We start from the raw sequence: 57,671 nt of genomic DNA, 5'->3' as shown, positions 1-57,671 counted from the left end.
ACGGGGAGTGAAAACCAGCCGTGGAGTTGAAAGAGAAAGCGATTAGACACACGCGCCATGCAAGACCTGTCCGAAAGTATAATTTCATTACCGGTTGCAGATTCTAGCGAATATCGCTTTCAATAGAAATGATATTAATTCTTTTTTACATACGCACCCATCTGCGAAATACGATAACCGGCACCAGCAGCAGAGCCAGAATTCCGGTACTGCCGCCGCCACCTGAGCTTTGACGTTCAGTCACGGCAACACTCACGGTATCTGTGACCGTATTGATGCCATCACTCACCGTTACAGTGTAAGAGACTGACGAGCCTGCTGCAGAATCCGGGGCCTGAGTACTATAAACGGAACCGTCTACACCATCGATGGTAAATGAGAGTGTGTCGTTTTCCGGATCGGTAGCAGTTGCCCTGATGGTGATCGTGCTGCCAGCACTGACACTGGCAGGAGATGTAACAGATAATACCGGAGGTTGATTCGGCGAAATGGTGACAGTGACAGATGCCACAGATTGATTGCCTGACGGATCGGTTGCGGTTACCTGCAGTACAGCGGTTGTGTCACTTTGTACGAAAGGCGCAGCAATCGTTACTGTCGCAGTATTCGTACCGTTTAAAGTTAATGCCGGACCGGATAACTGCTCCCACGACCAGGTTACCGCATCACCATTAGGCTCGTCAGCTTCTGCTGTTACAGACAGGCTGTTGCCTGATGACACAACGGCTGTGGCTGTTGAACCGCCGGCAATCGTGACTACCGGTGCGCCTTCGACTTGCACGTCACTGAATACGGCTGCATTCTCAGAGCCTGCACCAGGGATATTTGTTACTACTGAGGATGCCTGCAGAGATAGCGGACCTGTGGACGCACTGTCTTCCACTGTGACCGCAAACGATAAGGTTGCAGCAGCTGATGTTTGTGCATCAGCGCCGGTGCTTTCACTGTCTGGTTGAGTGACTTCCCAGTACACACGGTTACCGGTGACACTGCCATTATCAGATACAGAACCGGCGACCAGTGAAACCGTGTCAGGCAGAGTGACGCCTACGGTGTAATCGCGATCTTCTCCGGTTGTGTTGCTGATGATATTTACGTTGAAGGTCTGCTGCCCACCTTTATTCACACGGCCATCATCAGGCGCCGACATGTAGACATCATTTTCTTCCCGTTCAATGACAACATGGGTCACGCCAACATTATTGTTTTCGCTGCTGCTGGTACCCAGCGCGAAAGCACCAAAGAATTTATCTCCTTCACTGCTGTCTCCAAGATCCCATAAAATACGTAAATCAAAGGGCGAGAGGGCCGCATTAGTTTGCGGACCGGAAACGGTGAGGTTGCCTTCGTCATCAGTATCCACCAGCACATAATCCATCATATAACTGTCGGAGGAGGCTGAAGAGCCTTCCCAGTTCTGTACCACGATAAACCAGGTGCCGGCTTCGGGATTGAGGCGGTCAACGACTTCATCGGCTTCAAGGGAACTGCTTTCTTCGCGGATCTCATCGTCTGAAGGGCTGCCATCGCCATCGGCGTCATAAACAAGGAACAAATCCAGGTCACTGGCGGTGGCATCATAAATTTCCGCATACAAACGCAGCGCACCGTCTTCTACGTTGATTTCTGTGATCACAGTACCGCTGGCAGAATCAAACAGTTCATCAGGTGTCGGATCTTCACTGACTGTCTCAACCACGGTGGTTACCTGTGTTAATCCGTAAGACTCAAAGTTAAAAGACTCAATTTCTGCTGTCGTAACATCTTTAAGTAAACGGCTGTCTTCATTCCGGTGGGCTGTCAAATCAACAAACTGAGGAATACTGCCATTTGAAGCATACACAGCAACGGGGATGTGTAAATCAGGTGAGGTACTGCTGGTGAGATTTACACTGCCATATGCCCAGGCGTAGTTAGTGGTTCCGAGGGTATCCATGGTAAACGTGAGGGTCTGCGACTGTCCGCTTGCCAGCGAGAAAGAGGAGGGCGATACCGTTGTGCTTAATCCGGACGTCACTGCTGTTGCAGTCACTTGCCAGCTTCCTGACCGTGTTGCCGTAACTGTACGGGTCCAGCTGCATGAGGTGACGCAATTTTCATCCACTACGGCGGGCACGTTAAGAGAACGCGGTTCGCCGCCTTCCTGCGGATTTGCAGCGGAATAGTTCGCCGCTGTTTCCTGCATAATAAGCCCGGTTTGAGTGGCCGCGTCAACCTGCAGACGGCCTGCGCCCATTTCAAACCAGTTGGCCGCAACATCTGTGCCTGAAAGCGCCACACCGGTATTGGCTGTCATCATCATGGCTGAGCGGATGTTATCAGGTGTCCAGGACGGATGATCCTGCTTAAGCAGCAAAGCCGCGCCGGCTACATGGGGACTTGCCATGGATGTACCTGATGAATACGCATAGTCAGCAGGGGCAGGTCCGGATTCTTCATGTCCATAGTGTTCATCTGCCCATGCAGCATAAATTTCTACACCTGGAGCAGAAATCACGGGCGACAATGTACTGATTGAACTGTTCGGACCCCGGGAAGAAAAGTCTGCCAGTTTATCTGCGGTTGTTTCATCAGTGACAACCTCAGCGGATGCGTCAGTGATAGTTACACGATGACCGGAACCGGATGCCAGCCATTGTTTCAGTGCATCGCCGGCATCAGCATCTATATGAATACCCGGCACTACGTAGGCATCGTTAGCCAGAAAGCTGTCACCGCCCTGCACATTAGCCAGCACGTAACCTGCGGCACCGCCTTCAGCGACATTTTTAGCTTTCTGGATCCGCGCAATATCACCACGGTCACAAACAACAATTTGTCCGCTGAATGTACCGGCAGGATAGGGTTCCAGGCACTGACCGGGATCGCCGGATGGATCGTTGCCGTTGGGAAAATCGCCGGCGTACACGATATCAGCGGTAATTGAACTGGTGTTACTGAAACCTTGCATAGCGGAAGGGGTGTAACTGCCACCGGAAAAGTTTGTGATGGATTTTTCATACGACACTGTGATGCCGTGAGATGTAGCAGCAACAGCGGTCATCCAGGGGGCATGCTTGTCAGTTGTTGCATCATCGGGCCCGTCATTGCCCGCAGACTGGGCAACAAAAATTCCGGCATTATGGGCATTCAGCCACGCACGGTTTAAAGGTCCGTCCCAGGGAAAGTCGCCACCGGAAATCGACATGTTCACGGCATCTACAATGCCGCTGTCAATAATATCTTCAACGGCATCCAGCATGACGGACTCAAGACACCCGGTATAAGTGTCATCATCTTCACCGGGATAGCATACCTGATAAGAAATAATATTCGCATGCGGTGCAACGCCGGAGACTTCTTCAAAAATATAACCGGTCTCCACACCGTCACTGACAGTTTGATCGTAGTCGGGTATCACTTCAGCAACATTATAAAGAATGTTACCTGCAGCGGTTGCTGCTACATGAGAGCCGTGACCGTTGTAATCCTCACCGTTTTCGGGGAGTCCTGACGGAAAAATATCAGTGTCGGAATAGGCATTAACAATCGCCGGATAACTGTATACGCCGATGAGCTTGTCATTACACAAAGCAGGATAGCTTCCTGCACAGTCTCCGAGGTAATTTCCGTTACCCAGCGGGTTGGTGTGAGCATAACCATCGTCACCGGTGGCCGCAAAAGACGGGTGATCTGTGTTGATGCCGGTATCCAGAACCGCAACCACCATGCCTTCACCCAGCACATCAGAGCCGGACGAGGTTTCTGTACCGTCCCACATCTGCGGGGCGCCGATAGTGGCCGGTCCCACATAGGCATTCAGTTTGTGTAACGTGTCACGGCGTACTTTTTTTACCCCTTCTGTTTGTGACAAGGTTTTCGCCTGCGCCGGGGTGAGCTTTGCAGCAAAACCGTTAAAGGCCAGTTGATACTGTGCAAGGGCTTTTGGGGTGTCTGCGCCGTCAGCAATGGCTGACAATACAGTTGACTGGCGGTTCTTAAGGTGACGGCGGTACTGAACGACTGCATCAGAGCGTGTATTTAACTTATTGCGTCTTTTTTCTGAGGACGTCGCGGTAAAACCTTGCACACCTCCTTCATAGGTGGCCACAGGACTTTCATCCAGTTCAACAATATAAACGGATTTACCGGATTTATGTTTTGCCGTATCCGCCATCAGCGGTAATGAAATTATACTGCTACTCAGCGCAAATGAAACCGCTAAGGCGATTCGACAATTCATACACTTCTCCCGTTGCCGCGCGCGTTTTTACTTTTTCAGTTAAAAGCTTATACCAGATTTTATATATCACAGGCGAGTTTTACACTCAGGCTGCCTGAACATCAGTACGTAAAAGTATACCTTCTTAAATATGAACGGCTTATGAACCATTGTCTTTCATTAAACTTTTTATACGGGACGGCTAATGTAAAGTTAAGTGCGGTCTTATTTTAAATCAATGTTAAAACGGTAGGATAAAATGACCACGTGAAACCTGTTGAGGCGGATAACCATTTTCCCTTATTGATGGGACCACCTGCATTTAGCAACACGTATTTTGAGAATTCACACTAGCATTATCACTATCGATATTGCCGTAGTGGCACCACTTAATGAGGGCTTAGTTGTGCAGGACAGAAATCATCTCGCCAGCGTGAAAACCACCCGTCAGGTAAAAATAATAGAAAATGGCCTGATAGACATCCCCATGCTGCAAATTCTGCAGCCGGACGGTACGGTACACCCGGACGCTGAAGAACCGGACATCACCCGTGATACCGCAGAAAAAATGCTGGAAGTGATGCAGTTTATCCGCATTCTTGATGAACGGATGGTGGCGGCGCAGCGTCAGGGCAGAATCAGTTTTTATCTGGCTTCTACCGGTGAAGAAGCGGCTGCCGTTGCCAGCGCAGCAGCATTAACTAACGATGACATGATCATGTCTCAGTATCGCGAGCAGGGCACACTGGCATGGCGCGGATATAAAACTGAGCAGTTTATGAATCAAATGTTCAGTAATGAAAAGGATCCGAATAAAGGTCGTCAGATGCCCATCCATTATGGTGATAAAGCGCTTAATTTTATGACCATCTCTTCTCCCTTAGGTACACAGATCCCCCAGGCATCAGGCTATGCCTATGGCCAGAAAATGGCCGGCAAAAAGGCGCTGACGATTTGCTATTTTGGTGAAGGTGCGGCGTCAGAAGGAGATTTTCATGCCGGCCTGAATATGGCAGCGGTATTGCGCTGTCCGGTCATCTTCTTTTGCCGAAATAACGGCTATGCCATTTCAACCCCCGCTGAAGAACAGTTCGCCGGTGACGGTATTGCCAGCCGGGGGATTGGGTACGGGGTGAAAACGATCCGGGTGGACGGTAATGATCCACTGGCTGTCTATGCCGCCACCAGACAGGCAAAGGAAATTGCGCTTAAAGAAGCGTGTCCGGTGCTTATTGAAGCGATGACTTATCGTCTGGCGGCCCATTCCACCTCCGATGATCCCAGTGGTTACCGGTCTAAAGATGAAGAAGAGAAGTGGCGCCAGAAGGATCCGGTATTGCGTTTAAGTGAGTGGCTCAAATCAAAAGGCTGGTTTGACGCGGACGCTGTAGAAAAGCGTAAAACAGTGACCCGCGAGTCGGTATTAGCGGCCCTTAAAGAAGCCGAGAAAGTACCGGTTAACCCCATCGACGATATTGTGACAGATGTATACGACCACGTTCCCCGGCATCTCAACGATCAGCTTCAGGCACTTAAGCAACACATCGCCCGTTATCCGCAAGCGTATCCGAAAACAGCAGGGAGAATAAAATAATGGCAAAAATGAATCTGCTGCAGGCAATTAACAATGCGCTTATCACTGTAATGACAGAAGACGAGCGTGTGATGGTATTCGGTGAAGATGTGGGTCATTTTGGCGGTGTATTCCGTGCCACCAGTCATTTACAGGAGAAATTTGGTAAAGGCCGCTGTTTTAATACGCCGCTTACGGAGCAGGGCATAATCGGCTTTGCCAACGGTCTCGCTGCGCAGGGTTCAGTGCCGGTAGCTGAAATCCAGTTCGGTGATTACATTTTTCCGGCCTTTGACCAGATCGTTAACGAGACGGCGAAATTCCGTTACCGCTCCGGCGGACAATTCAGTTGCGGCACACTGACCATCCGCACGCCGTACGGCGGCGGCATTGCCGGCGGACACTATCACAGCCAGTCACCGGAAGCCTTTTTTGCTCATTGTCCGGGCCTACGGATTGTGGTGCCGCGTAACCCATATCAGGCAAAAGGTTTGCTGCTTGCTTCTATCCGTGACGACAACCCGGTGTTATTCATGGAGCCGAAACGCCTGTACCGGGCATCAGTTAGCGATGTGCCTGAAGAGGACTATGAATTGCCGCTGGGGAAAGCGGATGTCGTGCAGGAAGGAAAAGATATCACCCTGGTTGGCTGGGGTGCTCAGATTGAAATTCTGCAAAAGGCCGCCGAAAAAGCGCTGGATGACGGCATTAACTGCGAAATTATTGATTTGCGCAGTATTGCCCCCTGGGATGCGCAAACCGTCGCTGAGTCCGTGATGAAAACAGGCCGCTTACTTATCAATCATGAAGCGCCGCTGACCGGAGGCTTTGCCAGTGAGATTGCTGCAACTATTCAGGAGCAGTGTTTCCTGTACCTGGAAGCGCCGGTTGCCAGAGTTTGCGGTCTGGATACGCCGTATCCGCTTTCTCATGAAAAAGAGTACATGCCGGATGAACTTAAAACTTACGAAGCCATTCTCCGTACCATGCATTACTAAGGGCAAACGACAATGACGACAGAATTTATATTGCCTGATATCGGCGAAGGTATCGTGGAATGTGAACTCCTTGAGTGGCTGGTAGCCGAAGGGGATGTGATAGAAGAAGATCAGCCCGTTGCTGAGGTGATGACAGACAAAGCCACTGTACAAATTCCTGCCATGCATGCAGGTACGGTAATGAAACTTCACTATCAACCGGGAGACATCGCTAAAGTGCATGCGCCCCTGTTCGCCATGGCTACGTCAGGACAGGTTACAAAGCAGGAACCTGAAGCTGAAAGCGCTGCTTCACAAGATCATCCGGCCAGTACAAGTACCGCTACTAGTGCCAGCGCCGGCGCAGGTGAAGACTTTTTACTGCCGGATATCGGTGAAGGCATTGTTGAATGTGAGATTGTGAAATGGCAGGTCACTGAGGGTCAGTCTGTTGAAGAGGACCAGGTGGTTGTGGAAGTCATGACTGACAAAGCCGTGGTGGAAATCCCCGCCAAACACGCCGGCGTGATCACGAAGCTTTACTATGGTGAAGGTGACATTGCAAAAGTGCATACACCTTTGTTTGCTCTGGATCATGACGACAATGCCGGGACTTCTTCGCAAGGCGGCCCCGCTCATACACAGGCTGAAGCCACGGCTTTTCAAACAGCAACTTCTGAAGCGGCAACCTCTGAGAGCGCTGCACGTGAAGGCAGTTTTGAGCCGCCGGTGGCGATTCCCGGAAAAGTACTGGCCAGTCCGGCCGTTCGTCGTATCGCCAGAGAGCATAATATCGATCTCAAATCGGTGCAGGGTTCGGGTAAAAAAGGCAGAGTGCTCAAACAGGATGTCTATCGTGCAGCAGAGTCGTTAAATGCAAACAATGAACTTAACGATGGCTCAAAGCAGACAAAAACGGCATCAGAAGATACCAGACGACCTGTTGAGTCCGGTGGCAAACGTACGGAGAAGGTACGGGGATTACAGGCGGCGATGGCAAAACAAATGCAATTGTCAGTGCAAACTATTCCGCATTTCACGGTAAGTGATGAACTGGTAATGGATAAGCTCATTGCACTGCGCGCTGAGCTTAAACCGGCCTTCGAAGCGAAAGGCGTTAAACTCAGTTTTATGCCGTTTTTCATTAAAGCACTGTCTCTGGCATTAAAAGAATTTCCGGTGATCAACAGCCAGATGTCTGATGACGGTGAATATTTGCATTACTTTGACGATCATAATGTCGGCTTTGCCGTAGACAGTAAAATTGGCCTGCTGGTGCCGAATATTAAACGGGTTCAGGATTTAAGCCTGTTTGATATTGCTTCACAGATGCAGACTATTATTGAGCAGGCCAGAGAAGGTAAAGTGCCGGCAAGTGCATTGAAGGGCGGTACCGTGTCGGTTTCCAATATTGGTGCACTGGGTGGTATTACTGCCACGCCGGTAATCAATAAACCTGAAGCGGCTATCGTAGCGCTGGGTAAGACGCAAAAACTGCCCAGGTTCGATGATAACGGGAATGTGACAGCGCAGCATATCATGCATGTTAACTGGTCCGGCGATCACCGCATTATAGATGGTGCAACCATGGTGAAGTTTAATAACCTGTGGTGCCATTATTTGCAGAACCCGTCAGCCATGCTGATGCATCTGGCCTGATAAACGGATGTGGAGTAAAGAGCCGGCTTATGGCTCTTTCTCTGCAAAATAACGTGTTACAATAACGTTCTTAATTCATGCGGAACGGATTGTTTGTGTTAAGTTATAAACATGCCTTTCATGCCGGTAACCATGCGGATGTGATCAAACATTTGTGCTGGACCGGTGTCATTCAATACCTGAAGAAAAAAGAGAAGCCTTTCACGCTTTTCGATACCCATGCCGGGGCCGGTTGCTACCCTTTGAACAGTGAGCAAACTCAGAAGAACCGTGAGTTTGAGTCTGGTTTCGACCCGTTGTCCGGGGTCAGTGCAACGTCGCCGTTGCTTGCATCTTATTTAAGTGCCATGAACGTTTACTGGCAACAACAACAGTATCCGGGGTCGCCGCTCATTGCTGCCAGAGGCTTACGTTTGCAGGATACCGCGCACCTTATGGAACTGCATCCGGCAGAGGCGGGGATTTTGTCTGAAGTGATCAGAGGCGTGGGTGCCGGTAATGCCCATGTGCATCACCGTGACGGGCTGGAAGGACTGATAGCGATGACGCCGCCGAACCCTAACCGTGGTGCCGTGCTTATTGATCCGCCTTATGAACGCTTTGAAGAATATGCGGATGTTACACGCACGGTAACCAAACTTTTCCGTCGCTGGCAGAATGCGCAGGTTGTACTGTGGTATCCGTTGTTGTCTGCCCGGGCGGGTAAAAAGTCCGGCGCCAGCGAGAACATGGTCGATGACTTAAAAGACATTGCAAAAACCGCTTTTGTGGCAGAACTGCATGTAGCGTCGCCGGATGACGATACCGGTATGTACGGTTCCGGCGTACTGGTGATGAATCCTCCCTGGCAACTGGATGAACAACTCCGCGAAGCGCTGGATGAAGTGTGTTCTCATCTCGGCGCTGACAGTCATGCCAGTGTGACCTGGCTTAAACAGGAAGCTGACGATTGACACAACCCCGCGGGCTTAAACATTTTTATATTCCGGAAGATCAGTCTGTCTATCTTCTGGCACATAAAGATGCCGTCAAGCTCAGGAACTGGGTTGAGTTATGTAATCAGCAGCTACGGCAACTGGGTTACACGCAAACGGGCCTGATCGGTAAAGGTGCATTCGGCTTTGTATTCGCCGGCGTGTCACCCGGCGGTGAGCATCGTGTTTTCAAATTCTCCCGGATCAACCTGCCACAGCATGTTCAGGACCGGCTGGAGGAAGAAGCCTTCATGCTGGCGCAGATCAAGCATCCTCTGGTTCCCGCATTATGTGAATTCCAGCAAATAGGTAAACAGGCCATTCTGGTCATGCAGCGTGCTGCCGGTGCCGATATGGAACAGGTGAGTTTACGAAAAGGTATGTTACCGCCACGGCTGATAGTGCGTCTGGCGGTACAGATGGGGGAAGTGCTGCTGGCGCTCCGCCGTCATCAGGTAAATCACGCTCCCCGTCCCGTGGTGCACGGCGACATTAAACCGTCGAATCTGGTGTGGGAAGACGACACTGAAACCGCCCGTTTAATTGACTGGGGTTCATCAGTGTTTGCCCAGCTGGATGAAAATGGTCAGCATACCGGCAACAATGTGATGGATTTGATGTCCGGTGATATGCAGCAAACGAATGCACGTCTGGGTGATGTGTACTTTATCGGTGACGAACAGCTGAACGGGGCATTGTCATCTCCGCGTTTCGACGAACAGGGCCTTGCCAGCACGCTGTATGCGCTGGCATCAGGTCAGTCAAGCCGTTATGGCCGCAAAGTGATCACGCCGCTGTCGCTGGGTTTACCCAAAATGCTGGCAAATATTTTAGATTACATGCTGAGTGATGATTTAACTAAACAACGTCAGGGCGGTGATTACTTCTTTAATCACCTGCATGTACTTCGAAGCATGGTATTTACAGAAGATAGACCGGCGGAATACAAAGCCATGATCCCGTGCTGGTGCGCTCCGCAGGAGAAAGATATTGAAACAGTAGTGTACAGCTCCCGTAAATCATTTCTTAGGGAAGCGGCGCTGGTGAATGATGCTGAACTGAAATACATCAACGATGCCCAGTTTGACCGCTATTACAAAAACTATCTTCAGGGGATGGGTGAAACTGAAAAAGGTTTCATCTCTGCTGTCAGCCGGCTGGGCCGTTTTCCGGTAGTGGGTGGCATAGCTATCCGCTGGATGCCCGACGGCATTTATGTGGATTCAAGTCTGAATTTGTACGATGAAAGTCTGAAAGTCTCCTTTGAACAGTCGGTGAACAACGTGATCACGCTGGCCAGGGCTATCCACCGTAAAGGGATATTCAAGTGTTGTCTGTTTAATGCCAAAGACACACTGCACATTGAAAGGCAGGATGAGTCAGAGCCTTTTATTCCCGGCAGTGAATGCGTGATCCCTTTTGAGCTGTCCAGAGCGCCGGTTGTGCAGGATAACAGCCGGACGCACTCTTATTTTGAAGACGGTGATGACCCGGATGAACTATTACGTCTGCCAGCCAGTATTATGTCGGTACTGGAAGAACTGAACACAATTCATCATACCGGATGCGTGATATTTGAAGCATTGCCGGCGCATCTGAAAATCCACAGTTATTATACGCTGCTTGATCACAGCCAGCGGGAACGCTTCACAGCGTTACTGGCGGCGCTGGTTCAGGCAGTACCTGATATCAGGGGGATAGGCATTTCCGGCTTTATGAAATTGCCGTATAAAGATACCCGTTACTTTGAGCATTGTGCTCAGTTGCCTGAAAAGTATTACCCCCGTAACCCGAAACAAGCGAATATGGAGACAATAAACGCACATGGCTGAAGTTAAACTCGCTTCACTGATGGAGCTGGAGACTATCGAACAGGGGATCTACCGCGCACAAAGCTGGGATCTCGGATTTCGTGCACTGTTTGGTGGTCAGGTGTTAGGTCAGGCCCTCTCGGCGGCCTACAAGACCGTAGGCGGCGGATTTACTGCCCATTCATTCCACAGCTATTTTCTGTTACCCGGCGATGCCAAAAAGCCGGTCATGTATGATGTGGAAATTGTCCGCGACGGTCGCAGTTTCTGTACCCGTCGGGTGAAAGCCATTCAGGAAGGACGAAATATTTTTTATATGACGGCGTCTTTCCAGTTACCCGAAGACGGGATGGAGCATCAGTTTGCCGTTATGCCCGACGTACCACCGCCGCAGGATATCACGCCCGATATCGCTTTCTATGAAGCCAATTATGAAAAACTTGCCCGTCCGATGCAGGAAGCACTGAGTTATCATAAGCCGGTTGATATCCGTACGGTTGACGCCGTGAATTCATTTTCTGCAAAGAAACGTGATCCGCTACGTTATATCTGGTTGCGTGCGCAGGAAGAAATGGGCACTGATGCACAAATTAATCAGGCGTCACTGGCCTATGCGTCTGACTATCATTTTTTAAGTACTGCATTGCAGCCCCACGGGGTTTCTATGGCCGACCGTGCATTGCGTATTGCCACCATTGACCATGCTATGTGGTTCCACAAACCGGTGAATTTTAATGAATGGCTGTTATACGTGGCAGAAAGCCCGTTCAGCGGCAATGCCCGTGGCATTGTGAAAGGCCAGATATTCAACCGGCAGGGTGAGCTGGTGGCTTCCACTATGCAGGAAGGATTGATGCGTAAAATTGACCGGCAGGGTGAATAACTGTGCCGGCTATTCTTTGGCGGTAACTGGCCGGTGAATAATTTTTTCGCAGAATAAAAAATGCCCGGAATTTTCATCCGGGCCTAGGGGAATGGCTCATTGCTGAGCCGTGCGCTAACTTTTACAAGGGAGAAGTTTTGTGAACTTATTCACAACGGATCGTAACTATAGAACAAAACCGCTCACTTTATAAACAAATTTTTGAAAAAATTTATCGATACATTATCAGAGACTTATTCTCAGTTCCATCCCTGTTTAAAAAACAACAGCTTATTTCTGCTCTGACCAGCCACCAGGCTGAACAAAAATTACCCACAGGTTGGTCACATTTTATTCAATAGAACGAATTTAAATCACGGTGAATGATTAACCGCCATAGCCATTCATCTTATTTATACCGGGAATGTGCAATTGTCCGTAAGCGTTGATAGTGCCACAATAGTTTTACATTTAAATTGCAGTCTGAGGCACGATTATGACAACACCATCAACTTTTATTCCGCCAGAGCGTACCTTAATGGGGCCTGGTCCTTCTGATGTTTCTCCCCGTGTACTTAATGCGATGTGCCGGTCTACCCTGGGGCACCTTGATCCGCTGTTTGTTCAGCTTATGGATGAAACAAAGGCGTTACTTCAATATGCATTTAAAACGACCAATGCGCTGACCATGCCGGTTTCTGCACCGGGGTCGGCGGGTATGGAAGCCTGTTTTGTTAACCTGGTAGAACCGGGCGATAAAGTCATCGTCTGCATCAATGGCGTATTTGGTAACCGCATGGTGGAGAACGTAGTCCGCTGTGGTGGTGAGGCCATTAAGGTTGAAGATGAATGGGGACATCAGTCTGATCTCAACAAAGTAGAAGCAGCACTGAAAGCCCACCCTGATGCTAAAATTCTGGCCTTCGTGCATGCAGAAACTTCTACCGGCGTGCGTAACGACGCTCAGGCCCTGTGTAAACTGGCACAGCAATACGATTGCCTGACCATTGTGGATGCCGTTACCTCGTTAGGCGGTATTGAAGTTGATGTGGATGGCTGGGGCATAGATGCCATTTATTCCGGTTCGCAAAAATGTTTAAGTTGTGTGCCGGGTTTATCTCCTGTGTCTTTCAGCGACCGTGCAGTTGACGTTATCAAAGGACGTAACACGCCGGTTCAGAGCTGGTTTCTCGATATGAATCTTATCGTCGGATACTGGGGGCAGGGCGGCAAACGGGCTTATCATCATACCGCGCCGGTTAACAGTATTTATGCCCTGCACGAATCACTGGTCATGCTGAAAGAAGAAGGTCTGGAGCAGGCATGGCAACGCCATGAGCAGGGGCATGCAAAGCTGGTGGCTGGTCTTGATAAACTGGGTCTGTCTATGGCTGTGGATGAGGCATACCGGTTGCCTCAGCTGAATGCTGTTGTTATTCCTGACGGTGTGGACGATGCACAGGTGCGCAGTCAGTTGCTGAATGATTTTAATCTGGAAATCGGCGCCGGTCTTGGTGCGCTGGCCGGAAAAGTCTGGCGTATCGGTCTTATGGGATATGCGTGTAAAGATCGCAATATCGACCATTGTCTGGCCAGCCTTGAAAAGGCGATCCGCTAGTAAGCATCACTGAGCCGGATACCTGGCTCAGGGTTTTAATGCCAGTACCAGCCAGCCCGTTATCAGCGCAATGGCAAAACTCATCAGCGTGCCCAGCATCATGTATTCTGTCAGTCTCATATCCCGTTCCCGGGACAGATCACCTACGCGGAACACGGTTTTTGTTGCCACCAGAAAACCCAGCCCTGTGTATTCATCGACAAGAATAAAAGACAGCGCCAGTAATCTTTCAACATAACCAATCCAGCGCCCGGCATTGCCCAGGCTTTTTCCTTCTTCTTCACCCTGCGTTTTCTTCAGTTGTTCAGCATGTTGTGACAACAGTTGCCCGATAAGAATACTGGCCGGTTTAAAAATAATGATGTATCCGGTGAGGTAGAGCAGGTTTTCACGGGTCAGCCAGATGGCTTTACTGGTCAGCAGCGTAGCGATATCCATTTTGGTGAATGACAGGGCGACCAGCGCGATAACCAGAAAGTGAGCAAGCTGGTCCAGTGCAAAGGCAAGGTGACTTTTGTGTCCTGCTTTCGCCCAGTCGATGAGAAAATGGCTGACGGTAATGACGCCGGCTGCTGCCAGTCCCTGCCATAATCCTGCGTCAGCCAGCCACAGCGCTACCAGTGCAAGGGCCGCATGTACACCGGCATGAAGAAACAGTGACGGTGATTGCAACCCTTTATCGTGACGGCACTGGATCCATTTAGCCGGTTGCAGGTAAAAATCGCCGATAAAATGGGCGCTCAGCAAAAGCAGAAAGAGTGTCATCCGGCATCGTCCTTTAAGTTGGTGACATAATGAATAAATGGCTCCAGTAAATCCCCGCCGGCCGCTTTCAGGCGTTCGCTGATATTTTGCCGTGAGGTTTGCTGTTGTTCTGCCAGAACCTGGTGTAACGGAAACCCCAGATGAATGTAATGGTACAGCAAATCAGCCTGTTTTTTACTGAGCCGGTTCAGTATGTAGCTTAACTGTGTGCAGATGATACCGGTAGCGATTTGCTGTTCTGCCAGCGGAGTGCGTACAACGATTTCTCCGCTGCGGGCTTCGTCCAGAGCGCGGCCTGATTCAACAAATACCTTGCCGGAAGATGTACCGGGCGTGGCTTTTATCACGGCATCACTGCCTGTTGCCAGCGCCTGGGTGCAATTGACCTGCAACCCGTCTATCTGACTGTTGAGATAGAGCTTGAGTTCAAGCATGGCGGTAACGGCGTCCTCCGGTTTTTCGAAAACAAATTGAAAGCCGTCGCCGCGGAATATTTCGTATAAACAGCCTGTCCTTGCTTTTATTGCCTCACACTGGCGGGTTAGCGCCGACATGGTGTGCTGGTAATCAGAGGACGTCAAGGCGGTGGATTTGACCAGATCGCCGGTAAGGACCGCAGCCATAATGTTGTTATCCCTGGTTATTTCGTTACCAAGCAAGATTATACCCTTGCTTTTTAATATGCAAGCCCTGAGTCTTGCTTTTCCTTTTGCAAGGACAGGATGTTGCATAGGAAATGACGCTGAATACCGGATGCTATCACCGGCTTTATCGTATAGAGTTCTCCGTTTGTCATAAATAACATGCGGGAAGAAATAAATCCGGTAGACTACGACGCATAACAATAACAGACACAATAACGGATTATGCTGCATCGTATTTGGTTATCATTCATTGTTCTCGCCTTTCTGGCCACCGTCTGGCAGGCCTTCTTTGACGCCTCACCGGGTGGCTTTCAGGATGTTATGCAATCTGTCACCAGCATGGCGCAACTCAGCGTGGATATCGCTATCGGTCTGATAGGGGTACTGGCATTCTGGCTGGGTATATTCGAAGTTGCCGAAAAATCAGGCATGATAGAAAAGTTTTCAAGGGTACTGGCACCATTTCTGTGCCGGATCATGCCCGATATTCCCCGCAATCATCCTGCACTTGGCAGCATTACCATGAATATGTCGGCGAACGTACTCGGGCTGGATAACGCTGCTACGCCTTTCGGCATAAAAGCGATGCAGGATATGCAAACTCTGGCAACAGATAAAGAAACCCTCACCAACAGTCAGATCCTGTTTCTGGTACTGAACACGTCTTCAGTGACATTGTTTCCCATTGCGGTTTTTCTCTACCGGGCAGAGCAGGGCGCGGCACAGCCTACTGACGTATTTATTCCTATCTTACTGGCAACCAGCGCTTCTACCATGGCTGGGCTTATCATTACCTGTCTGGTGCAGAGGGTGAACCTGTTTAACCGTGTGGTGGTTTTGTATCTGGCCGGTATTTTTGGTCTGCTGGGTGCAGTGATTGTGTATTTTTCCCATCTGGCAGCAAAAGAGCTGGCAGAGCAGTCTGCCATTGTGGCGAACTTTTTGTTGTTCTCGTTTATTGTTGCGGTACTCGTCACCGGCTGGCGGCGAAAACTCGACACCTATGAATTATTTATAGACGGCGCTAAGAAAGGCTTTAATGTGGCGGTTTCGCTGATCCCGTTTTTATTAGCCATGCTGGTTGCTATTGGCATGCTGAGAGCCAGTGGCATTATGGATATGGTGGTTAACGGCATCGGCTACATGGTTACCGCTTTAGGCGGCGACCCCCGGTTTGTGGATGGCTTACCTACTGCCATTATGAAACCTCTCAGTGGCAGCGGCGCCAGAGCGCTTATGATAGAAACGATGCAGCATCACGGCGCAGATTCTTTCGCCGGCAGACTGGCCTCGGTCCTTCAGGGATCGACAGAAACAACGTTCTACGTTATTGCCGTTTATCTCGGGGCCGTGGGGATCAAGCACTCCCGTTATGCCGTAGCATGTTGTCTGGCGGCAGACTTTGCAGGAATTTTTGCTGCAATTTTAGTCAGTTACTGGTTTTTTGGTTAAGAATTTGTTCACCTGCCGTTCAGTTGACGTAAGCATAATCAGGTCTGACATTTAAATAAGGTGACAGAAATGAATTTAAAACAAATCAGTGCCGCAGTAATCTTCGCAGCGATGCCCGTTCTGGCCAGTGCCCAGGCCATGGAACCGGTTATTCAGGTGAGCGGCAAAGGCTCTTTCTCCGTTGTACCCGATGCTTATACTCTGACATTTGTGATGGAAGAAAAAGGCGAAACCGTTTCTAAACTGAATACACAGATGCAGTCAGACATGAAGTCTGTGCTTAAATTTCTGCTCGACAACGGTATTGAAGAAAAGCACGTGCAGTCCATGCAGGTGAATTTAAATCCGTATTACGAATCTACCCCTCAGGGCCGTGAACAACGGGGATTTGTACTCAGCAGAGAAATTCAGGTAACGGATACGGATATAAATAACTATGACCGTATCATTGACGGCGCTTTATCCCGCGGTATAGATCGTATACAAGGGTTTCAGTTTATTGCCAGTGAGCAGAATAATGCTTACGAAAAGGCCTTGATAAATGCAGTTAAAGACGCCAAATTACGCGCCGGACTGTTAGCAGAAGAACTGGGCGTAAAAACAGGTAAGGTAATTGCAGTGTCAGAGAGCGGCAACAGTTACCCCATGCCGGTGATGAGAATGGAAATGTCCGCGAAGGCCGACAGCTTTTCATCAGCCATGCCCGGTGAACAAGTCGTGGAAGCTCGGGTGAACGTCAGCTTCGCGATAGATGAATGAGATTGAGGGTAAGTTGAAAAACGAGTTTTACAAAGAGTTACTGACGCAGGCGAAGGGTTTAATGAGCGGTGAGAGCGATCTCATCGCCAACATGGCGAATTTGAGCGCGTTAATGTTTAACCGCATGGAAAAGGTAAACTGGGCCGGATTCTATTTATATAAAGAGGATCAACTTGTGCTCGGGCCTTTTCAGGGCCAGCCCGCCTGCATACGCATTCCGATGGGCCGCGGTGTATGCGGCACTGCGGCACAAAGCCTGCAAACCCAACTGGTAGAAGATGTCCACGCGTTTGAAGGCCACATTGCCTGTGACGCCGCATCCAATTCTGAAATCGTTATTCCGCTGGTGCTGAACGGCAAATTACTGGGCGTACTGGACATCGACAGTCCCGAATACAGCCGGTTTGACGAAGAAGATAAGGCCGGTCTGGAAGCGCTGGCTGAGGCTTTACTGGATTCTCAGCGATGAAAGAATATGTAGATATCCATGTTGTGCTGGCAACACCGGCCGACATGGAAGACAATTTTGACGAACCCGAAGAGGCAGCAGAGCGGATAAATTTCATTCTGCATTGCATTTACGACAGAGCCGATGAAGATGCGGATACGCACTGGCTTGAGCGTTTATTGCACTATACCTGGGAAACATGGCATCAAACACGCAATTTATTGGACATAGACGACGATGAATTGCTTGATTGGGTTGACCACACGCTGGCAACTTGGGATGATGCTGACAATGAAGATTATTATTAACCACACGTAAAGTATAGATGGAATCACCAGAGAAGTTTTCAAACAGTAAAGAAGTCATCGCCTTTTTGGCAGAAACCTTTCCAAACTGTTTTTCCACCGAGGGCGAAGCACAGCCTCTGAAAATTGGCATTTTTCAGGATCTGGCTCAGCGTTTAGAAAATGAAGAACGGGTTAGCAAAACCTTACTGCGTTCAACATTAAGACATTACACCAACAGCTGGCGTTATCTGCACAGCATCAAAGAAGGCGCTCACCGCGTTGACTTAGATGGTAATCAGGATGCTCAAATTGAAAAAGAGCATGCTGACCACGCAAAGCAGCAGTTGGATGAAAGCAAAGCGAAAGCGGCTGAAAAGCGCAAAGCGAAGCAAAAGACCACTGGCGAAAAGCGTCCACCCCAACGCAAACCACGCAGCGAAAATGGTGAAAAACCTCAGCAGCGCGGGAAAAAGGGAACTAAATTTAATTCTGAAAGACCAAATAAAACACCACCGGCCAAACTTACCGATGCCGATTGCCAGCCAGGCACATCCGTCACAGTGAAGTTGGGTAAAGCCCCGATGCATGCGGTTATTACTGAAGTCGCTAAAGACGGTATTCACGTGCAACTTGATTCGGGCATGGTGGTAAAAGTCAACGCAGACGCTTTACGTTTGGCGAATTCCAAGAGGTCGTAATATGAAAGAAATCCTTCGCATTTCCATTGCCAGTGCATTTTTAACCGTTGGCGTTGGCGCCGGTGCAACTACTACCACTGAACAGGTAGAAGATTTACCCGTTCTGCAGCAGGAAACACAACACAGTGTGGCTGCAAAAAGGGTAAGTGCTTTGTTCACCAGAGCGCACTACAAGGAAATTGCGTTGGATGACGCTTTGTCGGAAAAAATCTACGACCGTTTTCTCCGCTCTCTCGATAACAACAAACAAGTTTTGTTGAAGTCAGATGTGGATGGTTTCGAAAAGTACCGTGATTCTTTTGATGAAGCGTTAAGTCGCGGCAACCTGTCTATCGCTTATGATATGTATAATCAAAGTGCAAAACGTCGTGTTGAGCGCTTTGAGTTTGCGTTAAGCCTGTTAGACAAGCCTTTCAATTTTGAAAAAGCTGACGACAAATTCTATTACGACCGTGAAGACGCAGCATGGCCAACCACAGAAGCAGAGCTGGATGAATTGTGGCGTCAGCGGGTTAAATACGATGCGCTTAATCTGATTATGGCGGATAAAACCTGGGAAGAAGCAAAAGACTTACTGACCAAGCGTTATACCCGTGCCATTAAGCGACTGAAGCAAGCTGAGAGTGAAGACGTTTTCCAGACGGTTATGAACTCTTTTGCCCGCAGCGTTGAAGCGCATACCAGTTACCTGTCTCCCCGAAATGCCGACCGTTTCCAGATGGAAATGAACCTGTCATTTGAAGGTATTGGTGCTGTACTTCAAGCAGAAGATGACTTTACTGTAATTAAAAGCATTGTACCGGGCGGCCCTGCTGATAAATCTAATGCGCTGAAACCGGAAGATAAAATTATTGGTGTGGCGCAGGACGACGAAGAGTTCGTGGATGTTGTAGGCTGGCGTCTGGATGAGGTTGTTGATCTCATTAAAGGACCCAAAGGCAGTACCGTACGTTTACAGGTACAAAAAGGCACATCAGATACCAAAGCCATGTCTGTGGTCAGTCTGACCCGTGACAAAATCAAGCTTGAAGACCGCGCCGCGAAATCTGAGGTTTATGAGCCGGAAACCGGCCCGTATGCCGGTGAGAAGTTAGGCGTTATCACAATTCCCAGTTTCTATAACAACCTGCATGCTGACGTGAAAAAAGAACTGGATTCACTGAAAGCTCAGGACGTCAAAGGCATCATTGTCGATTTACGTGGTAACGGCGGTGGTTCGCTGACAGAAGCGACGTTACTCACCGGACTGTTTATTGAAAAAGGACCGGTAGTACAAATTCGCTATGGCGAAGGCAAGGTGAGTGTTAACCGTGATACTGACGGCGTAGTAACGTACGATGGTCCGTTAACAGTACTGGTTGACCGTTACAGTGCGTCTGCATCTGAAATCTTTGCGGCTGCGATGCAGGATTACAGTCGTGCTTTGATTGTGGGCGAGCAAACCTTTGGTAAAGGTACCGTTCAACAGCACCGCGGACTTGGCCGGATTTATGACCTGTATGACAACCCGCTGGGCAGTGTGCAGTTTACCATTGCGAAATTCTACCGTATCGACGGTGGCAGCACCCAGCACAAAGGTGTCGTACCGGACATTAAGTATCCGTCGCCCATTGATCCGGCAGACTGGGGTGAAAGCCAGGAAGAAAATGCATTACCCTGGGACAGCATTGACCGCGCAAACTATACCACTTTTGGCGACAGCCAGAGTGCACTGGATGTACTGGCAGCCAAGCACAATGCCCGGGTATTGAAAGATCCTGAGTTTATGTATCTCGCCGAAGATATTGACGAATACAAAAAGAATAAAGACAAAAAATATGTGTCACTGGTGAAATCAGAACGGGAATCAAAGAAAGAAGAATCCCGTGAGAATGATCTGAAACGGGCCAATGAGCGCCTGGCACGTATTGGCAAGGAGCCGGTTGAATCGCTGGACGATTTACCGGATGAGCTTGAAGAGCTGGATCCTTTCCTGGATGAAGCGGCTAACATCACTTTCGACATGTTAGACACCGGTAAATACGCAATACATCAACAATAAAATACATACTACAGGGGCTGGTGCCGGGCCAGCCCCTTTTTTGTACCTATAATAAAAATCACACGACAACAAACGATTAAAACAATAATAAAGGGAATACATCCATGGCAATGCGAGGTGAATTTTCATCACGGATCGGATTCATACTGGCTGCTGCCGGTTCCGCCGTCGGTCTCGGAAATATCTGGGGCTTTCCCACGCAAGTCGCCACTAACGGCGGCGCAGCATTTGTACTTGTTTATCTTCTTTTAGCGTTCGTACTGGCTTATCCGGTATTGATGGCTGAACTCATTATTGGCCGTTCCAACCGTGCGAACATGGTGGACGCGCTGACGAATATCTCAGGTAATATTTCCGGTACGCTTACCGGCCTGTGGGGCTGTGTCACTGTATCCATGATTCTGGCGTTCTACGGCATAGTCGGTGGCTGGATGCTGGCTTATTTCGCTGACGGCATTGTGCAAACCGCTGGTCTTGAAGAGACTTCAGTCTGGCTGATGGGGTTCTCTGACAGCCGCAATATGATTTTTTGCGGCCTGTTTATGTTACTGACCGCTTCTATCGTATTGGGCGGGGTAAAGTCAGGCATTGAAAAATGGTCAGTGCGTTTAATGCCGACATTGGTTGTGATCATCCTGGCATTGATTGTCTATGTAAGCTTTCAACCCGGGGCCGGTGAAGGCTGGGCAGCCTATCTCTTACCTGATTTCTCACGCATTCTCGATCCGGACTTATTAATCAGCGCCATGGGGCAGGCCTTTTTCTCTATGTCTTTAGGGGTCGGTACTATGCTGGTTTACGGTTCTTATCTGTCTAAGCAGGAAAATCTGCCCTCAATAGGTGCATGGGTTGCACTGGTTGATATCGGTGTAGCAATTATTGCCGGTATGCTCATCATTCCTGCTATGTATGTGGCGCTGAATAATGGTGTAGAAATTTTTACTGAAACCGGCGCGTTAATGGACGGGGACCAATTGATATTCAATGTATTGCCGGCCCTGTTTGAGTCTATCGGCCCTGTCGGTGTACTGGTGTCCGTGGCGTTCTTTGCCCTGATGGTTATTGCTTCTGTAACGTCTTCAATTTCTATGCTGGAAGTGCCTGTTGCTTATCTGGTTGAGAACCGCAAACAGCCCCGAAGCCGTGCTGTATGGATCATGGCTGCACTGATTTTTGCTGCCAGTTGTATCATCATTCTTAATTTTGAAAGTCTGTTTGGCCTGGTCATTGCTGCGACTACCCAGTACAGTCAGCCTCTGCTCGGATTTGCATTGTGTCTGTTTGCCGGATGGGTCTGGCGCAGAGATGCTATTCTGACGGAACTGAAAGAAGGTTTTGCTGATGCAGAACACAGTCTGTTCTGGAAAATCTGGCCCTGGTATGTGAAATTTGTTTGTCCGGTAGTCATCCTGCTTATGTTCGTCCGTTCTGTCTTATAAGAGTAATAACTACAATGAATAAAACGATTAAAGACCCGTCACTGACGGATGCGCTTATTCCTATTGTTGCACTGGTCATCATGATGGGCAGTGCGGTTTATCTGTTCTCCGACAATTCATCTTTTGGTCCTAACCAGATTGCTCTGTTACTGGGTACCGGCCTCGCTGCTATCATCGGCATGAAAAATGGCCATAGCTGGAAGGAAATCGAAGCCGGCATCGTTAAAGGGATCTCCATGTCACTGGGCGCCTGCCTGATTTTGCTGGCAGTAGGCTCACTGATCGGCACCTGGATGCTGGCCGGTACCGTTCCCACACTCATTTATTACGGGCTTGAGCTACTTAACCCGTCTTTCTTCTATGCTGCAAGCTGTCTGATTTGTGCTGTAGTGGCAATGAGTATCGGCAGTTCGTGGACCACAGCGGCCACTGTCGGTGTTGCCCTGATGGGGGTGGCATCCGGAATGGATATGTCGGCAGCAATTACAGCAGGCGCTGTTGTTTCCGGCGCGTATTTTGGCGATAAAATTTCACCTCTTTCAGAAACAACGAATCTGGCACCGGCAGTGGCGGGAACGGATTTATTTGAACATATCCGCTACATGCTCTGGACAACGATCCCCAGCTTTATTATTGCTTTAATCCTGTTTGTTATCCTTGGCTTCAGTGAGTCCGATGCAGCTTCTCTTGAGCGCATCGAGCAAATGCAGACATTATTGGGTCAATCATTTTCTCTGGGCTGGTATCTGCTCATTCCGCTGGTCGTGTTACTGACGCTGGCGGTGAAGAAAATGCCGGCATTTCCGGCGGTATCCATCGGTGCGCTGCTTGGTGGTATCTGGGCCGTGGTGTTTCAGGGCGATGTGGTCGCCGGCATGGCGGACGCGCAGGATTCTCCGGCCATCGGTACGCTGAAAGTGGTGTGGACTGCATTGTTCGACGGTGTCAGTTTTTCCACGCCGGATGAAAACTTAAATGCGCTGCTAAGCCGTGGTGGTATGTCATCAATGCTGAATACTATCTGGCTGATTATCTGCGCGATGTCATTTGGTGCCGTACTTGAGCGGGGTGGCCTGCTTAAGCGGGCAGTGAGTGCAATTCTTCATGGTGCGAAGTCTGCCGGTGACATGATCAGCCGGACAATTCTTACCTGCCTGGGTACAAATCTGGTAACGGCTGATCAGTATATGTCGATTGTTATGCCCGGCCGTATGTACAAACAGGAATTTGAAAAGCGCGGACTGAACCAGCTTAACCTGTCCCGCAGCCTTGAAGACGGCGGCACACTGACATCACCGTTAATTCCCTGGAACACCTGTGGTGCTTACATGCAGGGCGTATTAATGGTGCATCCGTTTGAATACATCTTCTATACTTTCTTTAACGTAATTAATCCTGTCCTCGCGATTATTTATGCGTATCTGGGCATCAAAATTCTTCGCCTGGACCCTCCCTTCGAGCGCAAAGAGGACGACGGGGAGCGCGCATAACTTTCTTTTTTAAGGAGTACTTATGAGCGTCAATGCAAAACGCCGGCTGGACTACCAGCCGCCGCTTTTTACCATTTCACGGGTAATCATGGATGTAAAACTGCATCCTGTCGCCACACGTATTACAACGAAATCCACAGTAGAAAGAGCAGGGAATCACAATGAACCTCTGTTTCTTGATGGCGAAAAACTCACCTTACATTCTGTAAGCGTTAACGGGCAGCCTTATACCGCCTATGATTTACAGGATGCCGGATTACTACTGAAAGACGTACCTGACAGCTTTGAACTGGTCATCGAGACAGAAACAGACCCGCAAAACAATCAGGCACTGGAAGGCCTGTATCTTTCTGATGGCGTATTTTGTACACAGTGCGAGGCAGAAGGCTTCCGCCGCATTACTTATTTCACTGACCGCCCCGATGTACTGGCGAAATATACCGTCACTGTCAGCGGCGATAAAAAGCAATATCCCACGTTACTGGCAAATGGTAATCCTGTGGATTCAGGGGAAGAAGCCGACGGGACTCACTGGGTTACCTGGGAAGATCCTCATCCTAAACCCAGCTATCTGTTTGCGTTAGTGGCCGGTGATTTTGATTTGCTGGAAGACACCTACCGGACCACCAGCGGCCGCGACGTTAAGCTTGAGCTGTATGTGGATAAAGGTAAGCGTGAACGGGGTCATTTTGCTCTGGAATCTCTGAAACGGGCGATGAAGTGGGACGAAGACACTTTTGGTCTGGAATACGATCTCGATATCTACATGATTGTCGCCGTGGATTTCTTCAATATGGGCGCCATGGAAAACAAAGGCCTGAATATCTTCAACAGCAAATTTGTACTGGCGGATCAGGACAGTGCCACTGACGACGACTTTTTCAACGTAGAATCTGTCATCGCCCACGAATATTTCCACAACTGGACCGGCAACCGCGTCACCTGCCGTGACTGGTTCCAGCTGAGCCTGAAAGAAGGTCTCACTGTTTTCCGTGATCAGCAATTCAGCGCCGACATGACTTCAGCGCTAAGCAACCGGATAAAGCATGTACGTGTGATGCGGGAACATCAGTTTGCTGAAGATGCCAGTGCGATGAGCCATCCTATCCGTCCTGATGAAGTGATTGAAATGAATAACTTCTACACAGTGACGGTATACGATAAAGGCGCTGAAGTGATCCGCATGTTCCATACGCTTCTCGGCCCTGAGGGCTTCCGCAGAGGCATGGATGAGTATTTCCGGCGTCACGATGGTCAGGCAGTTACCTGCGACGATTTTGTTGCGGCTATGCAGACCGCAACAGAAAAAGATCTCAGTCATTTCGCCCGCTGGTACAGTCAGTCCGGTACACCGGTCCTGGCCGTTGAAAGGGTATATGACAAACAGAAGCGTACTTTGCACATTACGCTGTCACAGCACACACCGCCGACGGCAGATCAGGCAGAAAAACAGCCCCTGTATATTCCTGTGGCGTTTGAATGTATTGACGACAATGGTCATCACTACAGCGATGATGAAAGCCTGGTACAGAATGGCCTGGTGATCGTGGACAAGCCATCAGTGTCTCTGACTTTTTCGGATGTTCCTGAGTCCTGTTTACCCGTTGTGCTTGGGAATTTCTCAGCGCCAGTGCGGGTAGATAACCCTTTATCTGCCAGAGAATTACTGCAGATTTTCCGTTTTGCTGATGATCCGTTTAATCGATGGGATGCCATGCAGTCGCTTTACGACTGGTGTATCGGTGAAATAGAGCAGGGCACAGCCATACCCGATACGGTTTGGGATTATCTTCGTGAAGTGTTACATGATGAAAAGGCTAATCATGAGCTGCTTGGCGAGTGTTTATCGGTGCCCAGCTTTGAAACCTTGTGTCAGAGCCGCAGCCAGATAAACGTTAAGGCACTGTGTGCAGCCAGAGAAGCATTCTGCCAGCAGTTTGCTGACGCGTCACATGACGGACTGATTGCTGTGTGGCAGGCTATCGAAACCACGGACTACGTCTACGATCAGCGTAATGTGAATGCCCGCCGTTGTAAGAATGTGGTACTCGGCCATCTTGCCCGCACATCTCATGGCACTTCGCTTATACGGGCACAATACGACAGTGCCGACAATATGACTGATGCTCTGGCATCGTTAAAGGCAGCGCAAATCTGTGACGGGGAACTCTTCAGTAACTTAATGACCCGGTTCGGTCAGCGCTGGGAAAAAGAGCCTCTGGTACTGGACAAATGGTTCGCTTTGCACGCTACCACTGAGCGGGAAGATATTCTGGCACACATCACCATGCTTAAGTCGCACCCTCAGTTTAGTATCGGTAATCCGAACCGGGTCCGCGCACTTATCGGTAGTTTTGCTTTTTACAATTCTACCGGTTTTCACGCTGAAGACGGCAGCGGTTATGAATACGTAACCAGTTATCTGATTGAACTTGATAAACAGAACCCTCAGGTGGCTTCACGTATCGTAACACCACTCACGCAGTGGCAAAATTATGCGCCGGTGCACCAGCAACTCATGAAAGCCCAGTTGCAACGGTTGCTGAACCATGAAGGTTTAAGTAAAGACGTGTTTGAAAAAGTCAGTAAGAGTCTGGCCTACGAAAAACGTGACTGATACTACCTATTTTTTTACTCTCTCCTTATCCTACAGCCGGTGTCAGGCGTTTTATGAAAGCGCCGGCGCCTCTGCTGTACTCACTTCAGAATCCGGCAAAAGGGTACAAATACCTGTAAGCCGGCTTCGTCCCTTCGTCGACAGCCGCGGTCTTACCGGCCGGTTCCGGCTCCTCGTCAGCCCCGAAAATAAAATAAAATCCTTCGAGCGATTAAGATAATTTCAGCTAAAAACTGGCGATTTTGCCACTTTTGTTCAATAACTAGTTGAAAGGAAAAATGTTATTACTAGTGTTAACTGGTACGATTAGTTCTTGCGAAACAGGGAAAATGATGTAATCATTTTGTTAACTACCTTGGTTGGTCACACGTCTGCGCGTCGCTACCTGTTATCGTATGCGCTGGATCAGGAGAATAAAAACTATGACAATTAGGCATAGCACATTTAAAAAGACACCAGTTGCCGCTGGTATCATTGCCTTACTTGGTGCCGCCTCTCCGGCTTTAGCCGCAAACTGGCAATTTGGAGATGTTTCAGTATCACTGGATTCCACGTTTACGCTGGCGACCAGTATTCGTGCTGAAGACAGAGACTATAAATTAATCGGTAACAGCAACCATCCCCAGTTTGACTGGTCTGGTTATAACGCTGCAACGAATGTGATTTATCAGCCTGCTGATGTCTGGGCGCAGGCGAACGGTGATTATTCATCAAATAATGACCAGGGAGATTTGTCCTGGGATCCGGGTAAAGCCTTTTCTACCCAGATTTCCGGTAACCACGATTTAGACATTAATATGGGTGACTGGGGTTTCTTTACCCGCGCGTTCTGGTTCTATGATTTTGTTCAGAACGATAACGACAACGTCGCCGCGAACCCCATCACCGGCAGAACACCCGATTTATGTGCAGCCCCGGAAGCTGATGATTTACTCTGTAAAGATTTCCGTATCCTGGATGCGTATTTCTACGGTGATTTCTGGATTGATGATAAACCATTCTCTATCCGTGTAGGTGATCAGGTGATCAGCTGGGGTGAGAGTACGTTTATCCAGCACGGTATCAATACCACTAACCCCGTGGATGTAAACCGCGCCCGTGCTCCGGGGGCTGAATTAAAAGAAGTGTTTATTCCTGTGGGTATGGTGTATGCATCTCTGGGTCTGACTGACACGGTCAGTTTGTCGGCCTATTACCAGTATCGCTGGGAGCGCAGCTGGTTACCGGTTGCCGGCAGCTATTTCGCGACAAACGATTTTGCCGGTGAGGGTGGTCAGGCAAACAATATTCAGCTCGGCTTTACCGGTAACCCGGATATAGACCTGGATTTCCTGTTAAGCTCATTAAATGGGCTGGGTTCTGCTTTGCGTGCAGGTGCTGATGCATCCACAATCGGGCAGGCATATCTGGCTTATCCCACAAAAGTGGCGGTGCGCGGTTATTCAGACGCTGCTCATGAAGATGCAGATGATCAGGGCCAATACGGTATTCGTCTGACCTGGTTCTCAGAGCTGCTGAACGACAGTGAGCTCAGTTTCTACCACATTAATTATCATAGTCAGCGTCCGCTGATTTCCGGTATTACGTCTGATTTCTCGCAGGAAGGTATTGCGTCAGATCTGGCCATGCTGGCGACCACAGAAATCACTAAAGATAACATTACTCAGCTGGAAGCGTTCACTGAAGCGAAGTTTTATTATCCCGAAGACATTCAATTGTACGGCTTCAGCTTCAACACCAACATTGAGAGCTGGGCTCTGGCCGGTGAATTTGCTTACCGTGTTGATGAACCGTTACAAATCGACGATGTAGAATTGCTCTACATGGGTATGCCGGAACAGCTTGCTAACACAGGCTACCGTCCTGACTTATCCGGTATTTCTCAGTTAAACAACATCGGCCGGGCAGTGGGACCGGGTGAAACAGCTGAAGGTTTTGTATTTTCAGATACCTGGCAGGCTCAGTTTACCTTGTCTCAGGTATTTGGTCCGGCACTGGGTACAGATAACCTGATTGTTTTGGGTGAAGTTGGTTATGTAAATATCGTCGATTTTCCGGACCCTTCAGTATTGCGTCTGAACGCACCCGGTACAGGCAGAACGCCGTCACTTGAACCTACAGCAGACGGCAATCCACGTGTTGGTTTACATACAGGTTTATCAAACGGACCTGAAACAAACCCGTTTGCTACAGATGATGCCTGGGGCTACCGTTTACTGGCCGTTGCTGATTTCAACAACGTGTTCTCAGGCGTAAATATGCAAACCCGTGCAACGTTCTCACATGATGTGAAAGGGACAACACCCGATCCGTTGTATGTTTTCCTCGAAGATTCAAAATCAGCCAGTCTGGCATTTACCTTTAATTATCTGAGCAGCTGGTCAGCCACTGCATCTTACAGTGCATTCTGGGGTGGTGTGGGTACAACAAACCAGCTGTCAGATCGTGATTTTGTATCTTTCAACATCAAGTATTCGATTTAAGGGGTATCGTATGTTAAGAAAAGCAGGTCTTATTGCTGCTGCGTTATCGGTAGCGCTGTCATCTACAGCCATGGCGGCAGTGTCTCAGGCAGAAGCCGATAAATTGGGTAACAGCCTGACACCACTGGGGGGTGAGGCTGCTGCCAATGCTGATGGCAGCATTCCGGCTTATACCGGCGGAATAACAGCCGCACCGGCCGGTTACTCTGCAGGTGACCATCATCCGGACCCTTATCCGGGTGATCAGGTATTGTTTGAGATCACAGGTCAAAATTATAAAGAGTATACGGACTTTCTGTCTGACGGTCAGAAAAAGCTGTTCGAAACCTATCCGGATACTTACCGTATGCCGGTTTATGAAAGCCGCCGCTCAGCGTCTAACCCTCAGTTTGTTTATGATGCGACCAAAGCAAACGCAACCCGTGCATCACTGATTGAATCCGGAAACGGTATCAAAGGTGCGGCAACAGGCATTCCGTTCCCTGTACCGCAAAATGGTCTGGAAGCAATCTGGAATCACATTCTGCGTTATCGCGGTCAGGCTGTTCAGCGTTTTGGCGGTCAGGCTGCTGTAACATCATCCGGTGATTACAATCTCATTGGTTTTGACGAGAAACTGCTGATCAAATATTCCAATGAAAATGCGAAGCCGGAAGAACTTGAAGAAGATAATATTCTGTTCTTCTTCAAACAGAAAATCACTGAGCCAGCCCGCCTTGCCGGCGATATTCTTCTGGTTAAGGAAACCGTTGACCAGGTGAAAGAGCCCCGTGAAGCGTGGAAGTATAATACGGGTCGTAAACGTCTGAACCGTGTTCCGCAAATTGCTTATGACACACCGGGAACCGAGGCCGATGGTCTGCGTACTACAGACGACTTCGATATGTACAATGGTTCTCCTGACCGTTACAACTGGGAGCTGAAAGGCAAAAAAGAAATGTACGTTGCCTATAACAACTACAAGTTGCACAGCGATCAGGTGAAGTATGAAGACATTCTGCAACCTAACCACATCAATCCGGATCTGACCCGCTGGGAAAAGCACCGTGTATGGGTGGTTGAGGCAACCTTAAAAGAGGGTTTGCGTCACATTTACCAGAAACGTGTTTTCTTCCTTGATGAAGACAGCTGGCAGATTCAGGAAGCAGACATGTACGACAAGAATGGTGAGTTGTACCGCGTCGCGATGACGTACGGTGTGAACTACTATGATGTGCCGACCCAATGGTCTACACTGGATGTGTATCATGATTTGAATTCCCGTCGTTACCTGGCAATTGGTCTGGATAACGAAGAAAAAATGTATGATTTCACTATCCAGCCACGTGAAGCCGAATTCACATCTCAGGCTCTCAGACGGGAAGGCCGTTAATTCTACAGAATCAAACGGTTGGCAGTGCCAACCGTTTTTGTATTGTTCTGCGCTATTAGGATAATAAGACTTATGAAAAGCACTCTGGCGGCAATTATCGCGTTGTCGGCACTGTTTTCTGTCCATGCTCAGGAAGCTTATCAGGCTCCGCTGGTAACGAAATCAGTACTGCTCGATATCGATACCGCAGACTACGTTGTTGTGGCCGGGGAAAGAGGCCATATTCTGACGTCATCAGACGGCGAAAACTTCGTTCAGCAGGCTGTACCTGTCACTGCTACCCTGACAGCGGTGGATATTGTTGGCGACGATGTATGGGTGGCCGGGCATGATGCAACCATATTGCATTCATCCGACCGTGGCACTACGTGGACGGTGCAAATGTCTGCCCCTGAGCTGGAAAAGCCCTTTCTCGATATACTCTTTTTTGATCGTCAGCATGGCGTCGCTGCGGGGGCTTACGGTTTATTCTTCCGCACCCGTGATGGCGGTAAAACCTGGAACCGGGAGCTGCACGCTACGTTACTCAATCCCTACGATCAGGAATATCTTGATGAAGTAAAGCGGGATACACCGGAATACTACGAAGAGGAACTCCGCGCTATTTTGCCTCACCTGAATAAACTGGCGCAGGTGGGAGAAACCCTTTACCTTGTCGGTGAAGCAGGCCTGGTCGCCATGAGTGACAATATGGGAGAAACATGGACCCGTATGGATACCACCTATGAAGGGTCTTTTCTGGACGTTGCTGAGACAGCAGATGACACAATCGTCATCGCCGGCCTGCGGGGACACACCTTTGTCCGTCGCGGGGCAGGTGAGTGGGAAAACGTACCGACCTGTCTGTCAGGTTCGCTGAATAAGATTTTACCGGCCGGTGAGCGTGTACGCCTGTTCGGCAATAACGGGATAATGATTTCAGTACCGGCATCGCTGGAAACAAGAAAGTTCGATCCCTGGGGGCCAGCAGACAGTTGTGAGCCGGTTGACGGTCTCAGCCGCGAACAACTTAAGGACAAAGCCAGCATCGTCAGCGTTGCACGATTTAACGGTCATCTTATCGCTGTCACGGCGAATGGTATCAAACAACTGGATATGGATTAAAACACTGACATGGCAAGTTTTACCTCGCTTTTAGAAAGACTAATTTTCGGATACCGGAAAGTTGTAGTCGGGCTCTTTCTGCTGGCCACAGTGTATCTTGGCTATCAGGCGTCGATGATGCATCTGGACGCCGGTTTCGAAAAAAATGTGCCGCTTAATCATGAATACATGAAAACCTACATGGCTCACCGCAGTGATTTCGGTGGTGCTAACAGCGTACTGGTTTCTGTGTGTGATACCAGCGGGAATATTTATAACCAGCACTTTATGGACACATTGCAACAAGTCCATGATGCGTTGTTTTTTATCAACGGTGTGGACCGTTCGCTGGTTGTCAGCCTGTTTGCCCCGTCTACCCGTTTTACTGAAATTGTGGAAGGGGGTTTTTCCGGCGGGCCGGTTATCCCTGCGGATTTCGATTCATCACGGCCGGCAGCACTGGAGCAGGTCGCTACCAATGTGGAAAAGGCTAAGATTGTTGGCCGCCAGGTATCCAACGATTACAGTTGTGCCATGGTGACTGCGCAGTTACTTGATTTGGACCCGAAAACCGGCGCTCAGCTGGATATGCTCAAAGTCGCAGATGACCTGGAACAACAGGTCAGAGGCCAGTTTGAATCGGATAAGGTCAGCATCCATATCATCGGCTTTTCCAAAATGATTGGTGATGTGGCAAATGGCGCAAAAGACGTGGTGCTTTTCTTCGCCATAGCCCTTGCTATCACTGCTGTAATGGTTTACTTCTTCTCCCGCAGTATCATGATGACGCTGTTGCCCTTAGTTTGCTCTGTGGTAGCTGTTGTCTGGCAGTTGGGCTTACTGACTGTGCTGGGATTCGGTCTTGATCCTATGTCAATACTGGTGCCTTTCCTGGTATTTGCTATTGGTGTGAGTCACGGCGTGCAGATGATTAACGCTGTGGAGAAAAAGGTGGTTGCAGGCATGGGCGCGCAACATGCAGCCATGAGTGCATTCCGCGCTTTACTTGTACCCGGCGGTATTGCTCTGCTTTCCGATACAGTAGGTTTCATGACTTTACTGGTTATTGATATCGGCATTATCCGGGAACTGGCAATTACTGCCAGCATGGGGGTCGCCGTCATTATTCTGACCAACCTTATTTTGCTGCCGGTACTGATGAGCTTCCTGAATCTGGATGACAAATATGTTCAGCAGTTCAATAAAAAGGAACAACGGAACACTGCTTTCTGGAATGCGATTGCAGCCTGCACCCGTAGAAAACCGGCCATTATCATCATGGCTGTGACGACTGCCTTATTCATTTTCGGCTTGATACAATCTCAGCAAATGAAGATAGGTGACTTACATGCCGGTGCGCCGTCTTTACAGGAGAGTTCCCGCTATAACCAGGATACTTTCCTGATCACCGACAAATACTCGGTGACCGTTGATTATCTGTCGGTGGTAGTAGAAACCACGCCGGAAGCCTGCACATCGTACGGTGTTATGCGTGCAATGGACGACTTTCAGTGGAAGATGACTAACGTTAAAGGTGTGCAATCGGCTGTCTCGCTGGCGTCAGTGGCAAAAGGCGTCAATGCCGGTTACAACGAAGGCAATATCAAATGGCAGGTATTGCCCCGGAATCAGCAGACTCTGGCGCAGGATATTTCGCTGGTACCTACTTCGTCCGGTTTATTAAACGGAGACTGTTCGGTAATGCCGGTCATTTTGTTTATGGAAGATCACAAAGCTGAAACTATTTCTCACGTGGTTGATGCTGTGAAAGCATTCCGTAAAGAATATGAAACCGACGACATGAAGTTCAAACTGGCCTCCGGACCTGTAGGCGTAATGGCGGCGACTAATGAAGCCGTGGAAGCGGCTCAGGGCCCGATGATGGTATACGTGTTTGGTGCGGTTATTGTACTTTGCCTGATAAGCTTCCGTTCTGTCAGAGCGACTTTGTCTGTCGTACTGCCACTTTATGTGGTGTCGGTGCTGGCACAGGCACTGATGACTTTCCTGCAAATCGGGCTGACCGTGTCTACACTACCAGTAATCGCACTGGGTGTTGGCATTGGTGTGGATTATGGTATCTACATACTTTCTACCATGAGTCATAAACTCAAATCCGGTGAGACAGTGCAACAGGCTTATCTGGATGCACTGAAAGAGCGGGGAAGTGCAGTACTCTTCACGGGGATCACACTGGCAGTTGGTGTGAGCACCTGGGTGTTTTCCTCACTGAAATTCCAGATGGATATGGGTATTTTGCTGACATTTATGTTCCTTGTGAACATGCTGGGCGCGATTATTGTGCTGCCGGCACTGTCCAGATTCCTCTGGTTAAGTAAAAACGCCCCTGATGCATAAAATATTTTTGCATAAGTAACTACAAAAAAGGGCCGTTTGGCCCTTTTTTTTATGCGTTTTCTGCATAGTTATCTATGCTGTTAATAAAGCGTTAAAACTCCTCTTTCAATAAGGCCGGAGATTAGCGAAAATAGGTAAGGATTCTGTGCACTTACGACTAATAAAGGTTAAACCATGACAGTCACCTCACAGCGGCAGTCGGTGCTGCTTGATAATGTTTTCTCACTCATCGAAAAGAAAGTCGATGCGCAGCAAAATGCGCTGGTTAAACAATTCGGCCAACATCTTTTCCAGACAATTTCTAATGATGACCTGGAAGATCGCAACGACAGCGACCTCTACGGGGCAACATTAAGTTTGTGGAACGAGTTCTCCTCGTTCGATCCGTCGTCACCGTATATCCGGGTTTTCAATCCTGAAATCGCCAAACATGGATGGCATTCAAGCCATACCATCGTTGAAATTATCGTGCGGGACATGCCGTTTCTGGTTGATTCCGTGCGCATGTCGCTGAACCGCCTGAATATTACTTCTCATCTCATGTTGCACAGCCCCATCTGGCTGAAACGTGGCGATAAAGGGCAGGTGGAAGCTTTTTACGAAAGCGGCAAGAAAACCAAAGCGGCAGTTAAAGAAACCGTGCTGCTGATTGAAATCGACAGACAGACCGCGAAAAAAGACATTGATAAACTTACCAAAGAGCTTCGTTCAGTGGTTGATGAAGTCTCCCTTGCGGTTGAAGACTGGCAGTCCATGTCGGGCAAGCTGGCAACCGTTATTAAAGATGCTGACAAACACAACTGGCCGGTAGATGCCGATAAGAAAGCCCAGACTCTGCAGTTTTTAAGCTGGCTGGCTGATCATAATTTCACCATGATGGGCTACCGTTATTACGACGCCCGTGCCATTGAAGGTGATTACCGCTGGATCCCTGATAATGACAGCAGCCTGGGGCTGATGAAAAAGTCTGTCAGCGATCGTGAGCGTCTGATTTCTAATTTACCGTCGTCTGCGCGGGCTGAAGCCCTGAGTCAGAATCCGCTGATGCTGACTAAAACCAATTCACGCTCACGGGTACATCGTCCTGCCTATATGGATTATGTGGGTGTGAAGGTTTTTAACAGCGATGGTGCTGTTGTCGGTGAACACCGTTTCCTCGGTCTGTTCAGTGCTTCTTTCTATAACTCAAGTGCCACTGAAGTGCCGGTGCTGGCGTCAAAAATTAAAGAAATCTGTACGTTATCCGGCTATGAGCCGGGTACCCACGCGTACAAAGCGTTCGTGAACATTATTGAAACTTATCCACGGGATGAGTTGTTGCAAACTCCTGCTGCGGAAATGGCCCAAATCATTATGGGTATCTTCCAGATGCAGGAGCGGGGCATTACCCGGTTGTTCGTTCGCAAGGATGTATTTGGCCGCTTTATTTCCTGTATGGTGTTTGTGCCCAGAGAGCGCTACAACACCCAGTTGCGTAAAGATACCCAGAACTTGCTGCAGCGCTCATTTGGCACTGAAGAAGAAATCGAATTTACGACGTTCTTCTCTGAATCTGTGTACGCCAGAACGCACTATATCGCCCGCGTCAAAAACAACAATGTGGAATACGATGTGAAGGAAATCGAGCAAAACATCATTGAGCTCACCAAAACCTGGAATGACCGTCTGGCATCTGCCATAAAGGCAGCCCATGGTGAAGCATCAGGTAAAGCACTGGAACGCAAGTATACCAATGCTTTTTCCCGCAGTTATATGGAACAGAACCTGCCCAGCGCTGCCCTGATTGATATGGAAAAACTCGAATTGCTGAGTGATGACCATACGCTGGATATGTTGTTTTACCGTCCGCAGGAAGAAAGTGCTGACAGTCAGGTTGTGAAACTGAAACTGTTCCACCGTGCAGAGCCTATTCACCTGTCTGACGTGTTACCTATGCTGGAAAACTTCGGCTTGCGCGTTATTGATGAAAGTCCGTACAAAGTCAATTGCGCCGATTCGTCGCTGAACTGGGTAATGGACTTCACCATGCTTCATAAGTCCGGTAAAGACCTGGACATGGAGCAGGCGCAGGCGTTGTTTCAGGATGCGTTTGCCAAAGTGTGGGCAAACACACTGGAAGATGATGCCTTTAACCGCCTGATCCTGGGTGCCGGCATGACCGGTCGTAAAGTAACCATTCTTCGTGCCTACGCAAAATATATGCGTCAGACAGGCAGCTCTTTCAGCCGCGATTACATTGCCAATACGCTGTCTGCCTATCCTGACATTGCCAAGAAACTGGTGGAGTTTTTCGACTTACGTTTCGACCCGTTTAAAAAGCGCAGTAAGAAAAAAGAAGAAGCGCTGCTTGATTCAATCAAAGTAGCGCTGGATAACGTCAGCAACCTGGACGACGACCGGATCATCCGTCGTTATCTGGATATGATGCTGGCGACACTCCGCACCAACTTCTATCAGAGCGACGATGCCGGCAACGAAAAGCCGTATGTATCGTTCAAGCTGATGCCGGAAATGATTCCGGAAATGCCGCTGCCATTGCCTAAATTTGAAATCTTTGTGTACAGCCCCCGTATGGAAGGTGTGCATTTACGGGGCGGCAAAGTGGCGCGGGGTGGTCTGCGTTGGTCTGACCGTCAGGAAGATTTCCGTACTGAGATCCTTGGTTTGGTGAAGGCCCAGCAAGTTAAAAATACCGTTATTGTGCCTGTGGGCGCAAAAGGTGGTTTTGTCTGCAAAAAACTGCCAACAACAGGCGGAAGAGCGGCATTCCAGGCAGAAGGTCAGGCGTGCTACCGTACGTTTATCCGCAGCCTGCTGGACATCACAGATAACATTGTAAACGGCGAAGTTGTGCCACCAAAAGATGTGGTACGCCTCGACGAAGACGACCCGTATCTGGTTGTTGCCGCTGATAAAGGCACGGCCACGTTCTCAGACATCGCAAACGGCATTTCTGAAGAATATAACTTCTGGCTGGGTGACGCTTTTGCTTCCGGCGGCAGTGTGGGCTACGACCATAAGAAAATGGGGATTACGGCCCGTGGTGCATGGGAATCGGTTAAACGCCATTTCCGTGAAGTGGGTATCGACTGTCAGACGAGAGATTTCACCGCAGTGGGTGTAGGTGATATGGCCGGTGATGTATTCGGTAACGGTATGTTGCTGTCAAAACACACCCGGTTAATTGCTGCGTTTAACCACCTGCACATTTTCTTTGATCCTGATCCGGATGCAGCTTCCACCTGGGAAGAGCGTAAGCGCCTGTTTGAAAACCCGGGATTAAGCTGGGAAGACTATGACAGTAAACTGATTTCTAAAGGCGGTGGTATTTTCAGCCGTGCGAGTAAGTCTATTAAGCTTACTCCGGAAATGAAAAAATGGCTGGGTACCCGTCAGGTCACGATGACGCCGAACGAGCTTATTCATAATATTCTCAAAATGCCTGTCGATTTGATCTGGAACGGTGGTATCGGTACTTATATTAAGAGTACTAAAGAGTCTCATGCTGAAGTGGGTGACCGTGCCAATGATGATTTACGTGTTAACGGTAAAGACGTTAAGGCGAAAATTGTAGGCGAGGGCGGTAACCTGGGTCTGACGCAGCTTGGTCGTGTGGAATATGCCGCAAACGGCGGCCGCGTGAATACCGACTTTATTGATAACGTGGGCGGTGTGGACTGTTCAGACAATGAAGTTAACATTAAAATTTTGCTTAACAGTCTGGTGAGTAATGGTGATTTAACCGTTAAACAGCGAAACAAACTGCTTTACGACATGACCGATGATGTGGCCAAAATCGTGCTGGAAGATTGCTATCGTCAGACCCAGTCGATTTCCATTACAGAACGGGCAGGCGTGTCGCAACTTAAAGAGCAGCTGCGGTTCATCCATGGTCTGGAGCGTGATGGACGTCTTAACCGCGAACTGGAATTTATTCCTACCGATGATGAAATTTCAGACCGCGTGGCGAAAGACCGGGGACTTACCCGTCCGGAACTGAGTGTGCTGATTGCTTACGGCAAAATGGTACTCAAAGACGCGTTTAATATTCCGGAGATCACGGAGAATCCGTATCATGGTAAACTGCTGGTCAATGCTTTCCCGCCGGTACTGCGTGACAAGTATCCTGAGCAGATGGAGCAGCATCCGCTACGTGGCGAAATTATCGCAACTAAGTTGACCAATAACATTGTCAACGATATGGGCCTGAATTTCGTGTTCCGTATGCAGGAAGAGACCGGTGCAACGGTGGATGAAATTGCTGATGCTTACGCGGTGGTGAAAGGTATTTTCAATATCGATCCGCTCTGGCGCAAAGTTGAAGCGCTGGACAATGTCATCGACGCTGATCTGCAACTGAGAATTCTGGAGAGTGCCCGTCGTATTATGCGCCGCACTGCGCGCTGGTATATCCGTCACGGCAATAAATCTCTGGGTATTCATTCTGCGATTGAAGCTTACCGCGGTACCTTTGATAACCTTGCCAGTAACATGCAAAATTATCTGGTCGCTGATGAATATGCTTCCTTGCAGAAAGAGGCGGCGAAACTGGTTGATAAAGGTGTACCGGAAGATATTGCCACACAAGTGTCCAGTTTCTCGAATCTGTTCTCCAGTCTCGACCTGGCGCAAATTGATGAAACAGACAGCCATGATACGTCTGTCATTGCCAAGCTGTACTTCCAGTTGGGCGCGAAACTTGAACTGCACTGGTTCCTGGCGCAAATTACCAACCAGAACGTCAGTAACCACTGGCAGGCCCTGGCAAGAGCATCCTACCGTGAAGAGCTTGACTGGCAACAGCGCTCCATTACGCTGAACTTGTTACAGTCGCGTCCTGACAGCAAAGATGCCGACGAAATTCTGCAAAGCTGGATGGACAATAATCAGGCTCTGCTGAAACGCTGGTATCACATGATGTCAGAGTTCAAAACCAGCTCTACACATGAATTTGCGAAATTTTCTGTGGCTTTACGTGAATTGATGCTTTTAAGCGCCAAGTCTAGCCATTAGAATACGCCTATTCAGAAACGACGAAGCCCTGTTTTGACAGGGCTTTTTCTTAGAGAAAGACCATGCAATCCATCGCCCAGAAAATTTTGCTCCAGTGCGAGCCCGAAAAAAGCCACGATTTTGCCATCAAGTGGCTGCACAGAACCCAGCATACGCCGCTGAAATTACTGTACAGTAATGAAACTATCAGTAAGCCGGTAAAAGTTGCCGGGATCACATTTCCAAATGCGGTAGGTCTGGCTGCCGGTCTGGATAAAAACGGCGAATGTATTGATGCCTTTGGCAGCATGGGCTTCGGATTCGTAGAAGTCGGTACAGTAACCCCCCGTCCCCAACCGGGTAACCCCAAGCCCCGTATTTTCCGTCTGCCTGAAAAGCACGCTATCATTAACCGCATGGGTTTTAATAACCACGGTGTGGATCATCTGGTCAGTCAGGTAAAAGCGTCCCGTTTCGAAGGGCCGGTGGGAATTAACATCGGTAAAAACAAAGATACCGAAGAAGCTAATGCCATTGATGATTACCTCATTTGTCTGAACAAAGTGTATCCTTACGCCAGCTACGTGACAGTGAATATTTCATCTCCCAATACGCCTGGACTGCGTAATCTTCAGTATGGTGAAGCACTGGATAAACTGCTTAACGGTCTGAAAGATGCACAGGAAAAGCTGTGTCAGTCACATGGTAAATATGTGCCCCTGTTCATCAAAATCGCGCCGGATCTGGCGGATAATGAAATTGAAAGCATCGCCCGTTCACTGATCAACAGTAAAATGGACGGAGTGATTGCTACAAATACCACGCTAAGCCGTGACAGTGTTCAGGGACTGAAACACGCTGATGAAGCCGGCGGTTTAAGTGGCGATGTTCTGACGGAAATGAGTCTGGATGTGACACGCAAATTGTCTGCTGCACTGGATCGTGCAATTCCAATCATCGGCGTGGGCGGTATTCATGACGCGCAGACTGCAAAAGACCGGCTCGCCGCCGGCGCTTCACTGGTACAGGTATATTCGGCGTTTATCTATCAGGGGCCGTCACTAGTGAAAAACATCGTAAAGGCGCTGTAAAAGCCCTTTTACTTCGATTATTTTTAATCACTGCGCGGGTGCAGAACGTGTGCAGTTTCTATGAGTGTTATGAATCAAATTATTGTTACAACCAGCCGTGGTCTGGATGAGCTGTTAAAAGCTGAAATTGAAGCGCTTTGTCCTGATACTGATTGTCGCTTATCGCCCGGCACAGTAACGTTTACCGGCACCCTTGAACAGGCCTATACCGTTTGTTTATGGTCCAGGCTGGCGAACCGTGTTATCTGGGTGCTGGCCGAAGGAAAGTGTGACTCAGCAGAATCTTTATACGATACCGCTTCATCCGTTGACTGGCAGCAACACCTGCGGGCCAGTGACACGTTGAGTGTACAGTTCAACGGCACCAACCATGCCATTAAAAATTCTCAGTTTGGTGCTGTGCGAATAAAAGACGCTATTGTTGATCAGTTTATGGAAGAGTTAGATCAACGGCCGTCTGTAGAAAAGAAATTTTCAGATTTTCCTATCTGGGCCCGCGTACACCGGGACAATGTGGTCATCGGTCTGGATATGTCCGGAAACAGTCTTCACCAGAGAGCTTACCGTTCGAAAACCGGTGAAGCACCGTTAAAAGAACACGTGGCATGCGCGATGCTGATCCGCTCAGGCTGGACATCAAACACAGATAAACCGCTCACGGATCTGTTCTGTGGTTCGGGCACCATCGCTATTGAAGCCGCGTACATTGCCAGAAATATTGCTCCCGGCATCAAACGCAGTTACTGGGGCTTCAGTCGCTGGTTGCAACATAACCAGCCTCTGTGGGACAAGATTAACGATGATGCTCTGGCAGCACAAAAGCCCTGTGATATTCGTATTACTGCTACAGATATTGACCGTAAGCTCATCAATATTGCACGGACGAATGCCGATCAGGCCGGTGTATTTAAAGACATTCATTTTGATAGCTGCGATGCGCTGAAAGCGGAACCTCAGGTTAAAGAAGCCGGTTATCTGGTGAGTAACCCGCCTTATGGCGAACGGCTCGGCGAACTTACAGACCTTATCCCGACCTTTTCAGAACTGGGTAAGCAGTTGAAAGCGGCCTGGTCAGGCTGGCATGTATCCCTGCTCAGCAGCAACCGCGATTTATTGCGAATGATGAAACTGCGCTCGTCAAAAGACTACGGCATGAATAACGGTAAGCTGGAATGCCGGCTGGTTAATTATGTTATGGACGAAGACAACTGCCGGCAATTTGGCTCAGACGGAGTGAATCACGAATTTGCTAACCGGCTGAAAAAGAATCTTAAAAAGCTGAAAAGTTGGGTAAAGCAACAGGACACCAACTGTTACCGTATTTATGACGCCGATTTGCCTGATTACAATGTGGCTATTGATGTGTATGGTGACTGGCTTGTTGTGCAGGAATATGCGCCACCGAAAACCATTTCTGAAGACAAAGCACGTCGCCGCTTACAGGAAGTGCTGTTGCATTTGCCGGCAGTAACCGGCACAAACCCGAAGCAAATTGCGTTAAAAGTGCGCAGTCAGCAGAAGGGTAAAAACCAGTACGAAAAAATGGATCAGAAAGGTGATCGGCTGACTGTTTATGAAAACGGTGCGAAACTGCTGGTTAACCTGACAGATTATCTTGATACAGGATTATTTCTGGATCACCGTGACACCCGTAAACTGGTGTCACAACGGGTGAAAAATAAAGATGTGCTGAACCTGTTTTCATATACTGGCAGTGTTTCTGTGCATGCTGCTTTGGGTGGTGCCCGTTCTGTGACTACTGTCGATATGTCGAAAACCTATCTGGACTGGGCGAAAGACAACATGACACTGAATAAAGTGAAAGGCGCCAATGCCTTTATTCAGGCTGATTGTACGACGTGGCTCAAAACACACCCCGGCAAATACGATTTTATTTTTATCGATCCGCCGTCGTTTTCAAATTCAAAACGTATGCAGGATACCTTTGATGTTCAGCGCGACCACGTTGCTTTGCTGAAAGATGCGTTCCGTTGTTTGAATGATGGCGGTGAAGTGGTGTTTTCGAATAACCGCCGGGGCTTCAAACTTGATACTGATGCGTTAGCCGGAGCCGGATATAAAGACATAGAAGATATTTCCGCAAAGACTATTCCGGAAGATTTCGCCCGTCATGCAAATATTCATCAATGCTGGACGTTGAAGAAGTGAAATTAGCGTTTTATACAGGACCGGGTTGTCATTTATGTGATCTTGCCAGTGACGTGCTGGCACAAACTCACCAGGCGCCTTTGCTGGACATTACAAAATGTAACATCCGCGACGACGCAAACCTGTATCATCTGTATGCAGTCCGTATTCCTGTGATCAAACGCATGGATACCGGTGCCGAACTCGGCTGGCCTTTTGACGTAGAACAGGCAGAATCCTTTTTATCATGAGTGTAATTCAGTTAAAAAACATCACCGTTATCTACGGTAATCCGCCATTACTGGATGGCGTTGAATTAGTGGTTCAACCCGGAGAACGGGTTTGCCTGGTCGGACGAAATGGCAGTGGAAAATCCACGCTTATGAAAGTGCTGGCCGGAGACATTATCGCTGACGACGGGCAGCGTATTATCGACAGTAAAACCATTGTTGCGAGACTCGAACAGGATCCTCCGCAAACTGTTGATATCTCACTGTTTGACTATGTGGCCGAAGGGCTTGCCGATGTGGGCGATATTCTTAAGCAGTATTTTCATCAGACCCGTAAGGTGTCGGATGATCCTTCCGAAGCTAACTTGAATAAACTGCAACACCTGCAGGAAGCGCTCGAAAGCCGTGATGCCTGGCAATTCGAGCAGCAAATAGAACAAACCCTTACCATGCTGAAACTGGATGCGGACATGTCTTTGTCCACGCTGTCCGGTGGCTGGAGAAGAAAAGCGGCACTGGCCAGAGCGCTGGTGCGTCAGCCCGACTTATTACTTCTTGATGAGCCGACTAATCACCTTGATATTGAAATGATTCGCTGGCTGGAACAAAGCTTAACGGCGTTCCGCGGTGCAATCGTTTTTATCAGTCACGATCGTGCATTCATTCGCAACATGGCAACCCGTATTGTGGATCTCGACCGCGGTTCGCTGACCAGTTACCCCGGTAACTATGCCACCTACCTGGAAAAGAAACAGCAGGATCTGGATATCGAGGCTGCTCAGAATGCAGAGTTTGATAAGAAACTCGCTCAGGAAGAAGTGTGGATCCGTCAGGGCATTAAAGCCCGCAGGACCCGTAATGAGGGCAGAGTAAGGGCACTTAAAAAGCTTCGTGAAACCCGTAAAGCCCGTCGCGAGACCCAGGGCAATGCCGTTGTAGCACAACATGCCGGTTCCCGCTCAGGTAAAATGGTGTTCGAGGTAACTGACGCCAGTTACAGCTACGGCGAGAAAGCCATTGTTAAAAACCTTACCCTAAACCTGTTAAGGGGTGATAAATTAGCGCTCATCGGCCCGAACGGTAGTGGCAAATCTACTCTTATCAAGTTGTTGCTGGGTGAACTGGCTCCGCAATCCGGAAACGTCCGCCAGGGCGTTAATCTGGAAGTCGCGTATTTTGATCAGCATCGCCACGGCCTGGAACTTGAGAAGTCAGTCATTGACGCTGTCGGTGACGGAAAGCGTGATTTGATGGTAAATGGCCACCCCAGACATGTGATCAGTTATCTGCAGGACTATTTATTTACCCCGGAGCGGGTGAATGCCCCGGTAAAATCTCTGTCAGGTGGTGAGAAAAACCGTCTGATGCTGGCAAAGCTGATGCTGAAACCCAGTAACTTACTGGTGCTCGACGAACCGACCAACGACCTGGACGTTGAGACGCTGGAAATGCTGGAAACCCTGCTGAATGAATATGAAGGCACGGTATTACTTGTCAGCCACGACCGTGAGTTTGTGGATAACGTCGCTAACAGTTGCCTGGTGTTTGAAGGCGAAGGTGAGCTCAAAGAATTTATCGGCGGCTTCACAGATGTGGAGAGCTGGTATAAGCAAAATGCAGCACAGAAAACTGCAGAGGCAAAGGTAAAAGATGAAACTAAACCGGTTTCTGACAGTCCTAAGCCAAAGTCTTCAGTACGCAAGACGAAAAAGTTATCATATAAAGATCAACGTGAACTGGATTCTCTGCCTGCAGAGATAGAAACGCTGGAAACCGCGTTAGCAGAATTACAGGAACAAGTGAATGATCCTGAGTTTTTTAAACAAACTGCCGACAGCACAGCCGCAACTCTGGCCACGTTATCAGAAACAGAAGAAACCCTATCCCGGAAATATGCGCGCTGGGATGAACTGGAAAGCATGCTGGAAGACACTCAGCAGTAATTAGGATTATAAATGAAATTAACACAGCTTGCCGCTGCCATGGCAATGACCACTGCGTCAGCTTCTGCCCTGGCCGCCACCTATACAGTCACACCTGTACCAGTCAGGGATATCAGTATTAACAATTTTGCCCAGTCTATCGACGAGTCCGGCTTCACGGTGACGATGACATCAGCAGAATTTAATCCACCCATCGACCTCGATTTTCTGGAAGAATCCGGATTTATCGACAACAATGCATCGACTTTCGAAAGTGAAGACGACGTCAGACAGGGCATTTTCTCAGATGTGGATTACACCACGATTGTTACCGGTTTACTGTCTCACAGCACGACTGCCCGGAATGCTTTTGTTTACCAGCACCTGACGCCTTACCGCTCGTATATCACAGATACGACAGATGCCGATCTCATCCCCGGTCTGGATGCGTGGTCGGAACTGTTTGATGATTACGCCCATGCGGTTACAACCTATGCACGTGACAGTCTGAACGGTGATTATGTTACCGGCTCAACTGAAGGCCCGTATTACGAGCTGGATTATGAAGATGAAGACGGCAACGATACCACTTATGTACTTAACGACATCAAGTCTACGGCCTTTGTCAGTGTAAACGGTGAAACCAAACTGCTGGCTTCTGAAGATGATACGTTAAACGGCCTCAGTCAGGCGTTTGCCATTAACAACAATCTTCAGGTTGTGGGCAACAGCATGGTTGACCACATTGAAGGCATTGATGACGCCATTGAAGCCTGTGAAGAAGAAGAAACCCGTGGTGACATTCCTGTGGAATATTGCTACCGCAGTATCCGTGTAGACGCATCTTCAGATACATCTACCTACGGCTTCCGTTTACCGGCCGTGGGCGACCGTTCAACGCCGGGTGTGCACATCCGTGCCACTGTCTGGCAGTTAGATGCTAACGGCAACACGATTACTACAGATACGTATCCGCTTGTGTTTGAACCTGATGCCGATGATGAGTCTGCATACTGGTCGCTGGCGCAGGATATTAATGATCAGGGTATCGCTGTAGGTGCGTCATCTCTTGACGAAATTGCTTACATCCGCCGTCCTTCAGGTTATAGCTATGAGCGCCTGAATGTTGCAGTGAGTTATGCAGAAGGCGAAACAACCGAAATGTTACCCCGTGACGAAAATATCATGTCTGAAGCAGTTGCCATTAACAATGACAACTGGGTAACAGGTTACGTACTACGTGCCCCTAATGATACTGCCCGTAACCGTGTGTTCGTCTACAACCTGGACACAGGTGAAGCTCTTTATCCGGAAGGCTTCTTTACCAATGCCGGCGCAGAAGGTAAAGGCATCAACAATAACAACATTGTGGTTGGCTCGTCAGAATACGACTCCACTGTTGATACAAACCGTGAAACCCACGGCTTCATGTACGACATTGAAGCGAAAGAAATGACGGATCTGAACGATCTGTTACCTTGTGACAGTGTATACACCATTGTCGACGCCATTGGTATCAATGACAGCAATGAGATTATTGCAAATGCCCGCTACCGTACCGGTGAACGTTATGTAACGGGTGTGGAAGTGATTGACGATGAAGGCGAAACGCCCATCGACGATACCATTATTGCAGTGAAACTCACGCCGCTGGAAAACGGTGAAGTAGAGACCTGTGACATTCCTGAAGATGAAATTGACGATGTGGCTTACGAGCGTAAAGGTGCGGCAATTTCTCCATGGTGGCTGTTATTAACAGGCGGCTTACTCGCGTTCAGACGACGTAAACAGTAATGTGAAATGAGCACTGTTTAGCCGCTGCATAGCACGTAAACTGTGCTAAATATGTACAGCGAGCCTATCAAAAACCGCACCAATGTGCGGTTTTTTTGTACATATAGTTTGACGTTTTAAAAAACGTAATATTTATGACAAAAAAATGTAACATTAAATTAGACAAATTTTCATTAACTTACTATTTGTCAATACCAAAAAAAATTTAATTAAGTTGAACCAAGCCTGCCTCTGCACTATCACATATATGTGCGTGAAAAAACTTGAAGGCACCATCAACCCATACTGACAGGAGAGCCCGATAGTCAATCACGGCACAGTTAAATAATCAAAAGAGGCTTATCAATGAAACGACAAAAAAGAGATAAATTGACGCGTGCACACGCAAAAGGGTATCAAGCTGGTATCAGCGGTCGTTCAAAGGAGAACTGTCCATTTCAGGCTTTTGACGCCAGGTCACAATGGCTCGGAGGCTGGAGGGAAGCCGTTGAAGACAGACAATTAGGATTCAACGTGCGTTAAGCATCTCTTTCAGTATAGGTAAGCCCCGATTTAACGGGGCTTTTTTATACCTGAAAAAAATCAGAATTTAGACGTGTCCTGGAACAGACCGACTTTCAAATCTTTTGCGGTATAAATAACACGGCCGTCTACTTCAACCTGACCATCAGCCAGACCCATAAACAGTTTACGTTTAACTACACGCTTCATGTTGATGCGGTAGGTTACCTTTTTAGCCGTAGGCAGAATTTGACCGGTAAATTTCACTTCACCTACGCCAAGAGCACGACCTTTACCGGGACCACCGCTCCAGCCAAGGAAGAAACCCACCAGCTGCCACATGGCATCCAGACCCAGACAGCCAGGCATTACAGGGTCACCCGGGAAGTGGCAGTCAAAGAACCACAGATCAGGCGTGATATCCAGTTCGGCAATGATTTCGCCTTTATCGTACTCACCGCCTTCTTCACTGATATGACTGATACGGTCCATCATCAGCATATTAGGAGCCGGTAATTGACTATTACCCGGCCCGAACATTTCACCGCGGCTACAGGCCAGCAAGTCTTCACGGTTAAAACTATTTTGTTTGTCGGACATGATATCCCTTTGTTGTTAGATTTTCAGCGTGGTAATTTAGCGAACACTTGTACGCTAAACAACTCTGAACAGTCATTTATTGTGAAAATTTACATGTTACACTGTGCACGTAACCACGAGATGACAACGGTATGACTGAAAAGAAAAAAGCCAATCCTTCCGCCAATGCTGAAAAACAGCGTCGTTTCCGCGAAAGACAAAAAGCAGCAGGAAAAAAAATGGTTCGTGGCTATGTCAGCCCCGAAGCCATGCAGTGCTATAAAGAAATCAGCGATAAAACCGGATGGAGTGACAGTGAAGTACTGTCCAACGCGTTACGCATAACCTATGCAGCCTACAAGTGTGGTCAAATCCGTCTTTTGAATCAGTGGCTTAAAGATCAGAAGCGCTAGCCCCGGATTTTAACCAGCGCCGGGAAGGACTCGCGGATGTCGTGTGCTTTCTGACGATCCGGGCTGACTCTCTGAGCACCTCTTCAAGACCACAGCCGCTCTCTGGTTTGTTTATTGTGCTGTCTGATATCAATCACCGGCAGCATGTAATCCCGTTGTATATCAAAATCCAGCATCGCTGCTTCCAGCGGCGGAATATCTGCCGGATTATGACACAGCGCTGCCGGCAGATTTTTTATTTCCGCTACCCATTTTTTTATAAACACTGCTTCAGGATCGAGCCTGGCGGACTGGGTTGCAGGATTATATAACCTGACGGTGTGTATACCGGTAATACTGGCCTGCATCTGAATCTGCGGCAGATCCCGTCAGCTGGTCGTTTATATCGGTGATACTCTGACAGATGAAGCGCCAGTGTCTGTCACTCATGTGCGGATCCTGCATGAGTTCCGGCTCAAAACAGAATACTAACAGCACCGGCAAACCGCTCCGGACGGCTTCTTTCAGGGGGGCATGATCGCGCAGACGCAAATCCCGTTTGAGCCATCCCACCGCAATATCGGGCTTCAGCTCAGCCATTTGTTGATAAATGTCCGGTCCGGATCATACATATTCGTCTGCTTTTCAAGGTCAAACTGGCGGTGACCACGGGGATCATGACCCACTCCTCCAAGGTAGAGCCAGTTACCCCAGTTACTGCCGGGGTCGTAATCTACCAGACATTGTTCAAACCAGGCCGCCCCGTATTGCCAGTTTTGTCCCAGCTCATGGACCAGACAACTGGCAACCAGTTGTCTGCCGCGGTTAGACATGAAACCGGTTTGCATCAGTTGCCGCATGCAGGCATCAACAATCGGGTAGCCGGTTCTTCCATGTTGCCAACGGATTATTTTGTCCGCATCGTAGTGACAGGGACGTTTTTCATCCCGCAGTCCTGCTTGCAGATACCAGTCTTTGCCGGGCTTAAGCTGGGCAAAATGAAAAAACTCCCGCCACAATAATTCAAAATAAACCCAGTATGTGGACTCATTGGCTTCCACTTCATCTTCAAAACGCCTGAGCTCAAAATATACCCGGCGGGGAGACAAAGCGCCTGCCGCAAGCCATGGCGAGAAACGTGTACTGGCCGTTTCGTCATCCAGCGCATTTCTGGTTTCTTTATAACGCAGCACATGCCGTTGTTTGAATAAATACACATTCAGCCGTTCCAGCGCAGCATTTTCTCCGCCACGAAAAAGAGGAGGTGTTTTGCTTTTCTCATGTACAGCCGTCACAGATTGCACTTCGGTGGCGAAGGGCGGTGGGTATGATACCGGAGGATCTAATGGTAACTCCGGTATTGTGTTCCTCTCTGTTTGCTTGCGGAATTGTGTAAATTGCCCGGGCATTTCGTTAAGAGAAAAGGGGAGCGAAGACTGATTAAACAGGGATGCGGCATCTTTATACACCGTATTAATACCGTCACAAGCATCAACCACATGTTGCCAGTCCTGCAATTCGTAAAAACCCGGATTCACATGTGCGCCAAGCCAGCTTACATCGTATTTTTTTATCAGTTCTGCAATGATAACAGCCGGGTTACCTTCAAGGATAAGTAACCTCTGGCCAAGAGGTACCAGGGCATCATCCAGTTCATCCAGACATTCAGCGATAAACTGTTCCCTGATTGCGCCGGTGCGTTGTGTGCCGAAAGGTGTGGTTTCTGACAGCCGGCTATCTCTGACATACACCAGCAGCAACTCCGTGACGTTCTGACACATCTCTTCCAGTGCCGGCATATCGTCAAGCCGTAAATCCTGACGGAACCAGAAAATGCCCTTCACACGGGCCGGATAACTGCTTTTTGTATAGTGCGATGTTTTCATTACAAAACCTTAATTTTCACCCGTTTGTAATCAGATTTATTACAATGCCGTATCTATTGCATCATTCTGAATAAAAAGGATAACAACGTGCCGGTACCCGTCAGCATTATGTGGTTCCGCCAGGACTTGCGCGTGAAAGATAATCCCGCGCTTAACGCCGCCTGCGACCTTGGAAAAATTATCCCAGTATATATTGCAGATACGTCTGTACCGGAAAAACGACTTCCCGGTAGTGTAACTAAATGGTGGTTACATCAATCATTAAACTCCCTTAATGATCGTCTTAACGGTCATCTGAAGGTATTCAGCGGCGATCCGGCAGAACTCATTCCTGAACTCATGACACGGTTCGATGTGCAGCATATCTTCTGGAACCGGTTGTATGAGCCCTGGCATGTGGCCAGAGACAAAAAATTGAAGCAGGCTCTGAAAGATGACGGCATAACGGTGAAGAGTTTCAATGGTTCGTTGTTGTGGGAGCCCTGGGACATTGAGAATAAATCAGGATCACCCTATAAGGTATTTACGCCGTTTTACCGTAAAGGATGCTTACAGGCCGCTGAGCCACGTTTTCCCCAGGCGCCGGTAGCCAGAATCACTTACGCGGACGTGGACAATGCAGGCACGTTAATTGATGAACTCGGGTTGATGCCTGATATTCAGTGGTACGATGGCATTGAAAAAATGTGGACACCGGGAGAAGACGGTGCAGCCGACCGGCTTGCTACCTTCATAGACGAAGCGGCAGCGAATTATAAAACTGACCGGGATATTCCGGCAGTGCAGGGCACATCGTTGCTCAGCCCGCATCTTCATGCCGGAGAAATATCTCCTAATCAAATCTGGTATGCCATTAAGGATGCCTTTGGCAACAGTGATGATAAGAATATCGATACCTATCTGAGTGAACTGGGATGGCGGGAATTTGCCCACCACCTTATTTATCATTTTCCTGATTTCCCCGATAAGAACTTCAATGAGAAGTTCGATAAGTTTCCATGGCGCCGGAGTCAGAAAGATCTGCAAGCGTGGCAGAAGGGCCGCACAGGTATCCCTATTGTCGATGCAGGCATGCGGGAATTATGGCATACCGGCTATATGCACAACCGCGTACGGATGATAACCGGCTCATTTCTGGTGAAGAACTTGCTTACCGACTGGCGTGAGGGAGAAGCCTGGTTCTGGGATTGTCTGGTTGACGCTGACGGTGCGAATAACACCGCCGGATGGCAGTGGGTGGCGGGGTCGGGTGCCGACGCTGCGCCCTATTTTCGGGTGTTTAACCCGGTGTTGCAGGGGGAGAAATTCGACAAGCAGGGCGAATACGTACGTACCTGGTGTCCCGAACTGAAAAAATTGCCCAACAAATATATTCATAAGCCCTGGGAGGCGGACAAGGCAACACTCAAACAGGCTGGTGTCGTGCTCGGAGAGCAATATCCTGAACCTCTGGTAGATTTAAAAGCGTCACGGCAACGGGCACTGGATGCCTTTAATGAAATTAAGGGGTAACCATGGGCTGTACTCTGCGATTGATACTTGGCGACCAGCTCACCGCCACTTTACCGGTGATCACTGACGCGGTGAAAACCCGCGATATTTTATTGATGGCAGAGGTGAAAGAAGAAGCCACATATGTGAAGCACCATAAAAAGAAGATTGCATTTTTATTTTCAGCTATGCGGCATTTCGCAGAAGAACTGAAAGATGACGGCTTTAAGGTGCACTACAGGAAGTACGATGACCCTGACAATCAGGGGAGCTTGCTGAATGAAGTAAAAGCGCTGGTGAGCAAACACGATGTTGATAATATCGTTGTAACTGAACCGGGTGAATACCGTTTACTGAAGAATATGCAGCAGTGGGAAAGTCAGCACGGTGTGCCTGTGGAGCTGTTACCCGACGAACGGTTCTACGCCAGTAAAGCCAGGTTTGCTGAATGGGCTGAAGGACGGAAAACCCTTCGTATGGAATTCTGGTACCGGGAAATGCGCAAAGAAACCGGCATTCTTATGGAAAATGGTGCGCCGGCGGGGGGAGACTGGAACTACGATGCGAAAAACCGTGAGTCCATGCCCGCCAGTGTCACTCCGCCATCACCGGTAAAATTTGAACCCGATGTGATAACCCGGGACGTGATCAGTCTGGTTGAAAAAGAGTTCGGTGATCACTTCGGTGAATTAGATGATTTTCATTATGCCACCGATCGTGCCGGCGCACTTGAGGTATTAAACCGCTTTATTGACGAACGGCTACCGGACTTTGGTCGCTATCAGGACGCCATGCGTCACAACATGCCCTGGTTGTTTCACTCCCATCTGTCCTTTTACATCAATTGCGGTTTGCTGAGTCCCCGGGAGGTGGTTCAGCAGGCAGAAGCCGCCTGGCATGCCGGTGAAGCACCACTGAATTCCGTAGAAGGCTTCATAAGGCAGATCATTGGCTGGCGTGAATTTGTGCGGGGGTTTTACTGGCATTTCATGCCGGGGTTACAGTCAGATAATTATTTCAATGCAAAAAGAACCTTGCCCGACTTTTTCTGGGACGGCTACACCAATATGAATTGTCTGCGTCAGTGTATTACTGACACTAAAAAACATGCCTACGCACACCATATTCAGCGTTTGATGGTGTTAGGTAATTTTTCATTATTGTGTGAGTTATCACCCGCTGAAGTACAGGAATGGTATCTGCTGGTGTACGCAGATGCCTACGAGTGGGTAGAGTTACCTAATGTGTCCGGCATGATTTTATTCGCCGATGGCGGCAATCTCGCAAGCAAACCTTATGTAGCAAGTGGCAGCTACATTAATAAGATGTCTGATTACTGCAAGCATTGTGGTTACAGTGTGTCGAAAAAGACCGGGGAAGGAGCCTGTCCGTTCAATTACCTGTACTGGCGCTTTCTCGATGCCCATCAGGACAAGTTACGGAAGAACCCGAGAATGGCGCTTGTCTATAAAAGCTACGACAGAATGGCGGAAGAGAAAATAGCGGCAATGCGGGATGACGGTCAACGCTTTCTGACAAAACTGAGTAAAAATGAAGAAGTCTGATTTACCGCAGAAGATGTGTCCGGTTTGCCAGCGGCCATTTACATGGCGCAAAAAGTGGGAACGGAACTGGGAAGCGGTAAAATATTGCTCTAAAAGATGTGCCGGCAATAAACAAAGCCGGCACGACCGTTGATATCAGAACATCCAGCCCGCAGGATCCGGATGGGCCTGATTGTTATCAAGATATTTCATGCCTTTCACACAACGAACAATCAGCCAGACAACCCAGAAAAGAATAACCAGCCAGCCTATCAGCACAACAGACAGAACCGAGCCGATCACCAGATAGAGGAAACCTATCCAGAAAGTACGGATTTGGAAACGGTAGTGGCTTTGCAGCCATTCCGGTGCATCTGATTTATTTATGTAGGCCATCACAACACCCACAAGGCCGGTGATACCAAATAAAATGCCTACCAGATACAGGATATAGACAATTTTGGCAGTGCTGCCTGATGCATTCGTGTTCGCGGGAATTTCGCTCATTTTATTTATCCTTTTTTAAAGTTATTTTTCCATACTATTTTCAGTCGGTTAGAAAGGCGGCTTGATAAATAGTCATGAAATAGTGCGATGAAACCGGACAAAATGCAATGCTCTGTATAGATTGATGGCAAGTTCCTGTGATTAAGTTTTGCTTTTTTTGAGTTTTACAATTGAAACTTATTACAGAAAAACTACGGTTTACATTGGCTGTGTACCGGGACAGTGATAGACAAGTCAGTTCAACCGACATCACTGGTATCCCTATGATCACAAAATTACCTGTTTCTAATTCTGCTATTCTGCTTAGTAGCTTGCTGACACTTTCTGCCTGCTCAACGACTCAAAACAACAATGATGACTGGCAAAATTTACTGTCGCCGGCAGAACAGAAAAACTGGACTGCAAAAATTAATCATCATCCTTCAGGGGTAAATTTTGCCAACACATTCCGGTTTTCAGGAGATATGCTGCTTGTACGTTATGATAGCTATGATGACTTCAACGAACAATTCGGCCATCTTTTCTATGAAGCTGAATTAACCAGCTTTCATCTCAAATTTGAGTACCGCTTTACCGGAGACTTTCTCGAAAGCGCCCCTGGCTACGCACGATTAAACAGTGGTGTAATGTTTGCCAGTCAGTCTGCTGATTCCATCCTCACGGATCAAAACTGGCCGGTTTCGGTGGAAATGCAGCTGTTGGCTGAGCGTGAAGCCGGTGTAGTAAGACCTACAGGAAATATGTGTTCGCCCGGTACAGAAATTTATTATCAGGGCGACATTTATCCTGAACACTGCCTTAACTCGTCATCGCCCACGTTCCCCGCCGGTGAATGGGTGAGAGGCGAATTGATCGTTAAAGACGGGCACGTTACTCAACTTATCAATGATGATGTGGTTCTTGAATATGATTTAGCTCTCGCTAAAAAGGACGATCTGGTCACCGGTGAAAACCCGGCGACATGGGAACAGATGAAAAACCTGAAGTCAGGTTATATTGCATTTCAAAGTGAAGGGCAGCCCATTGATTTTAAGAATATTTACTTAAAAATACTGTGAATGGTCAGCCTATTCAAAGCTCACTCTCACCGGTCACTGCCTGAAGCGTTTCCTGCGTTGTAAAATAGTTTTGTCAGCGGGAAATTATTCATAATTGAAACCCGGTGACACAAAATGACGTCATATAATTGTTTTTGATTGACCCTGAATATCTTCAAATTTAACGTGAATTTATTGTAAATAAATAGTGAAAAGTCATGCAGCTTGAATGTGTGACGTTTCACTCTTCAAAGGATCCGTTATGAAATTGAAGAAACTGTCACTCTCCATTATTACCGTATTGCATGCCGGCTTAACTACAAATGCGCTCGCTCAGGACAACACACAGGAGAGCGCTACCGGCGATCAGTTAGAAGTTATCGAAGTAAAAGGCTTTCGAAGCTCACTGAACAAATCCCTGCTTACAAAACGCGCTAACGTGAATTCCATGGAGTCCATATCCGCCGAAGATATTGGTAAGTTCCCTGATCTAAACTTAGCCGAATCGCTGCAACGCATTTCAGGTGTCTCAATCAGCCGCGAAGGCGGCGAGGGCAGACGTATCACACTGCGGGGCCTCGGCCCGGACTTTACCCGTGCAACACTGAACGGTATGGAAATACCGGCGGAAACCGATCAGCTGGACTCGTCAATTTCTGCTCTGAGCGGCGGGCGTGCATTTGACTTCAACGTGTTTGCGTCTGAATTATTTAATCGCGTGGACGTGCAAAAATCTCCCACTGCATCAATGGAAGAAGGTGGTATCGCGGGTTCTGTAAATCTGTATACCGCCAAGCCTTTTGATAATCCCGGATTTCATTATGCCGGTTCAGCGCAGGCGAACTACAACGATGTCTCCGAAGAGACCACCCCCCGCACGGCGGTAATGGTGAGCAATACCTTTGACGATGATAAGTTTGGTGTCCTTTTCTCACTGGCTTATTCGACCCGGAACGTTAACCAGCAAGGCTTCGGAACCGTAGGCTGGCAAACGCCCGTTAACAATAATATGACTTACGCGGACACCAGCAGTACAAACGTTACCGGGTCGCCGTCGGGTGGTGATTGTCAGTTAAATGGTGCGGATGTGGACGCCATCAATTGTTTATATGCCCCCCGGATCCCGCGGCCGGATTATTTCGGTAACGAACAGACCCGCCTGGGTATTACTTCTTCATTTCAGTATGCACCGTCTGATAATGTGTTACTTACCTTCGACTACTTACATTCACAACTGGAAAATGAGCGCTCGTACTATCACATGTACGCAATGTTCAGAAATTACTTCAATCAAATCACGCCAACATCGGTTACCGTAGCGCCCAATGGCCAGCAAATTATTGCCGGCGAATTTGATGGCATAACTAACCGGGTTGAGAGCCGTGAGACCACCAGTGATACAGCATTTAATCAGTATGTGTTATCGGGAGAGTTTGGCTTAACAGATCGTCTCATTGTGGATGCTATGGTGGGGTATGCAGAAATTGATTTTTCCCGTGATGAATTTCGTCACATTATGGACAGCACTGAGCCGCATAGTTTCGGTTTCGATTTTACGGGTAACCCCAATGCTGCGCTGCTCGACTTCCAGTTCGATTATAATGATCCTGCCTTGTACAACTTGTCCTCTTATGATTTTCAGGATCAGACTGATAAAGAAAACCTGACCGCTAAATTTGATGGAAAATATGTGGCGGATATGGTCGAAGTTAAGGCCGGTGTGGCCTACAACAACCGCAAAGTCTCCCGCCAATATTTCGGTCTGCCAACTTTTTCTACGGGATCTGCAGAAGGCTTAACAGAAATGCTGCCCATCAGTAATTTTGGCGACGGCTTTGACGGAAATTTGTTTCCTTTTGTAGTGGCTGATTTTGATGCAGTAAAAGACGCTATCGGCCCCCTCAACTGGCAATCTCAGGATCAGAAAAACACGCAGGTAGAAGAAGAGACCATGGCCGTTTATCTGGAGTTTAATACAGACTTCGATATCGCTGATATGATTTTGCGTACCAACTTTGGTATGCGATATGTCGATACCACCGCCACGTCAACGGGATATATCCGGCTGGAAAATTCTGTAGAAACCATCGTCGCTGAACATGACTATAAGAACTTTTTACCGGCTCTGAATCTGGCACTGGAGCCTGCAGATGATCTCATCGTGCGCTTAGGACTGACGCGGTCAATGACACGCCCCAGCTTAAATACGCTGAACCCGGGCAATCCTGCTTTTCGCTACATTGAAGGTTTCGTGACGGTGGGTAATCCGTACCTTGACCCTTACGTGTCTAACAATGTGGACTTTGGCGTAGAGTGGTATTTTGACGAAGAATCGTTATTGTCTGCCACACTGTTTTATAAAGACATAGAAACCTATATTCGCAGCACACAGGAAGAAAAACTGGTCGACAGTATTTATTACACGGCAATCAATAACGATCCGGTTTATGATCCCGCGATAACGGTTAATCCGTTCAGCGAACCTTATACCCATTATTCCTATGACAATGGCGACGGTACAACCATAAACGGCTTTGAAATCAGCTACCAGCAGCCATTTAACTTCCTGCCCGCGCCCTTCGATAATTTTGGGACAGTGGCGAACTATACCCGTGTCAGTTCCGGTGAAATCGTGGGTGTTTCCGAGAATTCTTACAATTTCACCTTGTACTACGAAACAGAGAAGTATGGTGCCCGCCTGTCGGCAAACAGCAGGGATGACTACTTTATCGAAGTACCCGGCATCACCGGCAATGCTGAAAATGGGGTAACGGGTCCCACAAATATCGACTTTTCCTCGTTCTATAACTGGTCTGAAAAGCTGACGTTCTCCTTTGAAGTCATCAACCTGACGGATGAGTATTCACGGCTGTTCGTCACCGGCGACGGTTCGCTGGACATGGTGCGGGAATATAACAACACGGGAAGACAGTTCTTCCTTGGCGTGCGATATCACAACTAGGCAGCTTTACGTTACGGGGTCATAAGTTCTTATGACCCTATCCTTACCCCGCAACACTTTATTCAGGCCAGGCTCACTATGCTCACACGTTGCTTTCTCTTCGTTGTTCTGTTGTCTGCGTCACATGCCGTATTTTCTTCGGGAGAGCGGTTCACTATTTCGGTCGATGAACCGTCTGTGCGTTTTATTGTTGTACAAAGCCGTGATCCGCTCATTGAATGGGCCGCCAAAGATGTGGCGGATGATTTATCTGCCCGCACCGGTTCGACTTTTGTTGTGGTCCAAAGCGATGACGAGACAGCTTCAACACCATTTATTCGCATAAACGTTGATGGCTCATTACCGCTACTCAATGCCAGTGCATTTCCTCATGGTAATCATGAAGCATTTGCCATTCACACAAACCAGGACACTCTGGTGATCACCGGTGCTGATGTTAGGGGCACGGTATACGGTCTGTTTACGTTAGCCGAAAAAATGGGTATTTCACCGTGGCAATGGTGGGCGGATGTGCCGGTGAAAAAAGCCAACGTGCCGCTAACGCTGGACAAGTTACCGGTTGTTGAAGGTCCTGCTGTGAAGTACCGCGGTATTTTCATTAACGATGAAGACTGGGGCTTACTTCCATGGGCGTCTCGTACATTCGAGCCGGATACTGCCAATATAGGGCCCCGGACTTATGAAAAAATTTTTCAGTTACTGCTCAGATTAAAAGCCAATACCATCTGGCCTGCCATGCATCCGGGTACCCGTGCCTTCTTCACTGTGCCGGGCAACAAGGAGATGGCGCAGCGCTACCACATTCATGTGGGCAGTTCTCATGCCGAACCCATGTTAAGAAACAATGTGGATGAATGGGACAAGCAGCAATCAGGTGATTTCAATTACACCAATAATGCGGCAAGGGTCAATGAATACTGGCGAAGCCGTGTTGTGCAAGTCAGTGATATGTCTGATCTGGCGATGTTTACCCTGGGTATGCGT

General features: G+C 48.5%; 44 protein-coding genes (2 of these 44 cut by a window edge). 35 read left to right on the top strand and 9 right to left on the bottom strand.

Annotation, left to right across the window (positions count from 1 at the left end; translation table 11 throughout):
• Window positions 1–59 carry the start of a PepSY-associated TM helix domain-containing protein gene (locus tag ACXAH4_RS18620; RefSeq protein ID WP_474844170.1) on the bottom strand. The gene continues 1,093 nt to the left of window position 1, outside the view, so only the first 59 of its 1,152 coding nucleotides appear in the window; it begins with the start codon at window positions 57–59; its stop codon lies beyond the left edge, outside the window.
• Between the two features lie 86 nt (window positions 60–145).
• Window positions 146–4,222, bottom strand: a complete 4,077-nt coding sequence (locus ACXAH4_RS18615) for a S8 family serine peptidase (RefSeq protein ID WP_474882960.1) — start codon at window positions 4,220–4,222, stop codon at window positions 146–148.
• Window positions 4,223–4,607: 385 nt separating this feature from the next.
• On the opposite strand from ACXAH4_RS18615, the gene ACXAH4_RS18610 reads away from it, so the two are divergent.
• The 7 genes from ACXAH4_RS18610 (at window position 4,608) to ACXAH4_RS18580 (ending at window position 13,675) form a co-directional block, all read left to right on the top strand.
• Complete coding sequence (locus ACXAH4_RS18610; RefSeq protein ID WP_474844524.1) at window positions 4,608–5,795, top strand: thiamine pyrophosphate-dependent dehydrogenase E1 component subunit alpha; 1,188 nt, start codon at window positions 4,608–4,610, stop codon at window positions 5,793–5,795.
• Complete coding sequence (locus ACXAH4_RS18605; RefSeq protein WP_119501340.1) at window positions 5,795–6,772, top strand: alpha-ketoacid dehydrogenase subunit beta; 978 nt, start codon at window positions 5,795–5,797, stop codon at window positions 6,770–6,772. The genes ACXAH4_RS18610 and ACXAH4_RS18605 overlap by 1 nt, the downstream gene beginning before the upstream one ends.
• Before the next feature lie 12 nt (window positions 6,773–6,784).
• Window positions 6,785–8,410 carry a dihydrolipoyllysine-residue acetyltransferase gene (locus ACXAH4_RS18600; protein WP_474882959.1) on the top strand — a complete coding sequence of 542 codons (1,626 nt, stop codon included), beginning with the start codon at window positions 6,785–6,787 and terminating at the stop codon, window positions 8,408–8,410.
• A gap of 95 nt (window positions 8,411–8,505) precedes the next feature.
• A complete protein-coding gene (locus tag ACXAH4_RS18595; RefSeq protein ID WP_119501342.1) occupies window positions 8,506–9,363 on the top strand; it encodes a 23S rRNA (adenine(2030)-N(6))-methyltransferase RlmJ in 858 nt (285 codons plus the stop codon).
• The gene (locus tag ACXAH4_RS18590; RefSeq protein WP_474851594.1) at window positions 9,360–11,216 is read left to right on the top strand and encodes a protein kinase domain-containing protein; all 1,857 of its coding nucleotides are present in this window, start codon (window positions 9,360–9,362) and stop codon (window positions 11,214–11,216) included. The genes ACXAH4_RS18595 and ACXAH4_RS18590 overlap by 4 nt, the downstream gene beginning before the upstream one ends.
• Window positions 11,209–12,078 carry an acyl-CoA thioesterase gene (locus ACXAH4_RS18585; protein WP_303575203.1) on the top strand — a complete coding sequence of 290 codons (870 nt, stop codon included), beginning with the start codon at window positions 11,209–11,211 and terminating at the stop codon, window positions 12,076–12,078. Before ACXAH4_RS18590 ends, ACXAH4_RS18585 begins: the two co-directional genes overlap by 8 nt.
• A gap of 475 nt (window positions 12,079–12,553) precedes the next feature.
• Window positions 12,554–13,675, top strand: coding sequence for a pyridoxal-phosphate-dependent aminotransferase family protein (locus ACXAH4_RS18580; RefSeq protein ID WP_474882957.1), 1,122 nt, complete (start codon window positions 12,554–12,556; stop codon window positions 13,673–13,675).
• 27 nt (window positions 13,676–13,702) lie between these two features.
• Here the strand turns inward: ACXAH4_RS18580 and ACXAH4_RS18575 are convergent, their stop codons facing one another.
• Both ACXAH4_RS18575 and ACXAH4_RS18570 read right to left on the bottom strand, forming a co-directional pair.
• Window positions 13,703–14,440 carry a DUF3307 domain-containing protein gene (locus ACXAH4_RS18575; RefSeq protein ID WP_474882956.1) on the bottom strand — a complete coding sequence of 246 codons (738 nt, stop codon included), beginning with the start codon at window positions 14,438–14,440 and terminating at the stop codon, window positions 13,703–13,705.
• Window positions 14,437–15,063, bottom strand: a complete 627-nt coding sequence (locus ACXAH4_RS18570) for a hypothetical protein (protein WP_349586308.1) — start codon at window positions 15,061–15,063, stop codon at window positions 14,437–14,439. Before ACXAH4_RS18570 ends, ACXAH4_RS18575 begins: the two co-directional genes overlap by 4 nt.
• 243 nt (window positions 15,064–15,306) lie before the next feature.
• Between ACXAH4_RS18570 and ACXAH4_RS18565 the strand changes: the two genes are divergently transcribed.
• From ACXAH4_RS18565 to rmf, 21 genes are all read left to right on the top strand, one after another.
• Window positions 15,307–16,536: a nucleoside recognition domain-containing protein gene (locus ACXAH4_RS18565; RefSeq protein WP_474882954.1), complete on the top strand. Its 1,230-nt coding sequence runs from the start codon at window positions 15,307–15,309 to the stop codon at window positions 16,534–16,536.
• Between the two features lie 69 nt (window positions 16,537–16,605).
• A complete protein-coding gene (locus ACXAH4_RS18560; RefSeq protein WP_119501348.1) occupies window positions 16,606–17,295 on the top strand; it encodes an SIMPL domain-containing protein in 690 nt (229 codons plus the stop codon).
• Window positions 17,288–17,764, top strand: a complete 477-nt coding sequence (locus ACXAH4_RS18555; RefSeq protein WP_474844179.1) for a GAF domain-containing protein — start codon at window positions 17,288–17,290, stop codon at window positions 17,762–17,764. Before ACXAH4_RS18560 ends, ACXAH4_RS18555 begins: the two co-directional genes overlap by 8 nt.
• On the top strand, window positions 17,761–18,051 hold the full coding sequence (locus ACXAH4_RS18550) for a hypothetical protein (protein WP_119501350.1): 291 nt from the start codon (window positions 17,761–17,763) through the stop codon (window positions 18,049–18,051). The genes ACXAH4_RS18555 and ACXAH4_RS18550 overlap by 4 nt, the downstream gene beginning before the upstream one ends.
• A 17-nt stretch (window positions 18,052–18,068) precedes the next feature.
• Window positions 18,069–18,728 (top strand): RNA chaperone ProQ, encoded by a 660-nt coding sequence (gene proQ / locus ACXAH4_RS18545; protein WP_119501351.1) that lies wholly within the window; start codon window positions 18,069–18,071, stop codon window positions 18,726–18,728.
• Between the two features lies 1 nt (window position 18,729).
• Window positions 18,730–20,769 (top strand): carboxy terminal-processing peptidase, encoded by a 2,040-nt coding sequence (gene prc, locus ACXAH4_RS18540; protein ID WP_474851583.1) that lies wholly within the window; start codon window positions 18,730–18,732, stop codon window positions 20,767–20,769.
• A 104-nt stretch (window positions 20,770–20,873) separates the two neighbouring features.
• Window positions 20,874–22,208: a sodium-dependent transporter gene (locus tag ACXAH4_RS18535; protein WP_474882952.1), complete on the top strand. Its 1,335-nt coding sequence runs from the start codon at window positions 20,874–20,876 to the stop codon at window positions 22,206–22,208.
• Between the two features lie 14 nt (window positions 22,209–22,222).
• A complete protein-coding gene (nhaC, locus tag ACXAH4_RS18530; RefSeq protein ID WP_474882951.1) occupies window positions 22,223–23,698 on the top strand; it encodes a Na+/H+ antiporter NhaC in 1,476 nt (491 codons plus the stop codon).
• Window positions 23,699–23,720: 22 nt separating this feature from the next.
• Window positions 23,721–26,315, top strand: coding sequence for an aminopeptidase N (pepN, locus tag ACXAH4_RS18525; RefSeq protein ID WP_474882949.1), 2,595 nt, complete (start codon window positions 23,721–23,723; stop codon window positions 26,313–26,315).
• Window positions 26,308–26,535 (top strand): DUF2835 family protein, encoded by a 228-nt coding sequence (locus ACXAH4_RS18520; protein ID WP_474844184.1) that lies wholly within the window; start codon window positions 26,308–26,310, stop codon window positions 26,533–26,535. Before pepN ends, ACXAH4_RS18520 begins: the two co-directional genes overlap by 8 nt.
• A gap of 202 nt (window positions 26,536–26,737) precedes the next feature.
• Window positions 26,738–28,798, top strand: a complete 2,061-nt coding sequence (locus ACXAH4_RS18515) for a DUF1302 domain-containing protein (protein ID WP_474844185.1) — start codon at window positions 26,738–26,740, stop codon at window positions 28,796–28,798.
• 10 nt (window positions 28,799–28,808) lie between these two features.
• On the top strand, window positions 28,809–30,170 hold the full coding sequence (locus tag ACXAH4_RS18510) for a DUF1329 domain-containing protein (RefSeq protein ID WP_474882948.1): 1,362 nt from the start codon (window positions 28,809–28,811) through the stop codon (window positions 30,168–30,170).
• A 72-nt stretch (window positions 30,171–30,242) separates the two neighbouring features.
• Window positions 30,243–31,274 (top strand): WD40/YVTN/BNR-like repeat-containing protein, encoded by a 1,032-nt coding sequence (locus tag ACXAH4_RS18505; protein WP_474882946.1) that lies wholly within the window; start codon window positions 30,243–30,245, stop codon window positions 31,272–31,274.
• 9 nt (window positions 31,275–31,283) lie between these two features.
• Window positions 31,284–33,611 carry an efflux RND transporter permease subunit gene (locus tag ACXAH4_RS18500; protein WP_474882944.1) on the top strand — a complete coding sequence of 776 codons (2,328 nt, stop codon included), beginning with the start codon at window positions 31,284–31,286 and terminating at the stop codon, window positions 33,609–33,611.
• A gap of 174 nt (window positions 33,612–33,785) precedes the next feature.
• On the top strand, window positions 33,786–38,624 hold the full coding sequence (locus ACXAH4_RS18495) for an NAD-glutamate dehydrogenase (protein ID WP_474882942.1): 4,839 nt from the start codon (window positions 33,786–33,788) through the stop codon (window positions 38,622–38,624).
• 62 nt (window positions 38,625–38,686) lie between these two features.
• Complete coding sequence (gene pyrD, locus ACXAH4_RS18490) at window positions 38,687–39,694, top strand: quinone-dependent dihydroorotate dehydrogenase (protein ID WP_119501362.1); 1,008 nt, start codon at window positions 38,687–38,689, stop codon at window positions 39,692–39,694.
• A 69-nt stretch (window positions 39,695–39,763) separates the two neighbouring features.
• A complete protein-coding gene (gene rlmKL / locus ACXAH4_RS18485; RefSeq protein ID WP_474882940.1) occupies window positions 39,764–41,863 on the top strand; it encodes a bifunctional 23S rRNA (guanine(2069)-N(7))-methyltransferase RlmK/23S rRNA (guanine(2445)-N(2))-methyltransferase RlmL in 2,100 nt (699 codons plus the stop codon).
• Window positions 41,860–42,093, top strand: a complete 234-nt coding sequence (locus tag ACXAH4_RS18480; RefSeq protein ID WP_119503391.1) for a glutaredoxin family protein — start codon at window positions 41,860–41,862, stop codon at window positions 42,091–42,093. Before rlmKL ends, ACXAH4_RS18480 begins: the two co-directional genes overlap by 4 nt.
• Window positions 42,090–44,015 (top strand): ATP-binding cassette ATPase Uup, encoded by a 1,926-nt coding sequence (gene uup / locus ACXAH4_RS18475; RefSeq protein WP_474851572.1) that lies wholly within the window; start codon window positions 42,090–42,092, stop codon window positions 44,013–44,015. Before ACXAH4_RS18480 ends, uup begins: the two co-directional genes overlap by 4 nt.
• A 12-nt stretch (window positions 44,016–44,027) precedes the next feature.
• Window positions 44,028–45,788 carry a DUF3466 family protein gene (locus ACXAH4_RS18470; protein WP_474844192.1) on the top strand — a complete coding sequence of 587 codons (1,761 nt, stop codon included), beginning with the start codon at window positions 44,028–44,030 and terminating at the stop codon, window positions 45,786–45,788.
• A gap of 345 nt (window positions 45,789–46,133) precedes the next feature.
• Window positions 46,134–46,310, top strand: coding sequence for a ribosome modulation factor (rmf, locus tag ACXAH4_RS18465; RefSeq protein WP_070124638.1), 177 nt, complete (start codon window positions 46,134–46,136; stop codon window positions 46,308–46,310).
• Window positions 46,311–46,370: 60 nt separating this feature from the next.
• On the opposite strand, the gene fabA is transcribed toward rmf, so the two are convergent.
• The gene (fabA, locus tag ACXAH4_RS18460) at window positions 46,371–46,889 is read right to left on the bottom strand and encodes a 3-hydroxyacyl-[acyl-carrier-protein] dehydratase FabA (RefSeq protein ID WP_119501365.1); all 519 of its coding nucleotides are present in this window, start codon (window positions 46,887–46,889) and stop codon (window positions 46,371–46,373) included.
• Between the two features lie 131 nt (window positions 46,890–47,020).
• Here fabA and ACXAH4_RS18455 point away from each other — a divergent pair, with 131 nt between their 5' ends.
• The gene (locus tag ACXAH4_RS18455) at window positions 47,021–47,281 is read left to right on the top strand and encodes a hypothetical protein (RefSeq protein WP_119501366.1); all 261 of its coding nucleotides are present in this window, start codon (window positions 47,021–47,023) and stop codon (window positions 47,279–47,281) included.
• Between the two features lie 83 nt (window positions 47,282–47,364).
• Here ACXAH4_RS18455 and ACXAH4_RS18450 read toward each other — a convergent pair whose 3' ends face one another.
• The 3 genes from ACXAH4_RS18450 to ACXAH4_RS18440 are packed head-to-tail and all read right to left on the bottom strand — an operon-like array spanning window position 47,365 to window position 49,146.
• Window positions 47,365–47,628, bottom strand: coding sequence for an FAD-binding domain-containing protein (locus ACXAH4_RS18450; RefSeq protein ID WP_474882939.1), 264 nt, complete (start codon window positions 47,626–47,628; stop codon window positions 47,365–47,367).
• The gene (locus ACXAH4_RS18445) at window positions 47,585–47,860 is read right to left on the bottom strand and encodes a deoxyribodipyrimidine photo-lyase (RefSeq protein ID WP_474882937.1); all 276 of its coding nucleotides are present in this window, start codon (window positions 47,858–47,860) and stop codon (window positions 47,585–47,587) included. The genes ACXAH4_RS18450 and ACXAH4_RS18445 overlap by 44 nt, the downstream gene beginning before the upstream one ends.
• A complete protein-coding gene (locus ACXAH4_RS18440; protein WP_474882935.1) occupies window positions 47,848–49,146 on the bottom strand; it encodes a DASH family cryptochrome in 1,299 nt (432 codons plus the stop codon). Before ACXAH4_RS18440 ends, ACXAH4_RS18445 begins: the two co-directional genes overlap by 13 nt.
• 87 nt (window positions 49,147–49,233) lie before the next feature.
• Here ACXAH4_RS18440 and ACXAH4_RS18435 point away from each other — a divergent pair, with 87 nt between their 5' ends.
• Genes ACXAH4_RS18435 through ACXAH4_RS18425 form a run of 3 tightly spaced genes read left to right on the top strand, consistent with a single transcriptional unit; the run spans window position 49,234 to window position 52,335 of the window.
• A complete protein-coding gene (locus ACXAH4_RS18435) occupies window positions 49,234–50,658 on the top strand; it encodes a cryptochrome/photolyase family protein (protein WP_474882933.1) in 1,425 nt (474 codons plus the stop codon).
• Window positions 50,659–50,660: 2 nt separating this feature from the next.
• Window positions 50,661–52,202 carry a cryptochrome/photolyase family protein gene (locus tag ACXAH4_RS18430; protein ID WP_474882931.1) on the top strand — a complete coding sequence of 514 codons (1,542 nt, stop codon included), beginning with the start codon at window positions 50,661–50,663 and terminating at the stop codon, window positions 52,200–52,202.
• The gene (locus ACXAH4_RS18425; protein WP_119501371.1) at window positions 52,189–52,335 is read left to right on the top strand and encodes a DUF2256 domain-containing protein; all 147 of its coding nucleotides are present in this window, start codon (window positions 52,189–52,191) and stop codon (window positions 52,333–52,335) included. The genes ACXAH4_RS18430 and ACXAH4_RS18425 overlap by 14 nt, the downstream gene beginning before the upstream one ends.
• 2 nt (window positions 52,336–52,337) lie before the next feature.
• Here the strand turns inward: ACXAH4_RS18425 and ACXAH4_RS18420 are convergent, their stop codons facing one another.
• Window positions 52,338–52,688, bottom strand: a complete 351-nt coding sequence (locus ACXAH4_RS18420) for a DUF4870 family protein (RefSeq protein WP_474844198.1) — start codon at window positions 52,686–52,688, stop codon at window positions 52,338–52,340.
• 263 nt (window positions 52,689–52,951) lie between these two features.
• On the opposite strand from ACXAH4_RS18420, the gene ACXAH4_RS18415 reads away from it, so the two are divergent.
• From ACXAH4_RS18415 to ACXAH4_RS18405, 3 genes are all read left to right on the top strand, one after another.
• Window positions 52,952–53,746, top strand: coding sequence for a 3-keto-disaccharide hydrolase (locus tag ACXAH4_RS18415; RefSeq protein WP_474844199.1), 795 nt, complete (start codon window positions 52,952–52,954; stop codon window positions 53,744–53,746).
• A gap of 241 nt (window positions 53,747–53,987) precedes the next feature.
• Window positions 53,988–56,687 (top strand): TonB-dependent receptor, encoded by a 2,700-nt coding sequence (locus tag ACXAH4_RS18410; RefSeq protein WP_474882930.1) that lies wholly within the window; start codon window positions 53,988–53,990, stop codon window positions 56,685–56,687.
• A gap of 78 nt (window positions 56,688–56,765) precedes the next feature.
• Window positions 56,766–57,671 carry the 5' end (the start) of a glycosyl hydrolase 115 family protein gene (locus ACXAH4_RS18405; RefSeq protein WP_474882928.1) on the top strand. It continues 1,509 nt past the right edge of the window, so 906 of the gene's 2,415 nt are visible here — the first part of the coding sequence; the start codon lies at window positions 56,766–56,768; its stop codon lies off the right edge, out of view.

It is taken from the genome of Alteromonas sp. ABV2_168, from assembly GCF_056161165.1.
Note: the sequence above shows the minus strand (reverse complement) of the source record. Positions and strands in the feature narration are given on the sequence as shown.

What these genes read in the sequence shown, in the direction of transcription:
- ACXAH4_RS18615 (WP_474882960.1), bottom strand. Translation starts at nt 4,222, where the DNA reads ATGAATTGTCGAATCGCCTTAGCGGTTTCATTTGCGCTGAGTAGCAGT.
- ACXAH4_RS18605 (WP_119501340.1), top strand. Translation starts at nt 5,795, where the DNA reads ATGGCAAAAATGAATCTGCTGCAGGCAATTAACAATGCGCTTATCACT.
- ACXAH4_RS18600 (WP_474882959.1), top strand. Translation starts at nt 6,785, where the DNA reads ATGACGACAGAATTTATATTGCCTGATATCGGCGAAGGTATCGTGGAA.
- ACXAH4_RS18585 (WP_303575203.1), top strand. Translation starts at nt 11,209, where the DNA reads ATGGCTGAAGTTAAACTCGCTTCACTGATGGAGCTGGAGACTATCGAA.
- ACXAH4_RS18580 (WP_474882957.1), top strand. Translation starts at nt 12,554, where the DNA reads ATGACAACACCATCAACTTTTATTCCGCCAGAGCGTACCTTAATGGGG.
- ACXAH4_RS18575 (WP_474882956.1), bottom strand. Translation starts at nt 14,440, where the DNA reads ATGACACTCTTTCTGCTTTTGCTGAGCGCCCATTTTATCGGCGATTTT.
- ACXAH4_RS18570 (WP_349586308.1), bottom strand. Translation starts at nt 15,063, where the DNA reads ATGGCTGCGGTCCTTACCGGCGATCTGGTCAAATCCACCGCCTTGACG.
- ACXAH4_RS18565 (WP_474882954.1), top strand. Translation starts at nt 15,307, where the DNA reads ATGCTGCATCGTATTTGGTTATCATTCATTGTTCTCGCCTTTCTGGCC.
- ACXAH4_RS18560 (WP_119501348.1), top strand. Translation starts at nt 16,606, where the DNA reads ATGAATTTAAAACAAATCAGTGCCGCAGTAATCTTCGCAGCGATGCCC.
- ACXAH4_RS18555 (WP_474844179.1), top strand. Translation starts at nt 17,288, where the DNA reads ATGAATGAGATTGAGGGTAAGTTGAAAAACGAGTTTTACAAAGAGTTA.
- ACXAH4_RS18550 (WP_119501350.1), top strand. Translation starts at nt 17,761, where the DNA reads ATGAAAGAATATGTAGATATCCATGTTGTGCTGGCAACACCGGCCGAC.
- proQ (WP_119501351.1), top strand. Translation starts at nt 18,069, where the DNA reads ATGGAATCACCAGAGAAGTTTTCAAACAGTAAAGAAGTCATCGCCTTT.
- prc (WP_474851583.1), top strand. Translation starts at nt 18,730, where the DNA reads ATGAAAGAAATCCTTCGCATTTCCATTGCCAGTGCATTTTTAACCGTT.
- ACXAH4_RS18535 (WP_474882952.1), top strand. Translation starts at nt 20,874, where the DNA reads ATGGCAATGCGAGGTGAATTTTCATCACGGATCGGATTCATACTGGCT.
- nhaC (WP_474882951.1), top strand. Translation starts at nt 22,223, where the DNA reads ATGAATAAAACGATTAAAGACCCGTCACTGACGGATGCGCTTATTCCT.
- pepN (WP_474882949.1), top strand. Translation starts at nt 23,721, where the DNA reads ATGAGCGTCAATGCAAAACGCCGGCTGGACTACCAGCCGCCGCTTTTT.
- ACXAH4_RS18515 (WP_474844185.1), top strand. Translation starts at nt 26,738, where the DNA reads ATGACAATTAGGCATAGCACATTTAAAAAGACACCAGTTGCCGCTGGT.
- ACXAH4_RS18510 (WP_474882948.1), top strand. Translation starts at nt 28,809, where the DNA reads ATGTTAAGAAAAGCAGGTCTTATTGCTGCTGCGTTATCGGTAGCGCTG.
- ACXAH4_RS18505 (WP_474882946.1), top strand. Translation starts at nt 30,243, where the DNA reads ATGAAAAGCACTCTGGCGGCAATTATCGCGTTGTCGGCACTGTTTTCT.
- ACXAH4_RS18500 (WP_474882944.1), top strand. Translation starts at nt 31,284, where the DNA reads ATGGCAAGTTTTACCTCGCTTTTAGAAAGACTAATTTTCGGATACCGG.
- ACXAH4_RS18495 (WP_474882942.1), top strand. Translation starts at nt 33,786, where the DNA reads ATGACAGTCACCTCACAGCGGCAGTCGGTGCTGCTTGATAATGTTTTC.
- pyrD (WP_119501362.1), top strand. Translation starts at nt 38,687, where the DNA reads ATGCAATCCATCGCCCAGAAAATTTTGCTCCAGTGCGAGCCCGAAAAA.
- rlmKL (WP_474882940.1), top strand. Translation starts at nt 39,764, where the DNA reads ATGAATCAAATTATTGTTACAACCAGCCGTGGTCTGGATGAGCTGTTA.
- uup (WP_474851572.1), top strand. Translation starts at nt 42,090, where the DNA reads ATGAGTGTAATTCAGTTAAAAAACATCACCGTTATCTACGGTAATCCG.
- ACXAH4_RS18470 (WP_474844192.1), top strand. Translation starts at nt 44,028, where the DNA reads ATGAAATTAACACAGCTTGCCGCTGCCATGGCAATGACCACTGCGTCA.
- rmf (WP_070124638.1), top strand. Translation starts at nt 46,134, where the DNA reads ATGAAACGACAAAAAAGAGATAAATTGACGCGTGCACACGCAAAAGGG.
- fabA (WP_119501365.1), bottom strand. Translation starts at nt 46,889, where the DNA reads ATGTCCGACAAACAAAATAGTTTTAACCGTGAAGACTTGCTGGCCTGT.
- ACXAH4_RS18455 (WP_119501366.1), top strand. Translation starts at nt 47,021, where the DNA reads ATGACTGAAAAGAAAAAAGCCAATCCTTCCGCCAATGCTGAAAAACAG.
- ACXAH4_RS18450 (WP_474882939.1), bottom strand. Translation starts at nt 47,628, where the DNA reads ATGCAGGCCAGTATTACCGGTATACACACCGTCAGGTTATATAATCCT.
- ACXAH4_RS18445 (WP_474882937.1), bottom strand. Translation starts at nt 47,860, where the DNA reads ATGGCTGAGCTGAAGCCCGATATTGCGGTGGGATGGCTCAAACGGGAT.
- ACXAH4_RS18440 (WP_474882935.1), bottom strand. Translation starts at nt 49,146, where the DNA reads ATGAAAACATCGCACTATACAAAAAGCAGTTATCCGGCCCGTGTGAAG.
- ACXAH4_RS18430 (WP_474882931.1), top strand. Translation starts at nt 50,661, where the DNA reads ATGGGCTGTACTCTGCGATTGATACTTGGCGACCAGCTCACCGCCACT.
- ACXAH4_RS18425 (WP_119501371.1), top strand. Translation starts at nt 52,189, where the DNA reads ATGAAGAAGTCTGATTTACCGCAGAAGATGTGTCCGGTTTGCCAGCGG.
- ACXAH4_RS18420 (WP_474844198.1), bottom strand. Translation starts at nt 52,688, where the DNA reads ATGAGCGAAATTCCCGCGAACACGAATGCATCAGGCAGCACTGCCAAA.
- ACXAH4_RS18415 (WP_474844199.1), top strand. Translation starts at nt 52,952, where the DNA reads ATGATCACAAAATTACCTGTTTCTAATTCTGCTATTCTGCTTAGTAGC.
- ACXAH4_RS18410 (WP_474882930.1), top strand. Translation starts at nt 53,988, where the DNA reads ATGAAATTGAAGAAACTGTCACTCTCCATTATTACCGTATTGCATGCC.